General features: G+C 30.2%; 45 protein-coding genes and 1 tRNA gene. 14 read left to right on the top strand and 32 right to left on the bottom strand.

Translation table 11 applies throughout. The features are described from left to right. From L1S47_RS19375 to L1S47_RS19385, 3 genes are all read right to left on the bottom strand, one after another. A tRNA-Glu gene (locus L1S47_RS19375) sits at positions 1–71 on the bottom strand. 215 nt (positions 72–286) lie between these two features. After that, entirely contained in the window at positions 287–436 is a 150-nt protein-coding gene (locus L1S47_RS19380) for a hypothetical protein (RefSeq protein WP_202765905.1), read from the bottom strand. A 17-nt stretch (positions 437–453) separates the two neighbouring features. Then, on the bottom strand, positions 454–813 hold the full coding sequence (locus tag L1S47_RS19385; protein ID WP_238886524.1) for a CoA-binding protein: 360 nt from the start codon (positions 811–813) through the stop codon (positions 454–456). A 161-nt stretch (positions 814–974) separates the two neighbouring features. Here L1S47_RS19385 and L1S47_RS19390 point away from each other — a divergent pair, with 161 nt between their 5' ends. Further along, positions 975–2,234, top strand: coding sequence for an NAD(P)/FAD-dependent oxidoreductase (locus L1S47_RS19390; protein ID WP_238886526.1), 1,260 nt, complete (start codon positions 975–977; stop codon positions 2,232–2,234). A gap of 18 nt (positions 2,235–2,252) precedes the next feature. Here L1S47_RS19390 and L1S47_RS19395 read toward each other — a convergent pair whose 3' ends face one another. Both L1S47_RS19395 and L1S47_RS19400 read right to left on the bottom strand, forming a co-directional pair. After that, positions 2,253–3,002: an acyl-[acyl-carrier-protein] thioesterase gene (locus tag L1S47_RS19395; RefSeq protein ID WP_238886527.1), complete on the bottom strand. Its 750-nt coding sequence runs from the start codon at positions 3,000–3,002 to the stop codon at positions 2,253–2,255. Positions 3,003–3,134: 132 nt separating this feature from the next. After that, a complete protein-coding gene (locus L1S47_RS19400; protein ID WP_202765901.1) occupies positions 3,135–3,317 on the bottom strand; it encodes a DUF1858 domain-containing protein in 183 nt (60 codons plus the stop codon). Between the two features lie 171 nt (positions 3,318–3,488). On the opposite strand from L1S47_RS19400, the gene L1S47_RS19405 reads away from it, so the two are divergent. Beyond that, positions 3,489–4,538: an AI-2E family transporter gene (locus tag L1S47_RS19405; protein WP_238886529.1), complete on the top strand. Its 1,050-nt coding sequence runs from the start codon at positions 3,489–3,491 to the stop codon at positions 4,536–4,538. A 38-nt stretch (positions 4,539–4,576) separates the two neighbouring features. On the opposite strand, the gene L1S47_RS19410 is transcribed toward L1S47_RS19405, so the two are convergent. Beyond that, on the bottom strand, positions 4,577–5,857 hold the full coding sequence (locus L1S47_RS19410; protein WP_238886531.1) for an adenylosuccinate synthase: 1,281 nt from the start codon (positions 5,855–5,857) through the stop codon (positions 4,577–4,579). A 404-nt stretch (positions 5,858–6,261) separates the two neighbouring features. Here L1S47_RS19410 and L1S47_RS19415 point away from each other — a divergent pair, with 404 nt between their 5' ends. Beyond that, positions 6,262–7,434 carry an NADP-dependent malic enzyme gene (locus L1S47_RS19415; protein WP_238886533.1) on the top strand — a complete coding sequence of 391 codons (1,173 nt, stop codon included), beginning with the start codon at positions 6,262–6,264 and terminating at the stop codon, positions 7,432–7,434. Positions 7,435–7,494: 60 nt separating this feature from the next. On the opposite strand, the gene L1S47_RS19420 is transcribed toward L1S47_RS19415, so the two are convergent. Beyond that, positions 7,495–7,653 (bottom strand): hypothetical protein, encoded by a 159-nt coding sequence (locus L1S47_RS19420; protein ID WP_202765897.1) that lies wholly within the window; start codon positions 7,651–7,653, stop codon positions 7,495–7,497. A 412-nt stretch (positions 7,654–8,065) separates the two neighbouring features. Here L1S47_RS19420 and L1S47_RS19425 point away from each other — a divergent pair, with 412 nt between their 5' ends. Then, entirely contained in the window at positions 8,066–8,458 is a 393-nt protein-coding gene (locus tag L1S47_RS19425; RefSeq protein WP_238886535.1) for an Hsp20 family protein, read from the top strand. A gap of 52 nt (positions 8,459–8,510) precedes the next feature. Here the strand turns inward: L1S47_RS19425 and mgtE are convergent, their stop codons facing one another. The 13 genes from mgtE to L1S47_RS19490 all read right to left on the bottom strand — a co-directional run bounded on the left by mgtE (position 8,511) and on the right by L1S47_RS19490 (position 19,792). Beyond that, a complete protein-coding gene (mgtE, locus tag L1S47_RS19430) occupies positions 8,511–9,854 on the bottom strand; it encodes a magnesium transporter (RefSeq protein ID WP_238886537.1) in 1,344 nt (447 codons plus the stop codon). Between the two features lie 129 nt (positions 9,855–9,983). Continuing rightward, the gene (locus tag L1S47_RS19435) at positions 9,984–11,315 is read right to left on the bottom strand and encodes a replicative DNA helicase (RefSeq protein ID WP_202765894.1); all 1,332 of its coding nucleotides are present in this window, start codon (positions 11,313–11,315) and stop codon (positions 9,984–9,986) included. A gap of 148 nt (positions 11,316–11,463) precedes the next feature. After that, complete coding sequence (gene lonC / locus L1S47_RS19440; protein ID WP_238886598.1) at positions 11,464–13,323, bottom strand: Lon family ATP-dependent protease; 1,860 nt, start codon at positions 13,321–13,323, stop codon at positions 11,464–11,466. Between the two features lie 52 nt (positions 13,324–13,375). Beyond that, positions 13,376–13,822, bottom strand: a complete 447-nt coding sequence (gene rplI / locus L1S47_RS19445; protein ID WP_202765893.1) for a 50S ribosomal protein L9 — start codon at positions 13,820–13,822, stop codon at positions 13,376–13,378. A 1-nt stretch (position 13,823) separates the two neighbouring features. Then, the gene (locus L1S47_RS19450; RefSeq protein ID WP_238886539.1) at positions 13,824–15,779 is read right to left on the bottom strand and encodes a DHH family phosphoesterase; all 1,956 of its coding nucleotides are present in this window, start codon (positions 15,777–15,779) and stop codon (positions 13,824–13,826) included. A gap of 30 nt (positions 15,780–15,809) precedes the next feature. Then, positions 15,810–16,763: a DUF2232 domain-containing protein gene (locus L1S47_RS19455; RefSeq protein ID WP_238886541.1), complete on the bottom strand. Its 954-nt coding sequence runs from the start codon at positions 16,761–16,763 to the stop codon at positions 15,810–15,812. Between the two features lie 32 nt (positions 16,764–16,795). After that, on the bottom strand, positions 16,796–17,116 hold the full coding sequence (locus L1S47_RS19460) for a MazG-like family protein (RefSeq protein WP_202765890.1): 321 nt from the start codon (positions 17,114–17,116) through the stop codon (positions 16,796–16,798). Between the two features lie 166 nt (positions 17,117–17,282). Beyond that, entirely contained in the window at positions 17,283–17,528 is a 246-nt protein-coding gene (rpsR, locus tag L1S47_RS19465) for a 30S ribosomal protein S18 (protein WP_202765889.1), read from the bottom strand. A 23-nt stretch (positions 17,529–17,551) separates the two neighbouring features. After that, the gene (locus tag L1S47_RS19470) at positions 17,552–18,013 is read right to left on the bottom strand and encodes a single-stranded DNA-binding protein (protein WP_202765888.1); all 462 of its coding nucleotides are present in this window, start codon (positions 18,011–18,013) and stop codon (positions 17,552–17,554) included. Positions 18,014–18,027: 14 nt separating this feature from the next. Beyond that, positions 18,028–18,315: a 30S ribosomal protein S6 gene (gene rpsF / locus L1S47_RS19475; RefSeq protein ID WP_238886543.1), complete on the bottom strand. Its 288-nt coding sequence runs from the start codon at positions 18,313–18,315 to the stop codon at positions 18,028–18,030. A 97-nt stretch (positions 18,316–18,412) separates the two neighbouring features. Continuing rightward, positions 18,413–18,619 carry a DUF951 domain-containing protein gene (locus L1S47_RS19480; RefSeq protein ID WP_202765886.1) on the bottom strand — a complete coding sequence of 69 codons (207 nt, stop codon included), beginning with the start codon at positions 18,617–18,619 and terminating at the stop codon, positions 18,413–18,415. A 25-nt stretch (positions 18,620–18,644) separates the two neighbouring features. Further along, positions 18,645–19,529 (bottom strand): mechanosensitive ion channel family protein, encoded by an 885-nt coding sequence (locus tag L1S47_RS19485; protein WP_238886545.1) that lies wholly within the window; start codon positions 19,527–19,529, stop codon positions 18,645–18,647. Positions 19,530–19,546: 17 nt separating this feature from the next. Then, positions 19,547–19,792 (bottom strand): DUF3343 domain-containing protein, encoded by a 246-nt coding sequence (locus tag L1S47_RS19490; protein ID WP_238886547.1) that lies wholly within the window; start codon positions 19,790–19,792, stop codon positions 19,547–19,549. A 186-nt stretch (positions 19,793–19,978) separates the two neighbouring features. Between L1S47_RS19490 and L1S47_RS19495 the strand changes: the two genes are divergently transcribed. Genes L1S47_RS19495 through yyaC form a run of 3 tightly spaced genes read left to right on the top strand, consistent with a single transcriptional unit; the run spans position 19,979 to position 22,848 of the window. Next, positions 19,979–21,139: an aminotransferase class V-fold PLP-dependent enzyme gene (locus L1S47_RS19495; RefSeq protein WP_238886549.1), complete on the top strand. Its 1,161-nt coding sequence runs from the start codon at positions 19,979–19,981 to the stop codon at positions 21,137–21,139. Then, complete coding sequence (gene ytvI / locus L1S47_RS19500) at positions 21,136–22,194, top strand: sporulation integral membrane protein YtvI (protein ID WP_238886554.1); 1,059 nt, start codon at positions 21,136–21,138, stop codon at positions 22,192–22,194. Before L1S47_RS19495 ends, ytvI begins: the two co-directional genes overlap by 4 nt. Positions 22,195–22,251: 57 nt before the next feature. After that, positions 22,252–22,848 carry a spore protease YyaC gene (yyaC, locus tag L1S47_RS19505; protein WP_238886556.1) on the top strand — a complete coding sequence of 199 codons (597 nt, stop codon included), beginning with the start codon at positions 22,252–22,254 and terminating at the stop codon, positions 22,846–22,848. Positions 22,849–22,895: 47 nt separating this feature from the next. Here the strand turns inward: yyaC and L1S47_RS19510 are convergent, their stop codons facing one another. From L1S47_RS19510 to rpmH, 12 genes are all read right to left on the bottom strand, one after another. Further along, the gene (locus tag L1S47_RS19510; protein ID WP_238886559.1) at positions 22,896–23,396 is read right to left on the bottom strand and encodes a DUF4446 family protein; all 501 of its coding nucleotides are present in this window, start codon (positions 23,394–23,396) and stop codon (positions 22,896–22,898) included. A 40-nt stretch (positions 23,397–23,436) separates the two neighbouring features. Next, positions 23,437–24,288 carry a ParB/RepB/Spo0J family partition protein gene (locus L1S47_RS19515; protein ID WP_238886561.1) on the bottom strand — a complete coding sequence of 284 codons (852 nt, stop codon included), beginning with the start codon at positions 24,286–24,288 and terminating at the stop codon, positions 23,437–23,439. Continuing rightward, positions 24,285–25,058, bottom strand: coding sequence for a ParA family protein (locus tag L1S47_RS19520; protein WP_238886563.1), 774 nt, complete (start codon positions 25,056–25,058; stop codon positions 24,285–24,287). Before L1S47_RS19520 ends, L1S47_RS19515 begins: the two co-directional genes overlap by 4 nt. A 169-nt stretch (positions 25,059–25,227) precedes the next feature. Then, positions 25,228–26,004, bottom strand: coding sequence for a nucleoid occlusion protein (gene noc / locus L1S47_RS19525; RefSeq protein WP_238886565.1), 777 nt, complete (start codon positions 26,002–26,004; stop codon positions 25,228–25,230). Between the two features lie 145 nt (positions 26,005–26,149). Continuing rightward, positions 26,150–26,869: a 16S rRNA (guanine(527)-N(7))-methyltransferase RsmG gene (rsmG, locus tag L1S47_RS19530; RefSeq protein ID WP_238886567.1), complete on the bottom strand. Its 720-nt coding sequence runs from the start codon at positions 26,867–26,869 to the stop codon at positions 26,150–26,152. Positions 26,870–26,878: 9 nt separating this feature from the next. Continuing rightward, complete coding sequence (gene mnmG / locus L1S47_RS19535) at positions 26,879–28,762, bottom strand: tRNA uridine-5-carboxymethylaminomethyl(34) synthesis enzyme MnmG (protein ID WP_238886570.1); 1,884 nt, start codon at positions 28,760–28,762, stop codon at positions 26,879–26,881. Positions 28,763–28,769: 7 nt separating this feature from the next. Continuing rightward, a complete protein-coding gene (gene mnmE / locus L1S47_RS19540; RefSeq protein ID WP_238886582.1) occupies positions 28,770–30,143 on the bottom strand; it encodes a tRNA uridine-5-carboxymethylaminomethyl(34) synthesis GTPase MnmE in 1,374 nt (457 codons plus the stop codon). Positions 30,144–30,320: 177 nt separating this feature from the next. Beyond that, positions 30,321–30,947: an RNA-binding cell elongation regulator Jag/EloR gene (gene jag / locus L1S47_RS19545; protein ID WP_202765873.1), complete on the bottom strand. Its 627-nt coding sequence runs from the start codon at positions 30,945–30,947 to the stop codon at positions 30,321–30,323. Between the two features lie 49 nt (positions 30,948–30,996). Beyond that, positions 30,997–31,677, bottom strand: a complete 681-nt coding sequence (yidC, locus tag L1S47_RS19550; protein WP_238886584.1) for a membrane protein insertase YidC — start codon at positions 31,675–31,677, stop codon at positions 30,997–30,999. Positions 31,678–31,705: 28 nt separating this feature from the next. Continuing rightward, the gene (gene yidD / locus L1S47_RS19555) at positions 31,706–31,915 is read right to left on the bottom strand and encodes a membrane protein insertion efficiency factor YidD (RefSeq protein WP_202765872.1); all 210 of its coding nucleotides are present in this window, start codon (positions 31,913–31,915) and stop codon (positions 31,706–31,708) included. Continuing rightward, positions 31,915–32,268 carry a ribonuclease P protein component gene (gene rnpA / locus L1S47_RS19560; protein WP_238886586.1) on the bottom strand — a complete coding sequence of 118 codons (354 nt, stop codon included), beginning with the start codon at positions 32,266–32,268 and terminating at the stop codon, positions 31,915–31,917. Before rnpA ends, yidD begins: the two co-directional genes overlap by 1 nt. Before the next feature lie 53 nt (positions 32,269–32,321). After that, complete coding sequence (rpmH, locus tag L1S47_RS19565) at positions 32,322–32,456, bottom strand: 50S ribosomal protein L34 (protein WP_040214767.1); 135 nt, start codon at positions 32,454–32,456, stop codon at positions 32,322–32,324. Positions 32,457–33,011: 555 nt separating this feature from the next. Between rpmH and dnaA the strand changes: the two genes are divergently transcribed. The 7 genes from dnaA (at position 33,012) to gyrA (ending at position 41,929) form a co-directional block, all read left to right on the top strand. Continuing rightward, positions 33,012–34,364 carry a chromosomal replication initiator protein DnaA gene (gene dnaA, locus L1S47_RS19570; protein ID WP_238886588.1) on the top strand — a complete coding sequence of 451 codons (1,353 nt, stop codon included), beginning with the start codon at positions 33,012–33,014 and terminating at the stop codon, positions 34,362–34,364. 267 nt (positions 34,365–34,631) lie between these two features. Further along, positions 34,632–35,744 (top strand): DNA polymerase III subunit beta, encoded by a 1,113-nt coding sequence (gene dnaN / locus L1S47_RS19575; RefSeq protein ID WP_238886590.1) that lies wholly within the window; start codon positions 34,632–34,634, stop codon positions 35,742–35,744. 61 nt (positions 35,745–35,805) lie between these two features. Continuing rightward, on the top strand, positions 35,806–36,012 hold the full coding sequence (yaaA, locus tag L1S47_RS19580; RefSeq protein ID WP_202765867.1) for a S4 domain-containing protein YaaA: 207 nt from the start codon (positions 35,806–35,808) through the stop codon (positions 36,010–36,012). A gap of 33 nt (positions 36,013–36,045) precedes the next feature. Beyond that, positions 36,046–37,131 (top strand): DNA replication/repair protein RecF, encoded by a 1,086-nt coding sequence (gene recF / locus L1S47_RS19585; protein ID WP_238886592.1) that lies wholly within the window; start codon positions 36,046–36,048, stop codon positions 37,129–37,131. Between the two features lie 15 nt (positions 37,132–37,146). Then, positions 37,147–37,407 carry an extracellular matrix regulator RemB gene (gene remB / locus L1S47_RS19590; RefSeq protein WP_202765865.1) on the top strand — a complete coding sequence of 87 codons (261 nt, stop codon included), beginning with the start codon at positions 37,147–37,149 and terminating at the stop codon, positions 37,405–37,407. 61 nt (positions 37,408–37,468) lie between these two features. Beyond that, entirely contained in the window at positions 37,469–39,385 is a 1,917-nt protein-coding gene (gyrB, locus tag L1S47_RS19595) for a DNA topoisomerase (ATP-hydrolyzing) subunit B (RefSeq protein ID WP_275297889.1), read from the top strand. Between the two features lie 21 nt (positions 39,386–39,406). Beyond that, positions 39,407–41,929: a DNA gyrase subunit A gene (gene gyrA, locus L1S47_RS19600; protein WP_238886596.1), complete on the top strand. Its 2,523-nt coding sequence runs from the start codon at positions 39,407–39,409 to the stop codon at positions 41,927–41,929. The last annotated feature ends 529 nt before the right edge of the window (positions 41,930–42,458 follow it).

Here is a 42,458-nt window from a genome sequence, read left to right on the forward strand (position 1 = left end):
GACTCCTAGGGGAATCGAACCCCTGTTACCACCGTGAAAGGGTGGTGTCTTAACCGCTTGACCAAGGAGCCATGAATAACAACAACCTTCTTCAGTGATTACTCTCGGAGCAACCCGACAAAGAATATAATACCGAAATTTAATAATAGTGTCAACACTTTTTTTATTTTTTTTAATAACCTACCTAATTTTACTCTTTTTTATAGATTATTTAAGTTATATTTTACAAGAAAAGACCATCTTTTACAAGATAGTCTTTCAAATAATCATAACTATTTGTATTAACTTACCTATCTTTATGATTTTTAGAGTTTGCATGATGACCTATCTTTTCACCATCTATAATTCCAACATCTTCTCCACCTTTTGGAAACATTTTTCTAAGCTCTGCATTTGATTTTTCTCTGTCTCTAATTCTATTCTTATTGTCATCCATATATAAGTCTCCTTTCACTACCCAAGAGCAACTAGTGCGCATCCTTCAATAGCTACTATGTCATTTTCTTTGCAGTAATCTAATATTTCTCTACTTTCTGCTCCTGGTTGAATTAAAATATATTTTATGTTTAAAGTTTTTGCTTCTTCAATAAATTTTATTCCGCTAATAGGATTTATACATAAATCTATAACATCAATTTTATATGGAACTTCTTTTAGGGTTTTATAGATTCCTTCTCCTTTAGGATGTACTCCTTCAACATTGAAACCTCTTGATTTTAATTTTTTTAGTATTTTGGCGGCATATTTACTTTCATTTGTAACATCCCCCACTACAACCCAATTTTTAAAATTCAATAATTCAGTAGCGTTCATTTTCTCTACCTCCTTTTATTGCCTATAGATAAAATCTATTATATAAATCAATTATACACCTTTTTCTTAGTAGCTTCACTTTTCTCCCCTAGTTATATTATTTCAATAATGATACAATTTATTTATTCTAATTAATTAAAATGTTAAAAGGAGAGTTTGATATGATACATCATGAATTATTAATAGTTGGTGGTGGTGCTTCTGGTTTACTTGCAGCTATTTATGCAAAAGACTTAGGAATAGACGTTGCAATTATAGAAGCTGGAGATAGAGTTGGAAGAAAAATTTTGACAACTGGAAATGGACGTTGCAATATCTCTAACTCAACAATAATTTCTCCTTTCAAGGGATTTCACAGTTCAAATGAAAAATTTTCTACAGCTGCATTAGAAGACTTTTCTGTGAATGAGACTATAGATTATTTTTCTTTTTTAGGACTTCCTATAGTAGAACTAGAAAACGGAAAGTTATACCCAAAATCTTTGCAAGCCTCTTCAGTTGTTGATATTTTGAGACTTGCTTTAGAAGATCGTAGTATTCCTGTTTATAATTCTTGTAAGGTAAAATCTATCCACAAGAATAAAAGTTTTATTTTGTCCACAAGTAATGAGGAATTCAGCTCTTTCTCCTGTGGAAAATTAATTCTAGCCTGTGGAGGAAAATCAGCTGAAAAAACTGGTTCTGATGGTTCTGGGTATTCCTTATCCAAGGATCTTGGTCATAAAATAATTACCCCTTTACCTGGAATAGTTCAGCTTAAACTAGATTATCCTTATTTAAAAGCCTTATCAGGAATTAAATTTGACGGCTTAGCTTCTATTGCAATAGATGGAGAAGTTCATAGAAAGGAATTAGGAGAGCTATTGTTTACTGACTATGGAATATCAGGTCCACCTATTCTACAGCTGTCTGCATTAGCTTCTAGAGCTATTTATGAAGGTAAAACTGTTGATATCTTAGTTGACATGAATCCTGAAGTTTCTCATGAAGATGTGGATAATTTTCTACAAGGTCATTTAAGTATTTTTTCACACAGAAAAGTTTCTGATGCACTTATAGGAATTGTTAACAAAAAACTGATTCCTACTTTACTAAAAGAAGCTTCTGTTGATAATTTTCATAAACCGGCTTGGGAATTGTCATGGCAAGAAAAATCCAAGCTTATTTCTCTAATGAAGGAATGGAAATTTAAATGTATTGGAACAAATGGATTTAATAATGCACAAGTAACTATAGGTGGTGTTGATACTAGTGATGTTAATGAGGAATCCTTGGAATCTAAATTAGTACCAGGATTATATTTTATAGGTGAGATTTTAGATGTTCATGGTGACTGTGGGGGATATAATCTTCAATGGGCTTGGAGCTCTTCTCATAAAGCAATAAACTCTATTCATAAATCAAATAACCCTGAGGCATAATGCCTCAGGGTTATTTAACTATAGCTTCTTCCATACACTTGTTAATGATGTTATATCATTTCCTTCATCATCTTTAATTAAGTGTACAATTTTAATTTTATTTCCTTCCTGCTCTTCTGTTGCACACATAGTTCTTACCATATGTCCGTAAGTAATTTCCTTTATAAATACTATGTTAATATCTTCTAATGTGTAGTTAGTAATTATTTCTTGAGGAACAACTTCTAACGCCCATTCAACATATCTGGTGTTATTAACATGTTTATTTGAATCTATATCGCTATATCTAACATAAAATTCTTTCGTGTATTGAGCCTCCTCAAGCTTATCAGGCTCGTTCATAGGAATAGCCTCATCTATATCACCATTACAACCATAAGCCTCATAAAGATCTTTTGGAATTCTAGATGGTCTCCTTCTATTAATGTCTATTAAAAAAAATAAACTCATACCCTCAGCTATTAAATTATCTTCCTCATCATATAAAAAATATTCTCTATATGCATAGAATTTTTTAAACCCTGTTGGAATAGTTTTTATCTTAATATTCTCACCAAAACCTGGATACCTGTATACTTTAAGATTATATTTATAAAACACCCAGGTTAAATTCTTCTCTAGTAATTTATCTACCCCGACTTCCAATCTTTCAGATTGCTGCATTCCTATATCACACAAAAAATCGAAGATAGAAGTTATTTTACATTTTAGTCCTACATCTAGATTGTAATAATTTATTGGATATATATATTCAAAACTCTTCCCCATCTCTTACCTCCACAATAAATACTTATACAATATATTCTATCACTTAATATATAAAACTCAAAAATTTAAAGGGTTGTAAAAAGTCATTATTCATGCTTTCTACAACCCTTTCCTACTTTTTTAAGTAAAAAATTATTTATTTAATGCAGTCATTAATTCTGTCAAATTTAATCCGTGCACGATAGCAGCTTCTTCTAATGTTTCTGATTGAGCTGATGGGCATCCAACACATCCCATACCAAAGCTCATTAATACTTCTGCCTTTTCAGGATTAGTTCTAACTACTTCTCCGATTGTCATTTCCTTTGTTATCATCCTTACCACCCTCGCTTAAATAGATTCGTTGCTGTTCCCAACAAAGAAATTATATTATTATGTTAAAATAAAGTCAAGTATTTTAGTCGGATTTAATTCTGTTAAATTTTCGAAACATAATTTTCTCTTTTTGAGTAAAAATAACCATAATAAAATATTAAGGAGATCATTATGGAAAAGAAAAGTTTACTATATAAATTATTAATATTAAATCTATTTTTAATCTTTATATTATTATTGTCAAGAACGACTATTTTATTAACTTTTATAAAAAAAGCCTCTAAGGTAATTATATTACCTATAGTTATTGCTTTATTCCTATATTACCTTATAAATCCCTTAAAAAAATTATTCGTTAAAAAAGGACTCGCATTAAAACTATCAGTTTATTTATCACTAATAATTTCATCCTTACTTTTATACACCTTTTTCTTTATAATTATTTCAAATCTTGTTGAGCAAAAAGATTATATTATTTATAGAGTTTCTCTATTAATTGCTCAATATAAAGACGGAAACTTCAATTATATTAAAGATCAACTTTCAAATTATGTTGATTTTAATGCTATTAAAGATTATTTTATGAGCCAAGGACAAAATTATATTTCTAGAATAATTTCTATACTAAGGGCTTTATTTGACTTCGGATGGAATCTTTTTTCTAATGTGATTTTGGTTTTATTAATCGTTTATCATCTATTAAATGGCGATACAAAATTTAAAAAGTACCTATTATCTTTACCTTTTGTAAGAAAACATAAAAGAGCAAATTATATTATTGAAGAAGGGGATACTGTTCTCTCTAAATACATAACCGGGCAAGCAACTGTGGCTTTTTTTCTTGCTCTTTCAGTTTTTTTAGGTTATTTAGCTATAGGGTTTCCTGGGAAATTATTTTTATCACTACTAACCTTTATACTCGCTTTCATACCTTTTTTAGGATTTTTTATATCCATGATTATCCCATACATAATTGCTTTAACTATGGGGCTTCCAATGGTGATAAAACTTACACTAGTTTTTATGATAGCACAAACTATTAAAGGTAGATTTATTGTTCCTTTAGTTATGTCAAAGGCAATGAAGATACACCCTCTTACTGATATATTCTTAGTAATAGCTGCAGCCACTATATTTGGAATAGCTGGTGCATTTCTTGTGGTCCCAGTATACTCTATACTTAAAATTGTTTGGAGCAGTCGTAATATTGAATTACAATAAAAAAAAGAGGGTATACCCTCTTTTTTTGCTATTAAAACTTATTTTACTCTTATAGTTTGATCTCTCTTTGGTCCAACTGATACTATATCAATTTTTACACCAGTAATTTCTTCTATTCTTCTTAGATATATCTTTGCATTTTCAGGTAGTTCATCATAGCTTCTTGCTTCTTCTATACTTTCATCCCAACCATCAAATTCTTCATAAACTGGCTCACATTTTGCTAAATCTTCAAGGGATGCTGGGAAATAATCTATTACCTTATCCTCAAATTTATATCCTACACACATCTTAATCTTATCTAGGCCTGCAAGAGTATCTATTTTAGTAACTACAAGAGATGTTAATCCACATACTCTAACAGTAGTTTTTAATATAACTAAATCTAACCATCCACATCTTCTAGATCTTCCAGTAGTAACACCATATTCATGACCTTTTTGTCTTATCCATTCACCAGTCTCATTTTCTAATTCTGTTGGGAATGGTCCCTTACCTACTCTTGTAGTATATGCTTTTGCAATTCCTAAAGCATTTTGGATCATATTAGGTCCAATTCCTACTCCACTTGCAACTCCGCATGAAGTCGTATTTGATGAAGTAACATATGGATAAGTTCCATGGTCTATATCAAGAAGCATTCCTTGAGCTCCTTCAAAAAGAACATTCTTGTCTTTTTTAATTTCATCATACACTCTAACTGAAGTATCTTGAACGAATGGTCTTAATCTTTCAGCTAATTTTGAGTATAAATTATATATTTCATCAAATGATAATTCTTCTCCACCTAAAACTTTAGTAATATATGGGTTTTTAAGATTTAAGTTTTCAGCTAATTTTTCTTTAAATACATCTTCGTGAAGAAGATCACATATTCTGATTCCGCTTCTCTCATATTTATCAGTATAGCATGGTCCAATACCCTTACCAGTTGTTCCTATATCATTCTTTCCTCTAGCCTTTTCTTTAAGTTTATCTAAAACTTTATGATATGGCATTATTAAATGCGCTCTATCACTAATTGCTAGCTTTTCTGGTGTTACCTTAACTCCTAAACCTTCTAAGTAATCTATTTCTTCAAATAATGCAACTGGGTCAACAACAACTCCATTAGCAATTACATTTAATTTATCATCATATAATATTCCTGAAGGGATTAAATGAAGCTTATATTCTTTATCTCCAACGACTACTGTATGTCCTGCGTTGTTTCCACCTTGGAATCTAACTACTACATCTGCTTCTTCTGCAAGGTAATCTGTCATTTTACCTTTTCCTTCGTCTCCCCATTGAGCTCCTAATACAACAAATGCTGACATATTATTTCCTCCTCAAATATGCTAATTAAAATTAGCTTGTTATTAAATATTTTGAGTGTTTATTGCTTATAAATTCACTTATTTTTATTGGTGGATTTTTATAAGTAATTAAACTTTATCCCCTATACAATACTACCAAAGTAAGTTAATAAGGTCAATAAATTAGCGAATATTTATTTATAAAGTTTTTTAAAAATTCGTGTATTTTTCCATTATGTATCAAATATCTTTGAAATACTTAGCATAATCACCTTAATTTGCTTTCATTGTATTTTATAATTTTCGTATATTTGATTATAATTATAGATAAGTCATTCATAGGGTTCTTTATAGAAAACTTAATAATTAATATTTATTAGTTGAACTTAAAACCCTATAACTAAAATTAATCGTGAGGTGTTTTAATGGATATATATCAAGAATCACTAAAATTCCATGAAAAGAAAAAAGGTAAGATAGAAGTAATTTCTAGAGTTGAAGTTAAAGATTCTATGGATTTAAGCTTAGCTTACACTCCTGGAGTTGCTGAACCTTGTAAAGAAATACATAAGGACCCTGAAAAAGCATATTTATATACTCGTAAATGGAACACAGTTGCAGTAATCTCAGATGGTACTGCTGTATTAGGATTAGGTGATATTGGACCATTAGCCTCTCTTCCTGTTATGGAAGGGAAAAGTGTTCTGTTTAAAGAATTTGGAGACGTAGATGCTTTTCCTATTGTTTTAGATACCAAGAACGTTGAAGAAATTGTTGAAACAGTTGTTAGAATATCTCCTTCCTTAGGAGGCATAAATCTTGAAGACATATCTGCTCCAAGATGTTTTGAAATAGAAAGCAAACTTAAAGAAAGACTCGATATTCCTGTTTTTCATGATGATCAGCACGGTACAGCTATTGTTGTGCTTTCAGGTATCATTAATGCATTAAAACTTGTAAATAAAGATATTGATAAAATAAAAGTAGTTGTAAATGGAGCTGGTTCTGCTGGAACTGCTATTGCTAAACTATTACTTTCCATGGGCGTTAAAGATATGATAGTTTGCGATAAAGTTGGAATTCTTTATGATGGTATAGAAGAAGTAGATGATGCAAAAAAAGCCTTAGCTAAAATAACTAATTCATCAAAGATGAAAGGATCACTAGATGATGCCTTAGTAAATGCTGATGTATTTATTGGTGTTTCTGCACCAGGAATATTAAAACCTGAAATGGTAAAAAAGATGAATAAAGATTCCATTGTTTTCGCTATGGCAAATCCTGTTCCTGAAATTTTCCCTGAAGATGCTAAAAATGCAGGAGTAAAAGTAATTGGAACTGGTCGTTCTGACTTTCCAAACCAAGTAAACAATGTTTTAGCTTTCCCTGGAATATTTAGGGGTGCTTTAGATGTTAGAGCTAAGGAAATAAATGAAGAAATGAAAATAGCTGCAGCTTATGCTATTGCTAATTCAATTTCTAGTGAAGAATTATCTGAGGATTATATTATACCAAAATCTTTTAATAGAGATGTTCAAAATAAGGTGGCTGAAGCTGTAAGAAATGCAGCTATTAAAACTGGGGTTGCTAGAATATAGTCAAAAAGTCTTCAGAGTAAAAAAATAAAGCAATTAATTAATTGCTTTATTTTTTTATTTTTAATTTTTTTTCTTAGTTTTAAAAGAGCTTGGTTGACGACCTGTATTTCCAGTAAAGTTAAATCCAGTAGTTGAGCTAGATGACTCATGAGTTTTATCCAATACCTTTTGATTTTCTGCAATTTGTCCTTGAGAATCTGGACTTTTGTTTTTTCCCATTTCCACCACTCCTTAAGTTATATTCCTTATTATTTTTTGCTCAATCAGATATTATATACTTATAGAAAATTTCATATACTGGATTAAAAATAGTAAAAAACCTAGGTCTGCCCATGACCTAGGTTTTTAGAACAAAAGTAAATATTAAGAGGAGTCTTACTTTGTTATATTAATGTGTGTTGCTAATGTAAAGTCAAGAATATTTGTTGGTTTCTTAACTGTTGATAATGATTATCACTATCCTTGACTTAAGTATATAATAGTTTTACTATACTGTCAACAAATTTTAAAATAAATTGTTAATATTATTCTCTCTTCTTAAGTTTTATATACTGTCCCAAAAATCTAATAGTATAGGTTGGACTATTTTTACATAAAATATGTATAGAACTTTAGAAGGGAGGTTTTTATTATGAATCTACCTATTATAAAGTCTCCAATTTCATTAAACTCAAAAGAGTTTTTTGAATATATTTGGAAAAAAACTTTTTTAGATAACAAAAATATAATAAAGACAAATAATTCATTTTTCAAACCATGCATATTAGAACTAGATAATGAAATAATTATCTATGCTGATATTCCAGAGGTATCAGAGGAAAACATAACCATAAGTTACGAACACTTTTTTTTAATTATAAGTATAAAAAATCTAAACATTACTAATACTGCTCTTAATATTACTTCTACTAAAGCATCAAGTGAAGTAAGAAGAATTTTCTACATACCTAATATAGACATTGATACGCTTAGTCTAAATGTTGAAGATGGGGAATTAGCTTTAAGTATAAAAAAATGTATATAAACAAAAAGAGATATCAAAAGTAAACTTGATATCTCTTTTAAAAAACTTATTCTTAAGTTAATTTGCTTATGAATAATGTAGCTAATCCTAAAAAGAAAAAGAAACCACATACATCAGTAAAAGTTGTTACAAATACAGCAGATGCTAATGCTGGATCCACGCCTACTTTTTTAAGTACTACAGGTACTGCATACCCAACTATTGTTGCTAATGCCATGTTAAGTATCATTGCTGTACCAACTACTAATCCAAAAATAGGGTTGCCTGACCATAGTATACCAAGTATACTTACAGCAATTCCAATAGCTGCTCCATTTATTACTCCAGTTAATGCTTCTTTTAAAAATACTCTTCTAGCATTTTCACCTGTAAGTTCCCCTAATGCTATTCCCCTTACTATAAGAGTTAAGCTTTGAGTTCCTGCGTTTCCACCCATACCTGCCACAATAGGCATAAAGCTTGCCAATATTACTACTCTATCTATTGTTCCATTAAATATATTAACTGTTGCTCCTGCTAAGATTGCTGTAATTAAGTTAACGAATAACCAGGGTAATCTGCTCTTAACTGATTCTCTAGCTCTTCCATCTATTACTTCGCCTTCATTAAGTCCTCCAAGACGGTATATATCCTCGTTGTCCTCATCTCTAACAACTTCAATAATGTCATCTAGAGTTATTACTCCAAGCATATCTCCTTCATCTCCAACAACTGGCATTGCCTGGAATCCATATTTTTCAAATATTACTGCTACATCCTCCTGATCCATAAAAGCTGGAATACTCTTTACATTTTCATGCATTATATCCCTTATTATTATGTCAAATGATGAAACAACAAGTTCTCTAAGGGATAATATTCCTTTTAAGCTTTCTTTTTCATCTAAAACATATAAATAGTATACTGTTTCAGCATCAATTCCAGCTGTTTGAAGATAAGTTAATGTCTCTGCTACTGTCATATTTTCTTTTATGGCAATAAATTCTGTTGCCATAAGTCCACCCGCTGTGTCCTCATTATAAGTTAGTAGCTCCTTAACCTCTTCTTGATCTTCCTTGTCTAGCGCTTCAAGTAATTTATTAGCCTTATCTGGTTCAACACTTAAAAGTAAGTCCGCTATTTCATCTGAACTCATCTCATTGACTATATTTCCTTGTTCAATATCAGTAAATAGATTAAGGAATTCTTCTTTCTCTTCCTCTTCCATTTCTTCTATTACATCTGCTAATAACCAATGTGGAAGTTTTTTAATTAAATAAGCCTTTTCTTCTTCTGACTCTCTAATTACATCTAAAATATCTGCTGGATGAATATCCTCAATAAGTTCCAAGAACTCATTTCCTGCTAAGTTCATAAGTCTTTCTTTTAATTCATTAGTGTTTAAGCTTTTGTTCATTTTAGCTACCTCCATTTTCAGGAGGAAGCATTATAGATTGCTATATATGAATCCTCCTGAATTAATATTTAGTTTTTTATTAAAATTCTTACTACTATACCCACTGGGATCCATATATCTCACCTCTTTCTATTCTTTATGTACTGAATCTAAATTTCCAAATTTACTGTATTGTCCAAGCCAAGCCAATTTTACTGTTCCTACTGGACCGTTTCTCTGCTTAGCTATGATACATTCTCCTACATTCTTTTCTTCTGTCTCTTTATTATAGTACTCATCTCTATATAAGAACATAACCAAATCGGCATCTTGTTCAATTGAACCTGATTCTCTTAAGTCTGAAAGCATAGGTCTATGGTCAGCTCTTTGTTCTGGCGCACGAGATAACTGTGATAGTGCTATAACAGGGCATTCCATTTCCTTAGCTAAAGCTTTAATACTTCTAGATATTTCTGAAACTTCTTGTTGTCTACTTTCCCCTGATCCTGACATAAGTTGCAAGTAGTCAATCATGATTAAATCTATTCCGTGCTCCATCTTAATTCTTCTGCACTTACTTCTCATTTCCATAACTGATAGACCTGCAGTGTCGTCAATATATATTCTTGCCTTTGATAACGGCCCTGCAGCTCTTGCAATATTATCCCAATCCTTATCCTCAAGATTACCTGTCCTTAACGCTAACATATCTACATTAGCCTCTGAACATAATAACTTATATGCAAGTTGTTCTTTAGACATTTCCAGTGAAAAGACCACAACACTTTTTCCTTCTCTTAAGGCAGCATGCTCAGTTATATTTAATGCAAAAGTTGTCTTTCCCATTGATGGTCTTGCTGCAATAAGCACCATATCGCCCTTTTGGAAACCCGAAGTTTTGGCATCTAAATCATTAAACCCGGAACCTACTCCTGTTATATCACCCTTATTATTGAACAATCTTTCAATCTGTTCAAAGCTTCTTTCTAATACATCACTAAGTGCTTCATACTCAGATGTGTTTCTCTTTTCTCCTATATCAAAGATTCTTTTCTCTGCTTTATCTAGAACCTTTTCTACTTCCCCTTGCTCATTATAACTGGATTCTATTATCTCTGTGGATGCTCTTATTAATCTTCTTAATGTTGATTTCTCAGAAACTATTTTTATGTAAGCCCCTAAGTTAGCAGTTGTTGGAACAGATCCACTTACTTCTGTAACGTAAGTAGCTCCCCCTGCATTTTCAAGTTTTCCTGTAGACTTCAGATACTCTAACAAGGTTATTAGATCTACTGCCATATCTCTTTGAAACATATCTACAATACTTCTAAATATAACCTTGTGGGAGTCTCTATAAAAATCCTCTTCTTTTAAAGCTTCTGCAGCTTGTGCAATAGCTGTTTTATCTATAATCATAGATCCTATTACTGATTGCTCGGCTTCAATACTTTGAGGCAAACTCTTCATAAGAGTATTTTCCATAAAAATCACCTCCTAAATTACTCTGTGAATATATATAATTATAATATTTTTTCTAATAATCAATACTTAATTTTTATTACGTTACTATTATACTAAAAAAAAGAGGCAATGCCTCTTTTTTTCTTAAAATTTTTAATATCTTTGCATATTAATTAAATAGGACTTCAATTGCTTCTTCAATTGATTCAATAGCTTTCACTTCTATATCCTTTAAACCTACTGGAATTTCTTTTTCATTGTCTTTAGGAACTAAAACGAGTTTTATTCCTTTTCTTCTAGCACCATATATTTTTTCAAAAATTCCACCTACTGGTTTTGCTTTTCCTCTTAATGATATTTCACCAGTCACAGCTACATCTTGTCTTAGTGGTTTTTCTTCTAATGCACTAATTATACTTAGTGTAATTGCAACCCCGGCTGAAGGACCATCTATATTTCCTCCACCAATAACATTAACATGAATATCATAGTCTTTAATATCTTTATTAGTTATTTTTCTAATTACAGATGCAGCATTGAAAACTGAATCTTTTGCCATTGATCCTGCAGTCTCATTAAATCTTATTGTTCCAGCTCCTTTTTCTTTAGCCTCATATACTGACGCCTCAATTTCTAGAGTTGATCCTAAAAACCCTGATACTCCTAATCCATAAATATGTCCAATTTCATATGCATTACCCTTGTCCACTCTTTCATATGGAATAAATCTTCCTATAGCAAGAACTTCTTCAACATCTTTCAATGTTATAGTTATTTTTTCTGGAAGATTGTCCTTTTTATTATAAAGAGCATATCCATAAGCATCTGCTAATATATTAACAGCTTTTCTACCTTCTATAGTATATCTGCTTATCAATTCTGGAATTTCCTCTTCTAATACTACACCTAACTTTTCTGCTGCATTTTCAATAATTTTCTCTATATCCTTTGCTCCTAATGGTTCAAAATAAACCTCTGTACATCTTGATCTTAATGCAGGATTAATTTCACTTGGTTCTCTAGTAGTAGCTCCTATAAGAACAAAATCTGCTGGAGCACCATTATCAAAAAGATATTTTATATATTTAGGAGTATTTTCATCATCTGGATCATAGTATGATGATGAGAATTCAACTCTTTTATCTTCTAATACCTTTAATAATTTATTTTGAAGTATGTCATCTAACTCTCCTATTTCATCAATAAAGAGAACTCCACCATGTGCTTCAGTTACTAAACCTGGCTTTGGTTCAGGAACACCTATTTCAGCTAAATCCTTTTTGCTACCTTGATATATAGGATCATGTACTGAACCCAATAATGGGTTAGTTATTTCTCTAGGGTCCCATCTCAATGTGGTTCCATCTACCTCAACAAACTTAGATCCTTCATCAAATGGAGTAAAATTCATCTTCTTTGCAGCTTCCAATGCAATTCTTGCTGCTGTAGTTTTACCTACTCCCGGTGGCCCATAAAGAATTATGTGTTGTGGATATGGTGATGCCATCTTTGATAATAGCGATTTTACGGCTCTTTCTTGACCAACAATTTCTGAAAAATCTGCTGGTCTAAGTAAGCTCATTATATTTTTATTTGCTTTTCTAGCATCTAAAACTTCTAACTTAGCATATTTTTTTAATGTCTTTGCATTTTCAGGACCCTTTTGTTTCCTTATAATGCCTAATCTCATTTCATCTATATACTTATCTTGTTTTTCTACTAAAACTTGCTCAACTTGTGATTCTATTCTATTTTGAATAAATCTTTTTGCTAATTCATCAGAAACCCAATTAAAAGTATCTTCCATTGCTTCATTTACATTTTCTGATGTTGGAACTACTTTCACACCTTTTCCATCAGATGCAATTTTATTTAATGCATAAACTCTTTCATATATTGATTCTGATTTAATCTGTTTTTGAAGTTTATACTTTACTGTTCTTGCTCTAATAGCTCCCTCATCTAAAACATTTTTTAATATATCAAATAATACATTAACTTGAGACTCTAAAGAAAGTTCATTGCTCATTAATTCTTCTAATACATTTGCTTGGTTTCTTGTCCTCAATATATAGTCCTCCTTAAGTTTCAGAGACAATAACAACCTTCATCTTAGCTGTTACTTCAGGGTACAACTTTAGTTCAATGTTATATACTCCTGCAAGCTTAATAGTATCCATAACTATCTTTTTCTTATCTATCTCAACTTTATATTGAGTCTTAATAAGTTCGGATACATCTTTGCTTGTTATTGCTCCAAATAATCTTCCTTGCTCACCTGTTTTTGCTTTTACAGTTATTTCTTTATCTTTAAGTTCAGCTGCTAACTTTTGAGCTGCTTCTATTTCAGCTAATTTCTTTTTTCTTTCATTTTCTTTTTTATTATTTAGGATATGTAGGTTATTATCATTAGCTTCTTGTGCTAATTTTCTAGGAAATAAAAAGTTCCTAGCATATCCATCTGACATCTCAACAACATCACCTTTTTTTCCAACCTTCTTTACATCTTCTAGTAATATTACTTTCATGTTATTCACCTTCCCTTAAGTAGTTTGATATAGCTGCTTTAAGTTTCTCTTTAGCGGCTTTTATATTTGTATTGCTAAGTTTTGCACCAGCCATAGTCATATGACCTCCACCCCCTAAGGTTTCTAGAATAACTTGAACATTCATATCTCCTAGTGATCTTGCACTTATATAAATATCCTCTTCTATTCTAACAAACACAAAGGACGCTTGAATACCTGTAATATTTAGTAGATCATCCGCTACTTGTGCAGCTAATACAACTTCTGTTGCTTCTGGCGGACATATGGCAATAGCTACATTATTTTCTACTTCTGCTGACTTAATAGTTTGAGCTTTTATTATATAGCTTTCTAAATCATCAGAGAAGAGTTTCTTTATGTGTATTGTATCTGCACCTATTCTTCTCAAAAAAGATGCAGCATCAAAAGTTCTTACCCCAGTTTTGAATATAAAGTTTTTAGTATCTATAAAAATTCCTGCTAGCAAAGCTTCTGCTTCTATTACTTTAAGTTTCGGTTTATCTAGCATGTACTGTACAACCTCTGTAACCAATTCTGAAGTTGATGATGCATATACCTCAATATAATTAAGTAATGCACCCTCTATCATATCAGGACTTCTCCTATGATGATCTATTATAACAATTCTTTTGCATTTATTTAATATACTACTTGTTTGAATATAATTAATGTTATGAACATCCACTACAATAACTAAATCTGTTTCTTTAATTTCATTTAGAGCATCTTCTACATTAATAAATAAATCGTCATATGAAGAGTCTTTCTTAACCTCTTTTAAGTAAAAATCAATATTTCTATTGTCTTTACCTAATATTATCTTACACTGTTTACCTATTTGATTAATTGCTGAAGATAATCCAAATGCCGCTCCAAAGCAATCCATGTCTGGGTTCTTGTGTCCCATTATATACACTTTTGAACTTTCATAAACTAAATCCTTAAGTGCTCTTGCTACAACTCTAGCTCTTACTCTAGTTCTCTTTTCCAATTCCTTAGTATTACCACCAAAAAAGGCTTGTTTATCTGGCCATTTTACAACTGCCTGATCTCCGCCTCTACCTAGGGCAAGCTCCTTTGCTGTAACTGCATAATCATGATTCTCTTGAGGGGACCTTCCTCCCATACCTATTCCTATTGATAGAGTCACATCCATTTTATTTCCCATATCAATATCTCTTATGATGTCTAATATGTCAAATTTTTTCTTTATCTGTTCCTCTACTAATCTGTCGGGTATACATAATACATACTTATTAGAATCATATTTTCTTATCATAGCATTCTGACTTATTGCATAATTGTTTATAGTTCTCTCAACCTCTGCAATAAGTAGTGGAGCATTATTCTCCTCCATTGACTTTGCTGCATCACTCATATTATCTACTTCTATCAACATTATACTGTCTTTAGTTGCTGATCCATTTTCTAAATAAGTAATATCATTGAAATAAAGTAAATATGCTTCTTGCTTTTGGAAAAACTCTATTTTTTGACTATAAACTTCATATATTATATCTCTAAACTTCACTTTTTGCGAGTTTTTTATATTACTTTTTATAATTTTTTCTAACGAAAGATCTCTAAATAATCCTACTATATTATTATCTTTTAATTCTTCAAGATCAATTTCATCCTTAAATTTTTTATTGCTCCATAATATGCTGCCCTTATTATTAATTATTGCTATAGAATATAACATATTCTTTAAGTTTTCTTCCATTTCATTTGATAAATAGGTAGCCATATTATTCACATTATTCTCAAATCTTTCTTGTGTCTGAAGTCTCTTCCTAAAATTATATGCTGCTACTATTAAAGCCATTATTGTAATACCTAGCAGCAAATCTATTATGTTTCTTACATATGCCACTATTGATATTAGTATAATTACTAATGTAAAAACTATATTATAATTTTTACTTTTATTATTCATATGAGCCTCCTTAGGGCTATTATTGAGGTATTATTTTTTACTTTTAAGAGCCTTATTAAAGGATACAATTCCAATTTTTCTTAAGTCAAATATACTATCAGCTAATCCAATAATAAACAAGAATTGATTCATAAAAGATATAAATAAAAATATGATAATTATTGCCCTAGTATTACTTTTCAACTTGTACTTTGTTTTTAAAAAATAACTAATTACTGCTCCTCCTATGATTGCCATAGTAAATTGCAATATAGCTGAAGATGAAAGAATAACATATTTTGCAATTGTAATATTACCTAACTTCATCAAATAACCTATAGTTGATATTATCATCATAACCACAATAACTTTTATATCAATGTACCAATTAGAAAAATTCCTTATTGGTTCCATTTTATAATTAAATCTTCTTATTACCTTCATGCATATTATATATGTTAGTAAAGAAGAAAGAAGCATTGATAGAACTAATCCTGCAGGCAACATATATATTAAAGTATTAAAGTCAATACTTGAAGCACTTCCAGTTAATTTTGCAACACTTTCTGAACTACTCTTTGCAGATTCTATCATTAGATTTATTTGCTCACTTACTGTACTACCTAAAAAAACCTTTATATATAAAAATATATCTACTATATTTCCTAGTAAACTTGCTATTGTTAATAAACCAAATGCCTTTACAAAGCTTTGCTTATATTTTATACAATATCCAAGACTCAAGGATGTTAAAGCTGTAATTATCATTGTCCCTGACATTAAAATAATATTATTAAATAAGCTTATTAAAATTCCAGAAACCAAAAGTGATAATACTGCTGCTTTTAAACTATTTCTTAAGTATATAAGTATAACTGGTATAGGTAATATACAAGTTATAAGTAGAGAAGTTCCTGGCACAAATGTACTTATAGTCATTAATATGAATGTCACAGTAGCCATTATACCTGCTTCTACTATTGCTTTTGTAGAAATCTTGTTCATATTCCCTCCATTTATCTTTAGTTCATAAATTACTAGTCTCTTCTCTCTTTTAAATGATGATGTAATTTCCTTAGTGCATCACCATAATTCTCCTGATTATCTTCGTCAACAATTCCTATTCTAATTTTTTCTTTAGTATTTTCATCTATTTGTAAATATGAATATCCTAATTTTTCCCCTAATAGATATAATATAATCATTGCCGAAGATATGCATTCTAATACAGCATCTTTGGCTACATTACTTCCTCTTGTTAGTAATTGAAAAAACTCCCCTATAACACATATTAATTGAGCTTTTAATTCCTCAATAAGTTTAATATCCCCCATTATGTTAAATTCATCCTTCCTCAATAACCTCTCCCCCTCTCATCTCAATATCCTGTATATTTATTTTAGTTTTTTTTGGATATTATTTCAACTAAGTATTTTCCACCATTCTACTAATATTTGAGTATTTAATCAATTTTTATATTGCAATAATAAAAAAAATAAAACCCCAAATGGGGTTTTATAATTTTTACTCTGTAGTAAAAGGTAATAAAGCTATGTTTCTAGCTCTCTTAACAGCATCTGTTAGCTGTCTTTGATGCTTAGCACATGTTCCAGAAATTCTTCTTGGTAAAATCTTACCTCTTTCAGTAACATATTTTCTTAGCTTATTTATATCTTTGTAATCAATAGACTCAGCTTTATCAACACAAAAAGCGCAAACTTTTCTTTTTGGTCTTCTCATTTTGCCGCCTTTTCTTACTTCTCTGCTCATTTCTTTCCCTCCTTACCTAAATTCTAGAATGGGATATCTCCGTCATCAACTGGCGTCATATCCTCTTCGAAGCTCATTCCACCACCAAAATTGTCATTTGATGGTGCAGCATATTCAGAACCATTGTTGAAACCATTGTTTTTGTTGCCAGAAGCATTTCCTCTTCCTCCTAGGAATTCAACGCCTCCAACAGGATCTGCTACAACTTCTGTAACATATCTCTTAGTTCCATCCTTAGCATCATAAGACCTAGTTTGGATTCTACCGCTGACAGCCATTTGACCGCCTTTATTCATATAGTTAGCAGTAGCTTCTGCTTGTTTACCCCAGATTGTAACTGAGATAAAATCAGCTTCCCTTTGACCAGTTGAAGCATTATACTTATCAACTGCTAGGGTTACAGTGGTCACTGCAGTACCATTTCCTGGTGTAAATTTCAACTCAGGATCTTTAGTAAGTCTGCCTGTAAGAATTACTTTATTCATTCAAAAACACCACCTTATTTTTCTTCCTTAACTATTATGTGTCTTACGATTCCGTCTGTAATTCTGAATATTCTGTCTAACTCGCTTGGTAATTCTGGGTTAGCACTGAAGTTAACTAAAGTGTAGTAACCTTCGTTGATTTTGTTTATTTCGTAAGCAAGCTTTCTCTTACCCCAGAAATCTACATTGTCAACAGTTCCTCCACCGTTTTCGATAACACCCTTAAACTTCTCGATTGTAGCTTTAACAGCCTCCTCTTCGAATGATGGATGAATTACGAATATAGTTTCATACTTTCTCATTCTTTTCACCTCCCTCCGGACTATTGGCCATGCTAATGCATAGCAGGGACTTACAATTTTACAGTATATCACTTTGCTCTTATAATTTCAACATATTTTATAAAATTTCTTCTTTGTTTGTATTAGAAGATACTATTTTTTTTATTCCTTTTTGAAACTTACTCCTTGGAAGCATAACTAATCTTCCACAACCTAAACATTTTATTTTAATATCTGCACCTAGTCGTATTACTTCCCATTCTGAGCTTCCGCAAGGATGCTGTTTTTTCATTAATACTACGTCACCCAAATTAAATTCTTGCATTTCTACTTACCCCCATATTTATATCTTATTCTTTACTTTTTATAACTTCTACCTTTCCTTGTGGCCTCTCTATTCCTTCTCTTTCCATTGTAAGTTTAATTTCTTTTCTTAATTCTCTTTCTAGTGCCCATTGATACATTGGTTCTGTTTTTCCTAGTACTCTTATTACTACTGCTGATACTCCTAAGGACTGTACCCCTATTACTTTAGGTTTTTCAATTACATGCTCTTTTTCAGCAGCTACTTTCTCACAGGCATTATTAATTACTTCAATGGCTATGTCAATATTCTCCTTATATGCAATCTCTACATCTACAATAACACTCATATCTCCTCTAGAATGATTTGTTACCTGAGAAATGGTTCCATTAGGAATATAGTGCATATCACCATTAAAATCCTTAAGTTGAGTCATTCTGATTCCTATGCTCTCAACAATACCTGAATTATCACCAATGGTTATATAATCCCCCACTGCATACTGATCTTCGAACAATACAAAGAATCCATTTATTATATCTTTTACTAAGCTTTGGGTACCAAAGCCTAGTGCAACCCCGCCAATTGATGCAAAAGTTAAGGAAACACCTGAAAATAAATTTGCAAATATTCCTATTCCGCCAATAAAATATACTGAATATCTAAGGATACTTTTTAGTACTTCTCCAACAGTATTTGCCTTCTTTTCATCCATTGTAAATCTAATTTCACTTTTTATCTGCTTATGGACAAATTTCTCAATGATATAATTTCCTATTCTTACAGCTAGGTACATTAAGATTAGTATCACTAATATTTTTACAATTCCCCAGGCTATATTGAATAAGAACTGAATATTAACAATTTTCCCACCAATATCTAATGTTTTTTTCTCCGCATCTATGGAGAATAATGATTGAAATACATACATTTCTCTCATCCTCCCTTTTATAATCTAGAAAATCCTTCTTCATTCTTTATATATAATCCATTAATCTCTAACTGGTTATTTTCTATACTCTCTTTAACATTAATCAATATATTCTCATTAAATTTTATACATATACCACAACTGCCTGTTATTACTGATGGGGTTGGCATAACCTCAATATCCAAATTATCTTCTTTTAATTTTTGTTCTCCTTTTATGGCTCCTATCGTATTTTTAAATACCACTAAACAATATCTATTCATATGTATTCCCTCCTAAACTTATATTATAACACTTCCTCTTTTTTTCTTGAAAATTTATTTTCACCTTTATATTATTTCTAAATAGTGTATATAATTTTAATGTCTGTCTATATTATTTAACTTTCTGTTATAATTAGTAATTAAGATAATATATTTTTATTTCACTTTTATTTTTAAGGAGTTTTTATGAATATTTATTTAGATAATGCAGCTACATCCTTTCCTAAACCAAGCATAGTTTCTGAATCTATGTTTAATATTATAAATTCTTTAGCTTCAAATCCTGGAAGAGGTGCATATAATTCAGCCCTTACTGGGGCTAGAAGCGTTTATGAATGTAGAGATTCTATTGCTAATTTTTTCGGTTTTAATAAAGCAGAGAATGTAGTTTTTACGCCTAATATAACTTATGCCTTAAATACCTTAATCCACTCAATTGTTAAGCCTGGTTGGCACGTAATAACTTCTGAAATGGATCATAATTCAGTCTTGCGCCCACTTAATACATTAAAAGCTAATGGAGTAATTGAACTTGACATAGCCAAATGTGATTCTTCAGGCAAAATTATTTTACAAGATTTTATTGATAAAATAAATAATAATACAAAACTTGTTGTTCTATCACATGCATCAAATGTATTTGGTACTATACAACCTTTGGATATTATTGGTAAAATATGTTTAGAGAAAGGGATTTATTTCATTGTTGATTCAGCTCAAAGTGCTGGCCATATTCCTGTGAATTTTAGCGACTTAAATTCTGATGCTATCGCATTTACTGGACATAAAAGTCTTTTAGGGCCTCAAGGAATAGGTGGATTTATAATTAATGATAAATTGAACGAAATTGCTTCTCCTATCTTTTCTGGTGGGACAGGAAGTAATTCCTCTGATTTGCTCCAACCAAGTTTTTTACCTGATAAATTTGAGATCGGTACACTTAATACACCAGGAATTGTAGGTTTAAATTCTGCACTTAATTACTTGAAAACAGAAGAATATAATAATCTTTTAGTTAAAGAAAAAAACTTGTTTAAATATTTTCTTAGCGAACTTGATAAAATAAGTAATTTAATTATATACGGAACCAAAAACTCACTTAGTTCCACACCTACTGTATCAATTAATATGAAATCCAAAGATACATCTGAATTGTCTTATATTCTTGATAAGAATTATGGCATTATGACCAGAACAGGTTTGCATTGTGCTCCTCTAGCTCATAAATCAATGGGAACCTTTCCATCTGGTACTGTTAGATTTAGTCTTGGTATATTTAACAATGTAAATGAAATAAATTATGTTTTAGAATCTCTTGATTCCATTGCAAAGGAGGTTATCCTATGAAAGAATTTGAAGAAAAGATAAGTAAGTTAGGAATATTTTTTATATGCTATACCCTAATTTTCTTAATATTCTTTAAAACTCTACCCTATACAATTCCATTTGTTCTTGCTTCATTATTTGCATTAATTTTAAGACGGCCTACTAGATACTTAATTAAAAATTTTAAGATTAAAGATTGGTTTGCATCTTTAATTACAACTATATTATTTTTATCCACTGTAATTATTTTTATTATAATTTCTGTGGGAGCTTTAGCCAATCAACTCATAAACTTAACTAAAAATATACAACACTATTTAACAGATAATTCTTCGTATATTATGGATAAGTTTACTGAGGTTCAGGATTATTTTTATAATTTAAATATTGATCCTTCTATTATCAACTCAGTTAAAGATGCTGCAACAGGTTCTTTAAGCAAAATTGTTAACTATAGTGTCTCAATTGGATCTGGCGTTGTATCTTTAGCTATATCAATAGTTTCATATATACCTTATATAATAATGGTTATTATTTTTACACTATTAGCTACCTTTTTATTCACTAAGAAATTTGCAGCTTCAAATACAAAATCTCTTTTATCCAATTTCCCAATTGAGAACAATTCTCTTTTGGGTATAATCGGTAAAATACGCCACAAATTCTTTAACTATGCTCTTTCATATATGTTTCTAATTTTTGTTACCTTTTTAATCACTTTTATAGGATTCTATAGTTTTAGGATTAACTATGCTTTAATTTTAAGTGTTTTGTGTGCTGTTTTGGATTTACTTCCTGTTCTAGGTATGCCAATGGTCTATATTCCCCTTGCTGGATATAACTTACTCACTGGAAACTATTTAGTTGGTATTGGTCTTCTAATTCTATATGCTATTGTCTTTATTACAAGGCAAATTTTAGAACCAAAAATTATGTCTACTTCTTTAGGTTTAAATCCTATAGCTGTTTTAGCTGCAATATTTATTGGGATAAGCGTAAATGGAGTTGGTGGTATGATTTTTTGTATGTTTCTAGTTGTTTTTTACACTGTTCTTAAAGATGAAAAGGTATTGTAAATTTTTAGTATATTAACCTCTTTTAATGGAAATAATTCTATTAAAGGAGGTTTTTTTATGAATTCATTAGTATGTGATTCAACTTCTTCAAGTTCAATTTTACAAATTAGAGATTTTTTATATGCTGAATTAATTCCTGTTATTAGAAGTAAAAGAACTATTGTTATTATTTGTATTGGTACAGATAGATCTACTGGTGATTCACTTGGACCTTTAGTAGGCTATAAACTCAAGTGCTTAGTAAGAAAAAATTTAATCATCTATGGAGACTTAGAAGAACCAATACACGCTAAAAATCTTGTCACTACATTAGAGTCAATTAAATCTCAATACAATAATCCCTATATAGTTGCTATTGATGCTTCTTTGGGTAAGCTTCAAAACGTAGGTAATATTTATATAGAAAAGAAGCCTCTTTTTCCTGGAATGGCCCTCAACAAAGGTCTTCCTTCTGTTGGAGATCTAAGCATTACTGGTATAGTTAATATTTCTGGGAATTTTGAGTTTATGGTTCTTCAGAATACAAGATTATTTACTGTTATGACAATAGCTGATACTATTTCTAAGGGTATTTATCACTTTGCAATTAAGTCGTTAGGTGGTAAGAATTCCTCTCTTGATGATGTTCTCAACAGCATTAGCTCTTCTAATTAATTCTATTCTAATAAAAAAATCCCCCCTATTTAATAAGGGGGGAAGAATTACTTACTATTAATAGACTTATTTAATACTGTTATTTCTTCTTCTGATAAATCATATCTTGATATTCCTTTGTCTATTGGCTTAGCATATGTTGTGCTTTCATGTCTTCCATATATACCTGTTAAAACAACTCCATCATCATTATCATCTAATAATGCAATCGAAAAGCTTAAGTCACTACCAACATCTTCAAATGCTTTATATCTCATGATTGATACCTTTTGAATAGATTTTTTCATCTTTTCTTGTAAGAACTTTCCTAATTCAACTGCATCTACAGAATTTTTATTTGATTCGTCTACCTTGTCTAAATATCCTATAACAAGTTCCTCTAGGTTCTTACTATTTACTCCTCTCATAAGTTTTCTATATCTTTTTTCAACTTTATTTAAGGATCTAAAAAGTATTAGTACTAATATAAAAAGCAATAATATTACTGCTGCCATCCCTATTATTATATATGCACTATAATCGCTAATTGAATTTATTATGCTATTCATTTATTATGTTCTTCCTTTCCTCATGTTTCACGTGAAACAATTATAAATTGATTATCTCTAAAATTCTTTCCAAGTCTTCATTAGAATAATACTCAATTTCTATTTTTCCTTTACTTCTTTTCTTATCTATGTTTACTTTAGTACCAAATTTACTCTCTAACTTTTCTCGCAAGTCTTTGAGGTATGGAGACATCTCACCCTCTGTATCTTCAGGCTTTTTCTTTTCTTTTCCTAAGTTTTTGATAATCTTCTCTAATTCTCTTACCGAAATCTTATCATCTATTACTTTTTGAGCCATTTTATATTGTAGCTCTTTATCCTCAATTGCTAGTAAAGTTCTTCCATGTCCCTCAGAAATTACACCTTCTACTACATAATTTTGAACTCTTTCATCTAAATTAAGTAATCTCATTGAATTTGTTATTGTAGTTCTTGACTTACCAACTCTTTCGCTAAGAGCCTCTTGCGTTAAGTTAAATTCACTTATTAATTGCTTGAAAGCTTTAGCTTCTTCAATTGGATTTAGGTCTTCTCTTTGTATATTTTCTATAAGAGATATTTCTAACAATTGACTTTTAGATAAATCCATAATTATTGCAGGTACTTCCTTTAAACCAGCTAACTTAGCTGCTCTCCAACGTCTTTCTCCCGCAACAATAATATAATTTTCATTATCTTTTTGAAGAATTAATGGCTGAATTACACCATGATTTAAAATAGATTTCGATAATTCAGAAATCTTTTCACTGTCAAAGTATTTTCTTGGTTGCTCTGAGTTAGCTCTTATCTTGTTTATAGATATGTATACCTTTGATTTTTCATCAACTTCATCAATATCCTCGCTTGGAATTAAAGCATTCAATCCTTTTCCTAGTCCAAACTTCTTACTCATACTTTATCTCCCTGTCTACTTAAAAATTCTTTTGTTAAATTTAAATATGCCTCTGCACCTTTACATTTATCATCATAAAGCATTATTGGCAAACCAAAACTAGGCGATTCTGCTAATCTAATATTTCTTGGAATAGTTGTATTGTATACTTTATCACCAAAATATTTTTCTACTTCCTTCTGAACTTCAATGCTTAAATTTGTTCTAGCATCGAACATAGTCATTACAACACCTTCAACATCAAGCTTTTTATTTAAGGCCTTCTTAACAAGCTGAACAGTATTGATAAGCTGTCCAACACCTTCTAACGCATAAAACTCGCATTGTATAGGTATATAAACTGTATCAGAAGCTACAAGAGCATTAATTGTTAAAGTACCTAATGAAGGAGGACAATCTATAAAAATAAAATCAAAATCCATTTCTAATTCATTAATTTTATTTAATAGTATCTTCTCCCTATCATTTTTCGTAATAATTTCAACTTCAGCTCCAGCTAGTTCCATAGTTGATGGTGCAATGTACAAATTTTCAACTAAATTGCATTGTATAATAACATCATTTAAAGATGTATCTGATGTTAAAACATCATACATTGAATTTTCTAATGTTCTTTTGTCAATTCCAATACCAGAAGTGGTATTACCCTGCGGGTCAATATCTATAGCTAAAATTTTATACCCTTCCATCGCAAGATAGGCACATAAGTTAATATTAGTTGTTGTTTTACCAACTCCACCTTTTTGATTAAAAACACATATAGTCTTCATTTATTCCCCCCCTTTGCAATGAAACGCACTATACTTTCTATTATATATTTTTCTACATAATATTAAAAGAGAAATTAAAATATGTAACTAAATTTTTATCATGTTTCACGTGAAACATTAATAAAACAAAAAAAGTATGAATGATTTACATATCACTCATACTTTAAAATTACTTTTTAGGAATGTTAACAGTTATTTGGATATACTCTCCACAATCCTTTGATTTATATTCAGCTGGAATTTTAAATTTATCAAAAACTTGTTTAATTGAATTAACATATATTTTAGGTGCAAATACTCCTGTTATTCTTTTCTTGCCTTTAGAACTTAACTCATTACCAGCTAATTTAAGAAGTTCTTTATTTATTAACTCCTCAGTTCTTTTAACATTTAAATTTTGCTTTATAACTTTCTTTACAACCTTTAGCTGATGAACTTCATCTGGCAATGAAAGTAATGCCCTAGCATGTCTTTCAGTTAGATTATTTTCCAAACAAATATTTCTTACTTCTGAACTTAACTTCAATAATCTTAACTTATTTGCTATTGTAGATTGTTTTTTACCCATTCTTGTTGCCAAATCATCTTGTGTAAAATGGTGCTCATTTATCAAATTATAATATGCTTCTGCTTCTTCAATAAAATTCAAATCCTCACGTTGAAGATTTTCCAGCAAAGCAATTTCAGCAGACTCAGTATCAGTTATTTCAATAATTGTGCATGGAACTTCATTTAAATTAGCAAGTTTTGCTGCTCTCCATCTTCTTTCTCCAGCAACTAATTCAAATAAACCCCCTCTCTTTCTAACAGTAAGAGGTTGTATAATTCCAAATTGACAAATAGACTGAGATAATTCAGTAAGAGCAACTTCATCAAAAAACTTTCTTGGCTGATAAGTATTAGGTATTATACTATCAATGCTTATATACATTATTTCGTTTTGCATTTAAAATCCCATCCCTTATGAAAATTATATTAAAATCCATTAATTACCAATTTCTACAAAACATTTATTTTTCCTTCTATTTTTATGTAAAAATCGTAATACAAATAGTTACAAATTAATATATTTTTTGTTAAATATATACAAATTATTTAATTGGCTTTTTTGTTATAGTACCAGCTTTTCTTGGATATATAGCTGATGTGCTAGAAGTTTTACTAACTATAACTAAGTTATGATTTAAGTCAGTTCCATCAACTTTAACAGAAACAACATCCTTTAGTACTCCTCCAAGTGTACCAATTGCATTTTTAGCATCAATTAACTCTTCATCTATAGAAGGTCCTTTAAGTGCTATAAAATTCCCACCAACTCTCACATATGGCATACAATATTCTGAAAGTACACTCATATTAGCAACAGCCCTGGATACTGTTACATCAAACTTTTCTCTTAACAACTTATTTCTAGCTCCATCTTCTGCTCTAGAATGAATAGTCTTAACATTTTTTAAATTAAGCTTACTTACAACTTCATTTAAAAATAAAATTCTTTTATTTAATGAATCCAATAAAGTCACTTGTATGTTACTATCCATTATAGCAATAGGCAAACCTGGAAATCCAGCACCTGTCCCAACATCTATTATTGACTTAGAATTCCTAAGTTCCACTGATTTAAATATCTTTATACTATCAATGAAGTGCTTTTTAATTATCTCCTCTTCTTCGACAATAGCAGTTAAGTTTATCTTTTCATTCCACTCTTGAAGAAGTTTTCTGTAGAGTTGAAATTGGTTATATTTTTCTTTAGTTAAAACCAAATCAACTTCTTCACATGCATTCTTCATCAATTCAAATAAATCCATAAAAACCTCCTAAGAATTAGTTTTTCTATTAAAGTGATCTACATATATTAAAAGAACGGATATATCGGCTGGAGAAACTCCAGAAATTCTAGAAGCTTGACCTAAATTTATAGGCCTAATTTTAGAGAGTTTTTGAATAGCTTCTATTCTTAATCCCTTAACATCATTATAATCAATGTCTTGAGGTATCAATCTTTTTTCAAACTTTTTAAATTGTTCTACCTGCTCAAGTTGCTTTTCAATATATCCTTCATATTTTGCAATTATATTAACTTGCTCTCCAATATCATAAGGTAATTCTTCACGATCAGGATCAAGTGGTCCAACCATGAAGTAATCAAGCTCAGGTCTTTTAATTAATTCATATAAAGATATTGGTTTCTTAAGTTCGGATGACCCAATTGATACCAAGAACTCATTTACTTCATTTTTGTTAGTAATTTGAAGATTCGTAACTCTCTTGACCTCACTATCAATCCTGTTCTTTCTTTCCAAAAATCTACTATATCTTTCTTCACTTACTAACCCAACTTTATAACCAATCTCAGTAAGTCTTAAATCAGCATTATCTTGTCTTAATAAAAGTCTATATTCTGATCTTGAAGTCATCATTCTATAGGGTTCACTTGTACCTTTTGTAACTAAGTCATCAATTAATACTCCTATATATCCATCTGATCTTGTTAATATCATAGGGTCTTCATCTCTTACCTTTAAAGCTGCATTTATCCCAGCTACAATACCTTGAGCACCTGCCTCTTCATAACCAGAGCTTCCATTAAATTGTCCTGCTCCAAATAAGCCTGCTATTTTCTTAAATTCAAGTGTTGGTTTAAGTTCTGTAGGATCTACAGAATCGTACTCAATTGCATACGCTGTTCTAAGCATTTCAACATTCTCTAATCCAGCTAAAGTTCTTAGCATTTGTATTTGTACATCTTCTGGCAAAGAAGAACTCATACCACCAACATACATTTCTTCAGTATCTTCACCTTCTGGTTCAATAAAAATCTGATGTTGAAGCTTATCTGGGAATTTCATTACCTTATCCTCAATAGATGGGCAATACCTTGGTCCAACTCCCTCAATTGATCCATTATACATAGGTGATCTATCAATATTATTTTTAATAATTGAATGAGTATTTTCATTAGTATAAGTTAACCAACATGGTACTTGATCTCTATCAATATTATCATTCATAAAGGAGAAAGGAACAATTCTGTCATCACCTTTTTGTTCTATCATCTTTGAAAAATCTACACTTCTTCTATTTATTCTTGCGGGTGTTCCCGTTTTAAATCTTCTTAGCGATACATTTAAATCAAGTAATGATTGGGATAAATCATTTGCAGGGAATAAACCATTGGGACCACTACTATAAGAAACATCACCAATAATTACTCTTCCTTTTAGATAAGTTCCAGTTGCTAAAACAACGGCTTTCGCTTTAAAAACAGCTCCATTCTTTGTAACTACTCCTGTAACTTTCCCATCTTCACTTTCAAGAGAAACAACCTCTATTTGTCTTAAATAAAGATTTTCTTGTTTTTCTATAATGTTTTTCATCCTATACTGATATTTTTTCTTATCTGCTTGAGCTCTAAGTGAATGAACTGCTGGCCCTTTAGATGTATTAAGCATTCTTGATTGAATAAAAGTATTATCTATATTAATACCCATTTCTCCGCCAAGTGCATCAATTTCTCTAACTAAATGTCCTTTTGCAGTACCTCCAATATTAGGGTTACAAGGCATTAATGCAATTGAATCCAAATTCATTGTGCATAACAATGATTTACAACCTATACGCGCAGAAGCAAGTGCTGCTTCACAACCTGCATGACCTGCTCCAACTATTATTACATCAAACTCTCCTGCTAAATATTTCATAATTTTCCTACTTTCCTACGCAAAATTCTGTAAAAATTTTGTTTACTAGGTCCTCTTCAAGTTCAGAACCTGTAATTTCTCCTAATGCTTTCAAACCTGATGTCACGTATATAGATACTAAATCTATAAAATCTCCATTTTTTATACTTTCAATAGCGGAAAGACAATTCTCTCTTGCTCTATAAAGAGCCTCCTTATGTCTTGTATTTGATACAATAACACTCTCTCCATCTAACTTTCCATTAAAGAATAATTCTTTTATTTTATCTTTTAAATTTTCTAACCCTAAACCGGTTTTTGCTGATATATTAATTTTATTTTCAAGCTCATTCAACACTTCTCCTGAAATATTGCTATCTAAATCTACCTTATTAAATAGAACTATGTATTTTTTATCTTTGACATAATTAATTATTTCTAAATCTTCATCATCTAAAGGTCTACTAACATCAAGCATCAGTACAACTAAATCAGCTTCCTCAATCTTTTCCCTAGACTTTTCTACTCCAATTTTTTCTACAATATCCTCTGTTTCTCTTATTCCTGCCGTATCAATAATTTTTAATGGTATACCATCAAGATTAATGTACTCTTCAATTACATCTCTTGTAGTACCAGGTATATCAGTAACTATTGCCCTTTTTTCTTGGAGTAATGCATTAAGCAAAGATGATTTCCCAACATTAGGCTTTCCAATTATAACCAATTTCAATCCATCTCTTATAAGTTTTCCCTCTTCAGCATTCTCTAGTAGACTATTTATATCTTTCACTGTTTTAATCAAACTATCATTTACTCTTAAAGAAACTGTTTCATCTGGCTCCTCATCATCTTCAGTAAAATCAACATCATATTCAATAAGCGCTAATACATTAAGAAGATACTCTCTTAATCTATTTATTTCCCGGGAAAGTTTACCCTGACTTTGTACTAATGCAGATTTCATAGATAAGTCAGTCTTTGCTCTAATTATATCTATTACAGCTTCTGCTTGACTTAAATCTATCCTTCCATTTATAAATGCTCTTTTCGTAAATTCACCTGGTTCAGCCAATCTTGCACCAGCTTTAACTATAACATCAAGAACTCTATTTGTTGAGATGATTCCACCGTGGCAATTAATCTCAACTACATCTTCAGCAGTAAAACTTTTAGGTCCTTTCATATAACTAACTATAACTTCATCAATTAATTCATCATTATCAATTATAAAACCATATCTCATAGTATATGAATTAATATCTATTAATCTTCTTTCCTTAACTCCTTTGAAAACTCTATCAACAATCTCCAAGGACTTTTGTCCAGATACTCTAATAATTGATATTCCACCTTCGCCAACGGGTGTGGCTACAGCAGCGATAGTATCAAATTCCTTCATTCAGAATAGGCCTCCTTAATTTTCCTTTACCTATATTATTGCTAATAATTAAAATCTAATATTCATTTTACATAATTAAATTATAAAATACTATATAAAATAAAAAATTTTCTCAATAAACTAAGAGATGACCCAAAAGCCATCTCTTAAATTTTTTTATACTATTTTAAACATATTTTAATTCTTTTTTAAATCAACAACGATTCTTCTGTATGGTTCTTCACCTTCACTATAAGTATATACAGATTCATTTCCTTGCAATGCTGCATGTATGATTCTTCTTTCATAAGGATTCATTGGTTCTAATTTAACAACTTTTTTAAATTTAAGAACCTTATAAGCAGTTTTACTAGCTACTCTTTTTAGTGTTTCTTCTCTCTTAAATCTATAATTTTCAGTATCTAATATAACTCTCTTATATGAAGTCTCATGACCTTTATTTACAACAAGAGATACTAAGTATTGTAAAGAATCTAGGGTCTCTCCTCTGTAACCAATTATTAGTCCCATCTTAGGTCCAATTAAGTCAATTTTTATTACATCGTCCTCTTCTTTAATCTTAATCTCAGCTTTGATATCCATTGAATTTAAGACATCTCTTAAAAATTTCTTAGCATCTTGAATATAGTCTCTTTTAACTTTTACTCTAACTTTTGCAGGTTTAGAGCCAAATAAACTAAGAAATCCCTTATTTCCTTCATCTAAAATCTCAATTTCAACCTTATCTTTAGTAACATTAAGTTCCTTTAAAGCACTTTCTACTGCTTCATCAACAGATTTTCCATTAACTTCAATCTGCTTCATACCCAATTCACCCACCTTGTTGTACTTAAAATATACTTATAAATTAAAACTAAGCTGCCTTAGCCTTATTTTTCTTTGGTAGAACAACTATTACATATGTTTGAAGCATTTGAATCAAGCTTCCTACAATCCAATAAATTACTAATAAGGATTCAAAATTAATAGCAGAAACACCTATCATAACAGACATACCTATATTCATAGTAGACATATTCATAGGTGAATTTTCTACACTTGCAGCATTTACCTTAGTTGTAAAGACTGTTGACAAATAAGTAGAGCCTGCAGCTAATACTGGTAGTATAAAATATGGATCTCTTAATGCTAAGTTAGGTATCCATAAGAAATCAGCACCTGAAACTTGATGTATTTGTCTAAACGCCCAGTAAAGAGCAAAAAGTATAGGCATTTGTATGATCATAGGTAGACAACCACCAGTCATACTTACATTATTTTCTTTATATAATTTCATCATTTCCTGATTTAATTTTTCCGGACTATTCTTGTATTTTGTTTGTAATTTCTTAACTTCTGGTTGAATCTCCTGCATTTTTGCAGTTGATCTAGTTGATTTTATATTTAATGGTAATAAAAATAATCTTACTATTAATGTAAATAATATTACAGCTAGTACATATGAAACACCCACATCCGTAATACCTATATTAACAATTAAATCATGAAGCTTCTCCACGATGTTGTACATGAAATCAACAATAACTTGAAACAAATTAAATACCTCCTAAAATATTAACTCTTTACTTCACTGGATCATAACCACCCTTATGAAAAGGATGACATCTTAGAATTCTTTTTATAGCCATAAAACCACCCTTAATCGCTCCATATTTTTCAATGGCTTCTATAGCATATTGAGAACAGGTCGGAGTATATATGCAACTAGGTTTTGTAAAAGGTGATATAAATTTTCTATATAACTTGATTGGAAAAATCAATAACTTTTTCATTATTTATTTAATCCTGCCCTTTTAAATAAATTTAACACAGATTTTTGTACTTCCGAATATGGTTTATCCTTTATTGCAGTTCTTGCAACAAAAACAAAATCAAATCCTTCTTTTAAATCTTTAGAATTAAGTCTATAACTTTCTAATATTAATCTTTTAACCCTACTTCTAGTTACGCTTTTTCCTACTTTTTTACTTACTGAAATTCCAACTCTATTAAACTTTTCATTATTTTCGTCTCTATTTCTTCCATTATTATATATATAGAGAACTAAATTTTCATTTGAAAGAGACTTCCCTCTTCTATATACGTTTCTAAATTCGATATTTTTTCTAATCTTATGCATACTCATTTATAAGATTCCCCTTTTTCTGCATTTGCAGAAAAAGGCCACAACTGCGGCCCTTATGCTGTTAATCTTTTTCTTCCTTTTTGTCTTCTTCTCTTAAGCACGTTTCTTCCTGATAGAGTGCTCATTCTCTTTCTAAATCCATGCTCTCTTTTTCTTTGTTTCTTTTTAGGTTGGTATGTCATGAACATAACGCTACACCCCCTTCAATATATATTTCTATAGTAAAACTATACTTATTTCATTTTGAAGTTTTACTTTATAATTATATATTTCAATACCTTTACTGTCAAGAAAACTTATTTTGTTGATAAATTTATTAACATAATAAGTTTTTGTGGATAAATTATTGAACCACTTTTACAGTTTATGATATTATTAATATACTATTGTGAATAACTTATGTGGAGTAAAAGTTATCCACAGCTGTGAATAACTTTGTGCATAACTTGTTCAATTTTTCTTAATTTCTTTATTTCATTAAGTATTTTGAGCTGATTTCAACATTAATATTCATTGTTTATAGTGTTAATGTTATTTTTTCCACAAATGTTGATAATATAACATATTTATTTTTTTAACTATTTATTCACAAAATAATTAACATGTGAATAATTCTACCTACAATGTCAATTATTTAAATGGTACAATTATTTTACTGTTAGTAATTTGTTTATATATATTCGTTTATTAATTATTTTGATTAATTTTTTCTTTTTTTATAAAAAATGACTGGAGGATATAAGATGGATACCCACCTAAATCAATTATGGGAAAAAACATTAAATATAGTAAAAAGTGAGATGACTGAAGTTAGCTTCAACACATGGATAAAAAGTTGCGAACCCTTATCTATATCTTCAGATAGCATAAAGATAGGTGTTCCTAATGAATTTACCAGAGATATTTTAGAGCAAAGATATAAAGATCTAGTCGCAAATGCCATAAGACTTATCTCCTCTAAAAAATATAATATAGAATTTCTAATTGAATCAGATTTTCAAAAGGAAGAAGTTAAAGACGTTGCAAAGGAAGTCCAAAAGGAAAGCTCAGTAGTTGTAAGTGATGAGATGTCCGCAACATTAAATCCGAAGTATACTTTTGATTCTTTTGTCATTGGTAATTCAAATAGATTTGCACATGCTGCATCATTGGCTGTTGCTGAAGCACCTGCTAAAGCATATAACCCACTATTTATATATGGTGGTGTGGGACTTGGTAAAACTCACCTTATGCATGCTATAGGACACTATATTTTACAAAACAATTCAAAATCAAAGGTAGTTTATGTTTCATCAGAGAAATTTACTAACGAATTAATAAACTCCATTAAAGACGATAAGAATGAAGAATTCAGAAACAGATATAGAAATGTCGATGTTCTGCTAATAGATGATGTTCAGTTTATAGCAGGAAAAGAAAGAACTCAAGAAGAGTTTTTCCATACATTTAATGCGCTTCATGACGCAAATAAGCAAATAATTCTTTCATCAGATAGACCACCGAAAGAAATTCCTACATTAGAAGATAGGTTGAGAAGTAGATTCGAATGGGGGCTTATTGCTGACATTCAAGCTCCAGACTTTGAAACAAGAATGGCAATCTTAAAAAAGAAAGCTGATGTAGAAAATTTAAATGTAGCTAATGAAGTAATGGTATATATAGCCACAAAGATTAAAGCTAATATAAGAGAACTTGAAGGCGCTCTAATAAGGATAGTTGCATATTCATCCTTAACAGGAAGAGACATAACAGTAGATCTTGCAAGTGAAGCTTTAAAAGATATTATTTCTAATAAACAAAGTAAGCATATAACAATAGATACAATTCAAGATGTTGTTTCCTCATACTATAATCTTAGAGTTGAGGAGCTAAAATCTCAAAGAAGAACACGTAATGTAGCCTATCCAAGACAAATAGCTATGTATTTAAGTAGAAAGCTTACTGATTTATCTTTACCAAAGATAGGAGAAGAATTTGGTGGAAGAGATCATACTACAGTAATACATGCATATGAAAAAATATCTCAAAACTTAAAAACAGATGAAGTTCTACAAAACACAGTAAACGACATAACAAAGAAATTAACTCAAAAATAAGTAACAATGTACATAACATAAGTTAATATCATGTGGATAAAATTTCAGGAGATACCTTTCATCTAATAATGTGGATAACTCATAGTAATTTGTACGGACTTATCCACAGTATTTTTTTGCAAACTTTCTTGATTTTATAAGGGCTGCAGGTACTTTTCAACAAATTCACAGCCCCTACTACTATTATTACTATATTTTTATCTATTATTTTATCTATAATAAGTAATTTATATTGTTAGTAAATGTTCATAATTATGGAGGTTAAATATGAAATTTATATGTGAAAAATCAAAGTTACAAGATGCTATATCAATAGCTCAAAAAGCAATAACAGGAAAATCTACAATGCCTATATTAGAAGGTGTCTACTTAAATGCAAAAGATTCAAAATTAACATTAATAGGATCAGATGTAGATGTATCAATAGAAACAATTATAGATTCTGAAGTTATCGAACCTGGATCAATTGTTGTAGATGCAAAAATATTTGGAGAAATAATAAGAAAATTACCTAATGACTTAGTTACAATAGAAACTCTTGGTGTTGAAGAAGGTAATAATATAATACAAATAACTTGTAAGAAATCAGTATTTAACTTAGTTCATATGAATCCATCAGATTTCCCAGAGCTTCCAGCAATTAATGAAACTAAGTTATTTTCTATTCCTCAAAATCTATTAAAGAATATGATAAAAGGTACATCATTTGCTATCGCACAAGATGAAACAAGACCAATACTTCAAGGAATTTTATTTGAGGTTAATAATTCATATTTGAATTTAGTAGCTTTAGATGGATATAGATTGGCAATAAGAAGTGAGTTAATAGATTCTGAAAATACAATTAGTTCAGTAATACCTGGAAAAACTCTAAATGAAGTAGCTAAAATCCTAGAGGATAGTGAAGATGTTGTAGATATTACTTTTACTACTAATCATATATTATTTAACTTAGGTGAAACTAAGGTTATATCAAGATTATTAGAAGGAGAATTTATAAAATATAAATCCTTATTACCTCAAGAATATAAGGGTTTAGTTACTGTTAACAGACAAGATCTACAAAATTGTATTGAAAGAGCATCATTAATGGCAAAAGAGGGAAATACTAACTTAATTAAATTTGAATTGGTTGGTGACACTCTAATAATCACTTCTAATTCTCAATTGGGAAAGGTAAGAGAGGAAGTTGGTGTAAATTTGCAAGGAGACGAGATACAAATTGCATTTAACTCTAGGTACTTAATTGATGTTCTTAAAGTAATGGACTCTGATGAAGTAATGCTTGAACTTACATCAAGCGTTAGTCCATGTGTAATAAGATGTAATGAAACTGATAATTCTAAATATCTTGTTCTACCTGTAAGATTAGCAAGATAGTTAGCGAAAGGAGATTATTCATATTTAATGCATATTTATGCATTAGGTTGATATTATAATTATGAACGAAATAGAAATAAGCACTGAATTCATAAAATTAGATTCTTTTTTAAAATGGGTTGGGGTAGCCTCTCTTGGATCGGAGGCTAAGTTTTTAATTCAAGAGGGTGAAGTAAAAGTTAACGGAGAAGTATGCACCCAAAGAGGTAAAAAATTAAGAGTAAATGACGTAATAGAGATACAGCAAGAAAAGTTTAAAATAATTTAAGCATATTGTGCTATAATTAAATTGGGTGTTTTTATGTTTGTTAAAAAATTACTTTTGTTAAACTACAGAAATTATAAAAGTTTAGAGATAGAATTATCAAATAGCGTTAATGTGTTTATAGGAGATAATGCACAAGGCAAAACAAATATTTTAGAAGCCATATATTATTGTGGTTTTGCAAAATCTCATAGAACCTCAAAAGATAAGGAATTAATCAAATGGAATGAGGATAGGTCGTACATAAGTTTAAAGGTTGGAAAAGAGAGACTCGATAAGACTATAGAAATAAATATTTTAAAAGATGGTAAGAAAGCTATACGAGTTAATTCTATAAAGATTAATAAAATAGATCAATTAATTGGAATATTCAATGTAGTTATGTTTTCACCAGAAGATTTGAAAATTGTAAAAGAATCTCCAGGAATCAGAAGAAAATTTTTGGATATGGAATTATGCCAGTTAAGTAATAAGTATTATTATAATCTTGTTCAATATAACAAAATTATAAACGAAAGAAATATCATACTAAAATCTAAAAATGTAGATAACTTCATGCTAGATATATATGACGATCAACTTGTTGAATTTGGAAGCTATATAATAAAATGCAGATTAGATTATATAGAGAAGTTAAATCTTCATAGTTATGATATTCATAAAGAAATAACTTCTGGAAAAGAAGAGATTAAGTTTAAGTACACATCCACTGTTAAAGATAATGATAATATAAAAATATCCTTTAAAGATTTATTAGTTAAAAATAGATCGAAAGATATTGAAAGAAGATTAACTAGTGTAGGACCTCATAGAGATGACTTTGAAATATTGATAAATAACATAGATGCAAAAAGTTTTGGTTCTCAAGGGCAGCAAAGAACATCTGTCCTAACCATTAAATTTGCATCTCTAAGCATTATAAAAGATATTACTGGAGAATATCCAGTACTTCTTTTGGATGATGTTTTATCAGAATTAGATTTTACAAGAAAATCTTATATATTGAATTCAATAAGTGGAATTCAAACAATAATAACCGGAACGGGAATAGAGGATATATCTAGATATTTAAATAGTGAATCTAAAGTTTTTAAAGTTAACGATGGAGTTGTTATTAGTTAGCAAGGAGGAATATTTGTGTTTTTACACTTGGGAGAAAATGTAGTAGTTCCAGTAAAAGACGTTATAGGGATATTTGACTTACAAAATACTATGTATAGTTCTGATACTATACAATTCTTAAGATTGGCAGAAGAAGATGGTTTTGTAGAGAGAATCTCAAAGGAAAAACCTAAATCTTTTGTTATTGCAGAGGTAGATAAAAAGAGCAAGATTTATCTTTCTCCAATTTCATCATCTACATTAACAAAAAGAACTGATGTAGAATATAATCCTTAAGTTAGTCCAATGTTTAACTTAAAGATATAATATCTTAAATTTTAGAAGTAGGAGGAGTTACATGTTGGAACAGAATAAACAAAGTTATGATGAAAGTCAGATACAGGTTCTTGAAGGATTAGAGGCAGTAAGAAAAAGACCTGGTATGTATATAGGGAGTACTAGTTCTAGAGGATTACATCATTTAGTATACGAAATTGTTGATAATAGTATTGATGAAGCTTTAGCTGGATATTGCAAAAATATAGATGTTTATATACATAAAGATAATTCTATAACTGTAATAGATGATGGAAGAGGTATGCCAGTAGGAATACATCCTAAAATGGGAAAACCTACAGTTGAAGTTATTATGACAATACTTCATGCTGGTGGAAAATTTGGTGGCGGAGGATACAAGGTTTCTGGAGGATTACATGGTGTTGGTGCTTCAGTTGTTAATGCCTTATCTGACGAGTGTGAAGTTACTGTAACTAGAGAGGGTCATGTTTGGAAACAAACATATTCTAGAGGTGCAGTTACAAGTGATTTAATTAAAATAGCTGATGCTGAAGATGAAGAACACGGAACAAAAGTTCATTTTAAGCCAGATGCAGATATTTTCGAAGAGACTGTATTTGATTTTGAAATATTATCAAATAGATTAAGAGAGCTAGCATTTTTAAATAAAGGAATAAGTATTAGACTAGTTGATGAAAGAGATGAAAAAGAAGAAGACTATTTCTACGAAGGTGGAATTAAATCATTTGTAAGTTACTTAAATAGAAATAGAGAAGTTTTACACGAAGAGCCTATTTATGTTGAAGGTGTAAGAGATGGGGTAGCTGTTGAAGTTGCTTTACAATATCATGATGGATATAACGAAAATATATTTTCTTTCGCAAATAACATAGATACCATTGAGGGTGGAACACACTTAGTTGGATTTAAGACAGCTCTTACTAGAGTAATGAATGATTATGCTAAGAAGTTTGGACACTTAAAAGAGAATGATAAAAATCTTTCTGGTGAAGATATAAGAGAAGGATTAACCGCTGTTATATCAGTTAAAATATCTGAGCCTCAATTTGAAGGACAAACAAAGACTAAACTTGGAAACTCTGAAGTTAGAGGTATAGTGGATGGTATTCTAGGTGAAAGTGTAGCCTTATACTTAGAAGAAAACCCTTCAGTAGGTAAGATTGTGGTAGATAAAGCTTTAGTAGCAGCAAGAGCAAGAGAAGCAGCTAGGAAAGCAAGAGAACTTACTAGAAAATCTGTGTTAGAAAGAAGCGCATTACCAGGAAAACTAGCAGATTGTTCGTCTAAGGATCCTATGGAATGTGAAATTTATATAGTTGAGGGAGACTCAGCTGGTGGATCTGCTAAGCAAGGCAGAGATAGAAAATTCCAAGCAATACTTCCGTTAAGAGGAAAAATAATGAATGTTGAGAAACAAAGACTAGATAAGATTCTTAACTCAGATACAATAAGAAGTATGGTTACTGCATTTGGAGCAGGTATTGGTAAAGATTTTGATATAGAAAAGATAAGATACAATAGAATAATAATAATGACAGATGCGGATGTTGATGGTGCGCATATTAGAACACTATTATTAACATTCTTCTACAGATATATGAGAGAATTAGTAGACCAAGGACATGTATATATAGCACAGCCACCTTTATATAAGGTGTCAAAGGCTAAAAAGGATGTATATGTATATTCAGATAAAGAATTAGAAAATACATTAATTGAACTTGGTGGAAAAGATAATAATACTGACATTCAAAGATACAAAGGTTTAGGTGAAATGAATGCTACTCAGCTATGGGAAACAACTATGGATCCTGAACAAAGAGTATTATTAAGAGCAACTATTGAAGATGCAATGGCTGCAGATGAGATATTTACTATTCTTATGGGAGATAAAGTAGAACCTAGAAGAGAGTTTATTCAAAATAACGCAAGTAAAGTGGTTAACTTAGATATTTAGTACAGAATTGAGGTGAAAGCAATGAATAATAACGAGGGAAAAGTAGTTCAGGTTGATATAAAAAATGAGATGAAAAAATGCTATATAGATTATGCTATGAGCGTTATAGTTGGGCGTGCTCTTCCAGATGTTAGAGATGGTTTAAAGCCAGTACATAGAAGAATCTTATTTTCTATGCACGAACTTGGATTAAGACCAGATAGAGGATATAGAAAGTGTGCAAGAATAGTCGGGGAAGTTTTAGGTAAATATCATCCACATGGAGATACATCTGTTTATGAAGCATTAGTAAGAATGGCTCAAGATTTTTCTATGAGATATATGCTTGTAGATGGTCATGGAAATTTTGGTTCTGTTGATGGTGATGGCGCAGCTGCTATGAGATATACAGAAGCAAAAATGAATAAAATTGCTGCTGAAATGCTAAGAGATATAAATAAAAATACTGTAGATTTTATACCAAACTTTGATGGTGAAGAGCAAGAACCTTCAGTATTACCTTCAAGGTTCCCAAATTTATTAGTAAATGGTTCTTCAGGTATAGCAGTAGGTATGGCAACAAATATACCTCCTCATAATCTTGGTGAAGTTATAGATGGAACAATTATGCTTATAGATGATCCAGAAGTAACAATTTTAGATTTGATGACTAAAATTAAAGGTCCAGACTTCCCAACAGCAGGAATAATAATGGGTAAGGCTGGAATAAGGGCTGCTTATGAAACAGGTAGAGGAAGAGTTGTTGTAAGAGCAAAAACTGAAATAGAAGAAGAAAAAGGCAGATTAAAAATCATAGTTAACGAACTTCCATACCAAGTAAATAAAGCTAAGCTAATAGAAAATATAGCAGATTTAGTTAAAGATAAAAAAATAAATGGAATATCAGATTTAAGAGATGAATCTGATAGAGAAGGTATGAGAATAGTAATAGAACTTAAAAAAGATGCAAATCCTAGTGTAGTTCTAAACTTACTATTTAAGCATACAAAGATGCAAGATACCTTTGGTGTAAATACAATTGCACTAGTAGATAATGAACCAAAGGTTTTAAACTTAAAAGAGATACTAGTACACTATGTAAATTTCCAAAAAGAAGTTATTACAAGAAGAACAGTATTTGAATTAAATAAAGCACAAGAAAGAGCTCATATTTTAGAGGGATTAAAAATTGCTTTAGATAATATCGATGAAGTAATAAGTATTATTAGAGGTTCTAAAAATTCAGAAATAGCTAGAAATACACTTATTGAAAGATTTAATCTAAGCGAAAAACAATCTCAAGCAATATTAGATATGAGACTTGCTAGATTAACAGGATTAGAAAGAGACAAAATTGAAGATGAGTATAATGAACTTATGACTTTAATCAATAGATTAAATGAAATATTATCTTCTGAGGAAAAATTACTAGGCGTAATCAAAGAAGAACTTATAGAAATCAAAGAAAGATATGGCGATGAAAGAAGAACAGTAATCGAAAAACAAGAAAATGAAATAGATATTGAAGATCTAATTCAAGAAGAGGATGTTGTAATAACATTAACTCATACAGGCTATGTTAAGAGAATTTTAGCTGACACTTACTCTGCCCAAAGAAGAGGGGGTAAGGGAATACAGGCAATGACTACAAAAGAAGATGACTTTGTAGAGCATGTTGTAGTAACATCTACTCATTCAGATATACTATTCTTTACTAATAGAGGTAGAGTATATAAACGTAGAGCATATGAGATTCCTGATGCAGGAAGAACAGCAAAAGGAACTAATATTATTAATCTTATACCTATTGAACAAGATGAGCGTATTGAGACGGTGTTATCTGTTAAAGATGTTAATCCAGATGGATTCTTATTTATGGCTACTAAGAAGGGAATTGTTAAAAAGACCCCAATAGATGAATTTAAGAATCTTAGAAGAAATGGATTAATTGCTATAAATCTAAGAGATGGTGATGAGTTACTAAAGGTTAAACAAACATATGGTGATGCAGAAATTATAATAGCAACACAAAATGGTATTGCAATTAAGTTTAGTGAAAAAGATGTTAGACCTATGGGAAGAACTGCTTCAGGTGTAAAAGCTATATCATTAAGAAAAGATGATATTGCTGTTTGTATGGATATAGCTACTCCTGATGAAGAGTTATTAGTTATAAGTGAAAATGGATTCGGTAAAAGAACACCATTAACTGAATACAAAACACAAAATAGAGGTGGAATGGGTCTTATAACTTACAAAGTGGCTGAGAAAACAGGTAAGTTAGTTGGAGCAACTGTATGTAAGCCAGATGATGAAATGATGCTTATAAATACATCAGGTGTAGCAATTAGAATAAATGTTTCAGGTATTTCTGTCACAAGTAGATCAGCAATGGGAGTAACACTAATGAGAACTAATGAAGAAGAAAAGATAGTTGCAATAGCTAAAATTTCTTCTTCAGAGTCTAGTGAAGAATCAGAATTATTAGAAGATGGTAGTGAAATAACTAATGTTAATGATAATTCATTAGAAAGTCTTTTAGAGAGAGCAGAAGATGATAATTAAAAAAGTTATATAGTTAAGAGGATATCTTGAATGATTTTTTAATCATAAAACGAGATATCCTCTTTTCATTATGAAGATTAAGTATAAAAGTTTTTTATGAAGTTAGTATATATTAATATAAAAATATCAATATAGTTTTTTGATTTATTTAAGTTTTTATGTGGTTAAGTGCTAAAACTTATCATTTATGGAAGTCATACTTAGATTATGTAACATAAACTTAACCTTGTGTGTCAATAATAGGAATACATAGTAATTAGAAGGATACAAAAGGAATAATAGAATAACATAAGTTAATGCTATTATATATAAACATATTATAGTTATAGAGATGTTATCATAAAACACGTCCTTCAAATAAGGACAAACAAGTCAACAAAAACTTTGAAAAAAGTAGTTGACAAACAAAAAATGTTTTGATAACATATAGAAGTCGCTTAAATGCGAAAAACAAATTGGTCTTTGAAAATTAAACAGAGGAAATGAAGTAAGATTTAGAAATAAACTTAAGTCAACGTAATCTTTTGAG

Origin of the sequence: Clostridium sp. YIM B02551 (assembly GCF_022324735.1) — a bacterium.
In the GTDB taxonomy this organism is placed as follows: Bacteria; Bacillota; Clostridia; order Clostridiales; family Clostridiaceae; genus Clostridium_T; species Clostridium_T paridis.

Coding starts and splice junctions, on each gene's coding strand:
- L1S47_RS19380 (WP_202765905.1), bottom strand. CDS start 436: ATGGATGACAATAAGAATAGAATTAGAGACAGAGAAAAATCAAATGCA.
- L1S47_RS19385 (WP_238886524.1), bottom strand. CDS start 813: ATGAACGCTACTGAATTATTGAATTTTAAAAATTGGGTTGTAGTGGGG.
- L1S47_RS19390 (WP_238886526.1), top strand. CDS start 975: ATGATACATCATGAATTATTAATAGTTGGTGGTGGTGCTTCTGGTTTA.
- L1S47_RS19395 (WP_238886527.1), bottom strand. CDS start 3,002: ATGGGGAAGAGTTTTGAATATATATATCCAATAAATTATTACAATCTA.
- L1S47_RS19400 (WP_202765901.1), bottom strand. CDS start 3,317: ATGATAACAAAGGAAATGACAATCGGAGAAGTAGTTAGAACTAATCCT.
- L1S47_RS19405 (WP_238886529.1), top strand. CDS start 3,489: ATGGAAAAGAAAAGTTTACTATATAAATTATTAATATTAAATCTATTT.
- L1S47_RS19410 (WP_238886531.1), bottom strand. CDS start 5,857: ATGTCAGCATTTGTTGTATTAGGAGCTCAATGGGGAGACGAAGGAAAA.
- L1S47_RS19415 (WP_238886533.1), top strand. CDS start 6,262: ATGGATATATATCAAGAATCACTAAAATTCCATGAAAAGAAAAAAGGT.
- L1S47_RS19420 (WP_202765897.1), bottom strand. CDS start 7,653: ATGGGAAAAAACAAAAGTCCAGATTCTCAAGGACAAATTGCAGAAAAT.
- L1S47_RS19425 (WP_238886535.1), top strand. CDS start 8,066: ATGAATCTACCTATTATAAAGTCTCCAATTTCATTAAACTCAAAAGAG.
- mgtE (WP_238886537.1), bottom strand. CDS start 9,854: ATGAACAAAAGCTTAAACACTAATGAATTAAAAGAAAGACTTATGAAC.
- L1S47_RS19435 (WP_202765894.1), bottom strand. CDS start 11,315: ATGGAAAATACTCTTATGAAGAGTTTGCCTCAAAGTATTGAAGCCGAG.
- lonC (WP_238886598.1), bottom strand. CDS start 13,323: ATGAGCAATGAACTTTCTTTAGAGTCTCAAGTTAATGTATTATTTGAT.
- rplI (WP_202765893.1), bottom strand. CDS start 13,822: ATGAAAGTAATATTACTAGAAGATGTAAAGAAGGTTGGAAAAAAAGGT.
- L1S47_RS19450 (WP_238886539.1), bottom strand. CDS start 15,779: ATGAATAATAAAAGTAAAAATTATAATATAGTTTTTACATTAGTAATT.
- L1S47_RS19455 (WP_238886541.1), bottom strand. CDS start 16,763: ATGAACAAGATTTCTACAAAAGCAATAGTAGAAGCAGGTATAATGGCT.
- rpsR (WP_202765889.1), bottom strand. CDS start 17,528: ATGAGCAGAGAAGTAAGAAAAGGCGGCAAAATGAGAAGACCAAAAAGA.
- L1S47_RS19470 (WP_202765888.1), bottom strand. CDS start 18,013: ATGAATAAAGTAATTCTTACAGGCAGACTTACTAAAGATCCTGAGTTG.
- rpsF (WP_238886543.1), bottom strand. CDS start 18,315: ATGAGAAAGTATGAAACTATATTCGTAATTCATCCATCATTCGAAGAG.
- L1S47_RS19480 (WP_202765886.1), bottom strand. CDS start 18,619: ATGCAAGAATTTAATTTGGGTGACGTAGTATTAATGAAAAAACAGCAT.
- L1S47_RS19485 (WP_238886545.1), bottom strand. CDS start 19,529: ATGTATGTATTTCAATCATTATTCTCCATAGATGCGGAGAAAAAAACA.
- L1S47_RS19490 (WP_238886547.1), bottom strand. CDS start 19,792: ATGAATAGATATTGTTTAGTGGTATTTAAAAATACGATAGGAGCCATA.
- L1S47_RS19495 (WP_238886549.1), top strand. CDS start 19,979: ATGAATATTTATTTAGATAATGCAGCTACATCCTTTCCTAAACCAAGC.
- ytvI (WP_238886554.1), top strand. CDS start 21,136: ATGAAAGAATTTGAAGAAAAGATAAGTAAGTTAGGAATATTTTTTATA.
- yyaC (WP_238886556.1), top strand. CDS start 22,252: ATGAATTCATTAGTATGTGATTCAACTTCTTCAAGTTCAATTTTACAA.
- L1S47_RS19510 (WP_238886559.1), bottom strand. CDS start 23,396: ATGAATAGCATAATAAATTCAATTAGCGATTATAGTGCATATATAATA.
- L1S47_RS19515 (WP_238886561.1), bottom strand. CDS start 24,288: ATGAGTAAGAAGTTTGGACTAGGAAAAGGATTGAATGCTTTAATTCCA.
- L1S47_RS19520 (WP_238886563.1), bottom strand. CDS start 25,058: ATGAAGACTATATGTGTTTTTAATCAAAAAGGTGGAGTTGGTAAAACA.
- noc (WP_238886565.1), bottom strand. CDS start 26,004: ATGCAAAACGAAATAATGTATATAAGCATTGATAGTATAATACCTAAT.
- rsmG (WP_238886567.1), bottom strand. CDS start 26,869: ATGGATTTATTTGAATTGATGAAGAATGCATGTGAAGAAGTTGATTTG.
- mnmG (WP_238886570.1), bottom strand. CDS start 28,762: ATGAAATATTTAGCAGGAGAGTTTGATGTAATAATAGTTGGAGCAGGT.
- mnmE (WP_238886582.1), bottom strand. CDS start 30,143: ATGAAGGAATTTGATACTATCGCTGCTGTAGCCACACCCGTTGGCGAA.
- jag (WP_202765873.1), bottom strand. CDS start 30,947: ATGAAGCAGATTGAAGTTAATGGAAAATCTGTTGATGAAGCAGTAGAA.
- yidD (WP_202765872.1), bottom strand. CDS start 31,915: ATGAAAAAGTTATTGATTTTTCCAATCAAGTTATATAGAAAATTTATA.
- rnpA (WP_238886586.1), bottom strand. CDS start 32,268: ATGAGTATGCATAAGATTAGAAAAAATATCGAATTTAGAAACGTATAT.
- rpmH (WP_040214767.1), bottom strand. CDS start 32,456: ATGTTCATGACATACCAACCTAAAAAGAAACAAAGAAAAAGAGAGCAT.
- dnaA (WP_238886588.1), top strand. CDS start 33,012: ATGGATACCCACCTAAATCAATTATGGGAAAAAACATTAAATATAGTA.
- dnaN (WP_238886590.1), top strand. CDS start 34,632: ATGAAATTTATATGTGAAAAATCAAAGTTACAAGATGCTATATCAATA.
- yaaA (WP_202765867.1), top strand. CDS start 35,806: ATGAACGAAATAGAAATAAGCACTGAATTCATAAAATTAGATTCTTTT.
- recF (WP_238886592.1), top strand. CDS start 36,046: ATGTTTGTTAAAAAATTACTTTTGTTAAACTACAGAAATTATAAAAGT.
- gyrB (WP_275297889.1), top strand. CDS start 37,469: ATGTTGGAACAGAATAAACAAAGTTATGATGAAAGTCAGATACAGGTT.
- gyrA (WP_238886596.1), top strand. CDS start 39,407: ATGAATAATAACGAGGGAAAAGTAGTTCAGGTTGATATAAAAAATGAG.